This window comes from Salinicola endophyticus (genome assembly GCF_003206575.1).
Taxonomy (GTDB): Bacteria; Pseudomonadota; Gammaproteobacteria; order Pseudomonadales; family Halomonadaceae; genus Salinicola; species Salinicola endophyticus.
The window spans coordinates 37901-95354 of the sequence record NZ_PZJO01000012.1 but is presented as its reverse complement, the minus strand read 5'-3'; the positions used below and the strand labels follow the sequence as shown (position 1 = coordinate 95354).

Sequence of the window (57454 nt, the reverse complement as noted above, 5' to 3'; positions counted from 1 at the left end):
TGCGGGAAGTTGAGCTTGACGCCCATCGCCGCCGGGAAGCCGAACCCCATGGTGCCGAGGCCACCGGAGGTGATGAAACGGTTGGGCTTGGCGAACTTGTAGTACTGGGCCGCGAACATCTGGTGCTGACCGACATCGGTAGTGACGAAGGCTTCGCCACGGGTGGCGCGGTAGACCGCCTCGATCACCTCCTGCGGTTTGAGCGCCTCGCCCGGCTTCGACGGCTCATAGAGCTTGCCTTCGCGCTCGGCGCGCCAGCCGTCGATGCTCTTCCACCACTCGGCGAGCGCATCGGGGCTGGCCGGCTCGCGATCCTGCAGCAGACTGATCATCTCGCTGATCACGCTGCCCGCGGCACCGACGATGGGCACGTCCGCCCGCACCGTCTTGGAGATCGAGCTGGGGTCGATATCGACATGCACGATCTTGGCCGTGGGGCAGAACTTCGAGGTGTTGTTGGTGACGCGGTCATCGAAGCGCGCGCCGATGGCGACGATCAGATCGGCATGGTGCATCGCCATGTTGGCTTCATAGCTGCCGTGCATGCCGAGCCAGCCGAGGGAGCAGCGGTCGCCCTGGGGGAAACCGCCGATCCCCATCAGCGTGGTGGTGATCGGAAAGCCCAGGCGCTGCACCAGATCGGTCAGCGCCTCGGAGGCCCGCCCGGTGATGATACCGCCGCCGGTATAGAACACCGGACGCCGCGCCTTGAGCATCATGTCGACCGCTTTCTTGATCTGGCCGGTATGCCCGCGGGTGACCGGGTTGTAGGAGCGAATCTTGACCTTCTTGGGATAGACGTACTCGTAGCGCTCGGTGGGCGACGTCATGTCCTTGGGAATGTCCACCAGCACCGGACCGGGGCGTCCGGTGGCGGCCAGGTAGAACGCCTTCTTCAATACCTCAGGGATCTCGCTCGGGTGCTTGATCGAGAAGCTGTGCTTCACCACCGGACGCGTCACGCCGACGATATCGGTCTCCTGGAAGGCGTCTTCGCCGATCAGGTGGCTCATCACCTGGCCGCACAGCACCACCATGGGAATCGAGTCCATGTAGGCGGTAGCGATACCGGTGACGGCATTGGTGGCGCCGGGGCCGGAGGTGACGAGCACCACGCCGGGCTTGCCGGTGGCGCGGGCATAGCCGTCGGCGGCGTGGGTCGCGGCCTGTTCGTGGCGAACGAGAATGTGCTTGACGCTATCCTGGCGAAAGAGGGCATCGTAGATGTGCAATGCCGCACCGCCCGGGTAGCCGTAGATATGCTCCACCCCTTCGTCTTTCAGGAAGCGGGCGATCATATCGGCGCCGGAAAGTAATTCCACTGGTGAGTCTCCCCTGGAGGTTCGAGTGCCACTGCGCGATTTCCGCAATCGCGTAGCGTTAATGCGGCGGTACGCCGCTACCGACGTGCCGTCGGCGCCTGATGCCATAATCCTGGCTATGGGCCCTGGGTGGGGACCCGCACTCATGGAAACCGTCACGACCAGCAGGTCGACACGGCTCCCGGCACGGCAGATCGCCGTGTGGGGTTGGCGGGGACGAGCGGGTGGCCCGTTCCCCTCTTTCCTGAGAAAGAGTTCCTTCGACAGGCGGGTAGAGGTCACGCAGAACCTACCCTTCACGCAGCGGCCAGGGGTCGCCCGGCAATGGCTGCGCCCGCAATCAGGAGTCGCCTAGATTCTCCCAGCGTTCCCGGACTGTCAACCTTGGCGGGCCCCGGCATCAGCGCTGGCACGGCGCCCTGTGGCGTGATGGGGCGAACCCCGCATTTCGCCTCCTCGACAATCTCCTCGCCCCCCTGCATGCATTCACCAATGGCCCGGGGGAACATCGGTGCATCAGCCGTTCGCCCCACCCTTGCGCTTACCGAAACGCGACGAAAGTCTACCGGCGAGTGCTCGCATCTCCGCCGATCCCTTGCTGTAATGCGCAAGCTGAATCGATTCATCTCATACAGGCCGCGCCGCTGGCCCCGGAGTAGGAGGAGTTCCATGTCCCGTATCGTCCAGTGGTCGATCACGGTAGCGTTGGCCGGTTTTCTGTTCGGCTTCGATACCGCGGTCATCTCCGGCGCCGACAAGCCCATCCAGGCCCTGTGGGGGCTGAGCGACCTGCAGCACGGCCTGCTGGTGATGTCGATGGCCCTGTGGGGCACGGTGATCGGCGCCATCTGGGGCAACTACCCCACCGACCGCCTGGGCCGGCGCGCCACCCTACTGCTGATCGGCGGACTCTATCTGGTCTCGGCGGTGGGCTCGGCGCTGGCCAGCGACCCCTACTGGTTCTCGTTCTTCCGGCTGATCGGCGGCATCGGTGTGGGCGTCTCCTCGGTGGCGGCGCCCACCTATATCTCGGAGATCGCGCCAAGTGAGCGTCGCGGCCTGCTGGTGGGGCTCTACCAGTTCAACGTGGTGTTCGGCATCCTGATGGCGTTCGTCTCCAACTATGTGATCGGCGCGCTGATCGACGGCCAGGCGTGGCGCTGGATGCTCGGTGTCGAGGCGGTGCCGGCGCTGATCTACACCCTGATGGTGTTCCGCATTCCGCGCAGCCCGCGCTGGCTGATACTACACCGCAACGACACCCAAGGCGCCGCCGCGGTACTGCGGCAGCTCGACCCTCGGGCGGATGTCGACGCCCAGGTCGCCGCGATCCGCGCCGCCGACGACAGTGACGAGCAGCAGGCGCGACCGGCGTTCTTCTCCGGCCGCTATCGCCTGCCCATCCTGCTGGCGTTCCTGATCGCCTTCTTCAATCAGCTCTCCGGTATCAATTTCATCATCTACTACGCCCCAAGGGTGCTCGAAGCGGCCCAGCTCGGCAGCAGCGCTGCCCTGCTCTCGACCGTGGGCATCGGGGTGATCAACCTGCTGTTCACCATGCTCGGCATGGCGCTGATCGACCGCCTGGGGCGGCGCACCCTGCTCTACATCGGCTCGGTGGGCTATATCGCCTCGCTGGTGCTGATCTCGCGCGCCTTCTTCTCCGGCGATCTGGGTGGTCTCGACGTGCCCTTGCTGCTGTGCCTGTTCATCGCCGCACACGCCATCAGCCAGGGGGCGATCATCTGGGTCTTCATCGCCGAGATCTTCCCCAACCAGGTGCGCGCCCGCGGCCAGTCCTTCGGCAGTTCGGTGCACTGGATCTGCGCTGCCTGCATCGCACTGCTGATGCCCACGGTGCTGGGGCACTTCAACGGCGGGCCGGTGTTCGCCTTCTTCGCCGTGATGATGGTATTGCAGGTGCTGTTCGTGATGTTCCTGATGCCCGAGACCAAGGGCGTCTCGCTGGAGGAGCTGCAGCGCCGCCTGGTACACGGCGGCAGCGACCCGGCAGCGCAGCGGCGCCAGCCCGCCCGCGCCTGAACAGACGCCCCAGGCGCGATCTCTGGCCTCGGAAGGTATCGGGGGCGTGAGAACCGCGGCCCAGACAAGACAAGAGCCCCGCCTTTCGGCGGGGCTCTGTCGTGGTCACTAGCCGTACAGCGAGTATCCGCCGACGTCAGGTCGCGAACACCAGATGGTCGCCCTCGGCGTGCACCCGGATGGTGTCGCCCGGGGCGAAGCGCCCCGCCAGCAGATCCTGGGCCAGCGGGTTCTCGATCCGGTTCTGGATCGCGCGCTTGAGCGGACGCGCCCCATAGACCGGATCGAAGCCCACCACCGCCAGCTGGGCCATGGCGTCGCTGCTGACCTCAAGCCCCAGATCGCGCTCGGCGAGCCGCTGACGCAAGCGTTCGAGCTGGATCGAGGCGATCGCCTGAATCTGCTCCTGACCAAGGGCGTGGAACACCACCACCTCGTCGATACGGTTGATCAGCTCGGGGCGGAAGTGGTTGCCCACCACAGCCATCACCGCATCACGCATCGCCGCGTAGTCGGACTCCTCGCTGCTCATGCGCTGGATCACATCGGAGCCCAGGTTGGAGGTCATCACGATCACCGTGTTGCGGAAATCCACCGTGCGCCCCTGGCCATCGGTCAGACGCCCATCCTCAAGCACCTGCAGCAGGATGTTGAAGACATCCGGATGCGCCTTCTCGACTTCGTCGAGCAGCAACACCGAGTAGGGCTTGCGCCGCACCGCCTCGGTCAGGTAGCCGCCCTCCTCGTAACCGACATAGCCCGGCGGTGCCCCGATCAGGCGCGCCACCGAGTGCTTCTCCATGAACTCTGACATGTCGATGCGTACCATCGCCTCTTCGGTATCGAAGAGGAAGCCGGCCAGCGACTTGCACAGCTCGGTCTTGCCCACCCCGGTGGGCCCGAGGAACAGGAACGAGCCGTTGGGCCGGTTGGGATCGGAGAGGCCGGCTCGGGAACGGCGCACGGCATTGGCCACCGCGGTGACCGCTTCATCCTGGCCGATCACCCGCTCGTGCAGCGCCTCCTCCATGCGCAGCAGCTTGTCCCGCTCGCCTTCGAGCATCTTGGCCACCGGAATCCCGGTCCAGCGCGACACCACCTCAGCGATCTCTTCCTCGGTCACGTTGGAGCGCAGCAGCTGATGCTCCGCCGCATCGCTGGACTCGCTCTCGCTGCTCTCGGCGATCTGCTGCTCGAGCTTGGGAATCACCCCGTACTGCAGCTCGGACATGCGTCCGAGATCGCCCTGGCGCCGCGCCGCTTCGAGGTCGATCCGCGCCTGCTCGAGCTCGGCCTTGTACTGGGCCGCCCCCTGGATGCTCGCCTTCTCGGCCTTCCACACCTGCTCGAGATCGGCGTATTCGCGCTCGAGTTCGGTGATCAGGGTCTCGAGATTCTCCAGGCGCTTGCGCGAGGCCTCGTCGGTCTCCTTCTTCAGCGCCTCTCGCTCCATCTTGAGCTGGATCAGGCGCCGGTCGAGACGATCCATCTCCTCCGGCTTGGAGTCGAGCTCCATACGGATGCGCGACGCCGCCTCGTCGATCAGATCGATCGCCTTGTCGGGGAGCTGGCGATCGGTGATGTAGCGGGTCGAGAGCTTGGCCGCGGCGATGATCGCGCCGTCGGTGATGTCGACCCCGTGGTGGACCTCGTAGCGCTCCTTGAGCCCGCGCAGGATGGCGATGGTGTCCTCTTCGCTGGGCTCGTCCACCAGAACCTTCTGGAAGCGCCGCTCCAGCGCCGCGTCCTTCTCGATGTACTGGCGATACTCATCGAGAGTGGTCGCCCCCACACAGTGCAGCTCACCGCGGGCCAGCGCCGGCTTGAGCATGTTGCCGGCATCCAGGGCGCCGTCGGCCTTGCCCGCGCCGACCATGGTGTGCAGCTCGTCGATGAACAGGATCACCCGACCCTCTTCCTTGGCCAGCTCGTTCAGCACCGCCTTGAGCCGCTCCTCGAAGTCGCCGCGGAACTTGGCCCCGGCCAGCAGCGCGCCCATGTCGAGCGACAGCACGCGCTTCTCCTTGAGCCCCTCCGGCACCTCGCCGTTGACGATGCGCTGGGCCAGCCCTTCGACGATGGCTGTCTTGCCCACGCCCGGCTCGCCGATCAGGACCGGGTTGTTCTTGGTACGCCGCTGCAGCACCTGGATGGTGCGACGGATCTCGTCGTCGCGGCCGATCACCGGGTCGAGCTTGCCGTCGGTCGCCCGCGCGGTCAGGTCGAGGGTGTACTTCTCCAGCGCCTCGCGCTTCTCCTCGGCGTTGGCATCGTCGACCTGGGCACCGCCGCGCACCTCGCTGATCGCCGTGGCCAGACGCTTGCGCTCCAGCCCGGCCTGGGTCAGCACCTTGGCCACACCGCCCTTGAGATCGAGCGCGGCAAGCAGCACCAGTTCGATCGCGATGTACTGGTCACCGCGGCTCTGGGCCTCACGATCGGCCAGATTGAACAGCCGTCCCAGGTCCTGGCTCATGCTGACATTGCCATCGAACTGGCCGACTTCGGGCAGCTTGTCGAGATAGCTCGCCAGCCCCTCGCGCAGGCGGCTGACGTCACCGCCCGCCTTCTGCACCAGTCCCTTGACGCCGCTGTCGCGCATCTCCAGCAGCGCCATCAGCAGATGCCCCGGGTCGAGCTGGTTGTGGCCACGGCCAACCGCCAGCGATTGCGCCTCGGCCAGTGCGTTCTGCAACTTCGTGGTCATACGATCCATACGCATCGGATTCCCTCCAGACGCCAGCCGAATGGGTCGGCGGCGAGTCAGTTCATCAGTTGACAGCTAGATGGAGGTATGTTTGCACAATTCAAGCGTCACGCATGAAAAATTCGCCTGCGCCAAATAGACGCAGACGAATCTCATTCATGTGGAATCTGAAACAGAAGGGAAGCCGGATAGCGCGACTCAGCGCAGCCAGATCACGCTGGCCATATGCCCGGTGCGCCCCTGGTCACGACGGTAGGAGTAAAAGCGCTCCTCGTCGCAGGCGGTGCAGAAGTGGCCGCCGCTGATCGACTGGATCCCCAGGCGCTCGAGGCGCAGGCGCGCCAGCTTGTAGAGATCGGCCATATGATGGCCGAGCCGGTAGGGGCTGCGGTCGAAGGCGCTCTCCGCCTCCGGCTGGACCGCGACGAAGGCTTCGAACACCTCCGGGCCGACCTCGAACTGGGCATTCGAGATCGCTGGCCCGAACCACACCAGAATCTCGCTCGGATCGACCCCCAGCGCGGCCACGCTGGCCTCCAGCACCCCACCGGCCAACCCACGCCAGCCGGCGTGGGCCACCCCCACCCGGGTGCCGGCGCGATCGCAGAAGAATATCGGCAGGCAGTCGGCGGTGAGCACCACGCAGGCGTAGTCACGCCGGGAGGTGACGGCGGCATCGGCCTCCGGCGGGGTCTCGCGGTACGCGGGCTGATAGCGCTGCATCACCCGCGCACCGTGGACCTGCTTGAGCCAGAACAGCGGGCGTCCATCGCCCACTTCGAGCGACAGCAGCTCACGGCAGCGCGCCACCGTCTGCGGATCGTCGCCCTTGAAGCCCTGGGGATTGAAGGCGGCGAAGTGGCCGCGACTAGGGCCGGTCTGACGCGTGGTGACGAAGGCACCGACGGTGCTCGGCGCCGCCCAGTCGGGCAGGATCAGCGTCGGCGCATCACTGGCCGGCGGGGTCATGCCCGGCAGCCCGGCATCTTCGCTCAGACTCATGCCTCACCCTCCCGGTCCTGACGCAGCGCATCCAGCAGCAGGAAGATGTCATCGGGTAGCGGCGCGCGGCACTCCACCGTGTCGCCGCTGACGGGGTGGGTGAAGCGCAGCTTGTGCGCATGCAGCGCCTGGCGCGGGAAATCGCGCAGCAGCGTCTTGAGCGACTCGCCGGCCCCGGCAGGCAGCTTGAGCCGCCCGCCGTAGACCGGGTCGCCGACCAGCGGGTAGCGCACGTGAGCCAGATGCACGCGGATCTGGTGGGTGCGCCCCGTTTCCAGGCGACAGCGCACATGGGTATGCCCGCGGAAGCGCTCCTGCACCCGGTAGTGGGTCACCGCCGGCTTGCCGCCGGCAGTGACCGCCTGGCGCTGGCGATCCTTGGGATGGCGCCCGATCGGCGCATCCACCGTGCCACCGGCGGTCATGGTGCCGACCACGATGGCATCGTACTCCCGCGACACGCTGCGCGCCTGCAACTGCTCGACCAGCGCGGTCTGGGCCTCCAGCGTCTTGGCCACCATCATCAGCCCGGTGGTGTCCTTGTCGAGACGATGGACGATGCCAGCGCGGGGGATACCAGCCAGTGCCGGAAAGTGGTGCAGCAGGGCATTGAGCAGGGTGCCGTCGGGGTTGCCGGCGGCGGGATGCACCACCAGCCCGGCGGGCTTGTCGATCACCACCACCGCGTCGTCTTCGTGGACGATGGTCAGCGGGATGTCCTGTGCCTCCCAGCGGGTTTCGGCCTCCAACTGGGCATCGAGCGCCAGCCGCTCGCCGCCGAACACCTTGTCCTTGGGCCGCACCGTACGCCCGTCGAGGCTCAGCTCGCCCTGCTGGATCCAGCTCTTGAGGCGCTCGCGGGAGAACTCGGGGAACATTTCGGCCGCCGCCTGGTCCAGACGTCGTCCGGCCAAATGCTCGGGTATGCGCTCGTCACGCTTGAGGATGTCGGCCATACGTCGGGAAGGGTTCCGTTTCGCCGGTACATTTCGCCGCTACCGGGGTTTGCTTTATAGTGAGCGGATTCGGCGGATTCTATCACGGCCGCCAGGGATTGGTTGATACGAGGATGACGATGCGATTTTCAGCGCGATTTCCCGCACTGGGTGCCCTGCTGATCTCGGGCGCGCTGCTCGCCGGGTGCGCCAGTAACGAGCCCGCCCCCGATCTGCAGGAGCAGGATCTCTACCAGCAGGCCCAGAGCTCGCTCGATGCCGGCCGTTTTTCTACCGCGGTGACCCAGCTGGAAGCGCTCGACACCCGTTTCCCCTTCGGCCGCTACGCCGAGCAGGCGCAGCTGGAGCTGATCTACGCCTACTACAAGGTGGAGAACTGGGAGCAGGCACGCGCCGCCGCCAGCCGTTTCATCCGCCTGCATCCGGATCATCCGCAGGTCGACTACGCCTACTACATGCGCGGCCTGGCCGCCTATCAGGCCGGACGCTTCAGCCTCGAAAGCCTGGAGCTGATCGATATCTCCAAGCGCGACCTGGGTGCCTCACGTGACGCCTACGTCGACTTCGGCGAGCTGGTGCGGCGCTTCCCCGACAGCGCCTATGCACCGGACGCGCGCCAGCGCATCATCTATCTGCGCAACGTGATGGCGCGCCACGAGCTGCAGGTGGCCGACTTCTACCTGCGCAAGGGCGCCTATGTCGCCGCGGTCGAGCGCGGCCGCTGGGTGATCGAGCACTATCCCAAGTCCACCGCCACCCGCGATGCCCTGGCGGTGATGGTCGAGGGCTATCTGGGTCTGGACATGCGCGACCGCGCCCAGACCGTGCTCAAGACGCTGATCGCCAACGACCCCGACAATGCCCAGCTCGATGGCGATACCTTCGAGCCCAAGCACGTCAAGGTGAATCCACCGCTCACCGCCAACGGCTGAGCCGTGGCGCCTCCGCCCCTCAAACATCACCGGAAGTGCTGGTTGATGAAGGGGGCGACCCGAAGCGGGTCCGCCATCCATGGCAGAGAACAAAAAACCGCGACCTGGTGGTCGCGGTTTTTTTGTGGCCTCGAGTCGCTCGCCAGCTAGTTGCCGGGCTGCCAGCCATTGACGATCGGATAGCGCCGGTCGCGCCCGAAGCCGCGCAGCGTCACCCGCACGCCCACCGGCGCCTGGCGTCGCTTGTACTCGTTGCGATCGACCAGTTTGACCACCTTATAGACATCGTCGCGGTCATAGCCGGCGGCGATGATCGCCTCGGCGCTCATGTCGCCTTCGATATAGCGCTCGAGAATGGCGTCGAGCACGTCGTAACCCGGCAGCGAATCGCTGTCCTGCTGGTCAGGGGCCAGCTCGGCGGAGGGTGGGCGGGTGATCACCCGCTCGGGAATCGCCGCTGACTGGGTGTTGCGCCACCTGGCCAGCCGGTAGACCCAGGTCTTGTAGACATCCTTGAGCGCATTGTAGCCGCCGACCATGTCGCCATAGAGGGTGGCGTAGCCCACCGCCATCTCGCTCTTGTTGCCGGTGGTCTGGACCATCAGCCCCTTCTTGTTGGAGATCGCCATCAGGAGCACGCCGCGTACCCGCGACTGCAGATTCTCCTCGGTGGTATCCGCACCCAGGCCGCTGAAGCTATCGGCCAGGGTGGCGGCGAAGGCCTCGACCATCGGCGCGATCGGCATCACCTCGTAGCCGACGCCGAGCAGCTGCGCCTGTTCGGCGGCGTCGGCGCGAGAGATCTCGGCGGTGTAGTGATACGGCATCATCACCGCATGGACCCGATCGGCGCCGAGCGCATCGACGGCGATCGCCAGCGACAGCGCTGAGTCGATGCCCCCGGAGAGCCCCATGACCACACCCTTGAAACCGCTCTTGTTGACGTAGTCACGCAGCCCGGTAACCAGCGCGCAGTAGAGGTTCTCCTCGCTCTCCGGCAGCGCCTCGCGCTCGCCCGGTTCGGGGCGCCAGTCCCCGTCCGCGGCGACGAAGCGCACCGGCATCAGCCCGGCCAGCCAGAACGGCGCGCGCACCGCGACCTCGCCCTGGGCATCCAGGACCAGCGAGCCGCCGTCGAAGACCAGCTCGTCCTGGCCGCCGATGGCGTTGACGTAGACCACCGGCCGGCTCACCTCACGGGCACGGGTGGCGAACAACCGCTCGCGCTCGGCGGGCTTGTCGAGGTGGAATGGCGAGGCGTTGAGGGTGACCAGGATATCGGCGCCGGCCTGCGCCGACTGCCGGACCGGTGCACCATCCCATAGATCCTCGCAGATCAGGATGCCGAGCCGCGCGCCGGCGTGCTCGATCACCAGCGGCTGGGTACCGGGTTCGAAGTAGCGGTCCTCGTCGAACACCTGATAGTTGGGCAGCGCCTGCTTGGCGTACTCACCCCGCCATTCGCCTCCCAGCAGCACACCGGCCAGGTTGTAGCGCTGGCCATCGCGCAGGCCGGGATACCCCATCACCACCAGGGTCTGCGGTGCGAACTTGGCGATCTTCTGCGCCATCTCGGTCAGCGCCTCGGCCAGACGCGGCTCCATCGCCTCGCGCAGCAGCAGATCCTCGGGCGGATAGCCGGTGAGATAGAGCTCGCTGAATACCACCACGTCGGCGTCGTGCTCGAGCTTCGCCTCACGCACGGCTTCGATCGCCGCTGCGGTATTGCCGGCGATATCGCCGACCAGCGGGTCGAGCTGTGCCATTACCAGGGTCAGGTCTTGCATGGGTCCACTCTTCTCCAGACAGCTACGACAGGGTTGGCTGGCGCCCCGAAACCGGCCTCGGCGACGTCATGACCATTTTCGCCCATGCCCGCGGCCAGGGCAAAATCCGCGCTCAGCGCGGCAGATAAGGGGTCGGGTCGACGATCGGCTCACAGCCGATCAGCTGATCGACCAGCAGCCGGGTCGAAGCCGGCGCCAGCACCAGGCCGTTGCGGTAGTGCCCGGCGTTGATGTGCAGCCCGTCGATTCCCGGCACCGCGCCGATCGTCGGAATACCCTCGGGTGATCCGGGGCGCAGCCCGGCCCAGTGGTGTTCGACCGGGCACGCCGCCAGCGCCGGCACGATGCTGCAGGCGCTTTCGTGCAGCGAGTCGAACGCCGCGGCCGTGGTCTGCTTGTCGAAGCCGACCTCCTCGAGGGTCGAGCCGGCCAGCACGCGGCCATCGGCGCGCGGAATCACGTAGCGGCCATCCTTCAGCACCACCCGCTCCACCAGCCCGGGCGGCGCCTTGAACAGAATCATCTGGCCGCGCACCGGACGCACCGCCAGGGTGACCCCGACCGACGCCAGCAACGCGCTCGACCAGGCCCCGGCGCAGACCACGGTGTGGCCGGCGCGCAGCGACCCGGTGTCGGTCTCGACCCCGCGAATGGCCGCCCCCTCTTGGATCAGCGCACGCACCTCGCGCCCCTCGTGCAGCGTCACCCCGGGGCTGGCAGCGAGACGCGCGCGCAGCGCCTGGCCCAGGCGAGGATTGCGTATGCTGCCCAGGGTCGGCATCCACAGCGCGCCGTCGAATCCCGGCGCCGCCTGCGGCTCCTTGGCGTACAGAGTCGCCGCGTCGATCCGCGACAGCGGCTTGGCGACCTCACGTGCCCAGTCGAGGGCGGCCGCGACATCCGCCACTCGCAGATAGAGCAGCCCTTTCTGACGAAACTCGGGGTCGATACCGGTCTCTTCCAGCAGCCGGCCGGCGAGTTCCGGGTAGCGCCCCTCCGACCAGCTCGACAGCGCCGAGATCGGCCGCGAGTAGCGCCACGGATAAAGTGGCGAGACGATGCCGCCGCCGGCCCAGGAGGCCTCGCGGCCACAGCGCCCGCGCTCCACCAGCGCGACCGAGTGCCCGGCATCGGCCAGTTGCAGCGCCGTCAGCATACCGATGACGCCGCCGCCCACGATCAAGAAATCCTGCTGCATGTCGATATCCCGACAAAAGCCTGAGTTTACCACTCGCGCCGCCGAGCGTGCCCGGCCCGTCCAGCTCGAGGAGATCACGCCATCGCCCCGCGTACCGTTCACCGCCTGTCGCGTGCGCCCGCCGCCCTGCGGTCGAGGAGACGCCGCCAGCGCGGCTTCACCCTGATCGAGCTGATGGTCACGGTGATAATCATCGGCGTACTCGCCGGCATCGCGATCTCCACCAGCGGCTGGCTGGAGAGCCGCCGCCTGGCGAGCGAGACCGAGGCCCTGCGCCAGCGTCTGGAAGCCCTGCATCAGCTCGCTGTCGCCACCCGCCAGCCGTGGCAGCTCTGCGCCCTCGGCACCAACGGCCAGTGCGGCAAGAACTGGAATCAGGGCTATCTATGGCATCGGGTCGACGACAAGGGTGGTCGGCTGGCAGGCGAACACCCGTTGACGGGTGTCACCCTGAGCTGGAATCGCGGCAGCCTGATCACCTTCAAAAGCACGCCGTGGGATTTTCACAGCGCCTTCGGCAGCTTCTTCATCTGCAACCCCAGCGGCGGCAACCGCCTGACGCTCAACGATGCCGGCCGGGTGACGCCGACCTATGGCGATCGCAGCGGCTGCCCTTGAGAGCCTTTGAGAAAGGCGGAACATCCTGAGCCACCCGGGCGTGGCTCAGCGCGGCGTGGTGCGCTCCGCGGCGCGCGCCTGGGCGCTGGAGAAGGTCTCGCGCACGCCGATACAGTGCTCGACCTGGCGCCCCTCTCCGGGCGCCTCTCGGTCGAGGAAGCGCTGCAGCGCACGCTGAGCCTCACGCACCTCGTCGACCTCGATCCAGCGGATGCGCAGCGTGCCGTCGGCCTGACGCACCGCACACTTGGCCATCCTGCTGTCGTCCGCCAGCACGGGCACCGGCCCCGCTAGCCACCCTATCGAAAGCCCCCCTATCGATAGCACCGCCCACAGCGCGGCGTTTTTCAACCGGCCATACCCCCGCACGCTCGGTGTTCTCGCTGCGGGTGGCACCCCATCCGGCCTCACCATGTCCCCTGCTCCGTGCCATTCAGCAGCCGCCCGGTACTGTCCTGGGAGTCGATCCACAGCACCCCGTCGCCCTGCTGCGGACTACCCTGCACGGGGGTGGCGGTCATGCGCACGTACTGCCCGGCCGGCGGCGTCTGGCCGGAGCCACCACCGGCGCAGCCAGTCTGGCTGCCGCAGACCGCCACCTGATAGTCGGCGTTGCCCAGGGTGCCGTTCGGCTGGCCGGTGAGGGTCGCCACGTCAGGGGCATATTGCAGAAACTGGCCGTAGTAGCTCTCCTGGCGCGCCATCGCGCTCTGCAACAGCGACTGGCCATCGCTGCGCCGGGAGCGCTCCACATACTGCTGATAGCTGGGAATGGCGATCGCGGCGAGAATGCCGATGATCGCTACCACGATCATCAGCTCGATCAGGGTGAAGCCACGCTGAGACTGTTTCATGGGTGCTCCGTCCGGCTGCCGGGATTCGGGACAGTGTGTCGACACATTGGATGTCGAGATAAGGGGCAATGGGTGTCGGAGTCGTGGGTACCGGGATGGCGGCCCGCGAGCCATCGCCGGCGCGGTCTCGCCGGTCGCGACGTCATGGCGGCGGCTCATACCAGTAGGTGCGGCGCACGCGATAAGGCAGCTGCATGCCGCCATCCTGACCACCCGCACCGGCTTTGATCAGCCCCGCTAGAGAGGCGGCACCGATCCCCTGCAGGTAGAGCTCGTCGCCACGCACCAGCACCGCCGGTCGCCCCAGCAGATACTCCCCCGCCGCGACCGCGCGCCGCCCCTTTTTCAGCTCGCTGTCTCCCTCGCCGACGGCGCTGACGCCCTGGCCGGTGAGCAGATCGATGCCGAACAGATAGCTGCGCCCCACCACCGGTACGCAGATCGAGTCGGGCTTGTCGGGTACGTAGGCGGAGAAGTAGACGCTACCGTCGAGGGTCACGCTCGGCGAGAGCGCCTTGGCACCGGTCAGCGGCAGACTGTAGCCGTGATCGAGATAGAGCACCCAGCCGTCCCCCGACTGCCACGCCGGCAGGCAGGCCCGCGCTGCGTCGTCACCGCCATTGTCGCCACCCGACTCGGCGCTGTCGGCATCACGATCGCAGAAGCGCTGATCACTGATGTCGGTCAACTGATCCACGGTGACCGGCTCGATCTGACCACCATCCGCCGCCGCCACACTGACCGGATCGCGCACGGCGAAGAAGGCATCGTGAACCACCGCCAACTGGCTATCCTCCCCCCCCGCCTTGGGATTGGCGCGGTCGCCGCTGCCCACCAGCAGCAGTGGCTGGCGGCGCCCCTCGACATCGAGCGCGACGAAATCGACGCTGTTGAAGAAGCGCCGATTGTCGCGCCCCCTGCCGCCGAGCGCGGCGATCTTGCGCACCCGCCAGTCGTCTGCCTCGCGGCCCGCGAGATCGAGCCGCCACAGATTGCCGCCCACGTCGGCCAGATAGATGCGATCGGCGACACCGTCGTTGTTGCTGTCGACCACCTGGGGCGGGGCGGGCAGCGCCTGGCGAAAGGTCTTGCCGTCGACGAAGTGCTCAGGCGTTAAGGGGTCGGCGCGATAGATCAAACGGCCGGTCAAGGCATCGACGATGTACAACGCGCGTCCCTGTACATCCCCCTGGGAGGCATCGCGCTCGGGATCGTCACGCCCGGGGTCGTAGCCGCCGCTGATCACGAATACCGGGTTGGCGTGTCCGGGTACCCGTGTCGGAATCGGTGCCGCCCAGCTCTGGCCGAGCTCGGCGAAGGCGCCGTCGGCGCTCAGTTGCCAGGCCAGAGCCGGCTTCGCCGGGTCGGTGACATCGAGCGCGTAGTAGTCGCGACCACCGCGCCGCAGCCCGAACGCCAGCAGCATGCGGTCGCCATCGCCGGGAGTGATGCGCCCATCCCGATCGGCGTCGATGCGCACGAAGGCGGCCGGACCATCGACGCCGTAGGGGTGGCGCGGTTGATCATCCGTGGCCTCCTGGTTGTCACGCAGCGTCGGCTGCAGCGGGGCCAGAGCGCGCGGCATGAAGGCCCACTGCTCCTGGCCGCTGTCACCGTCGACAAAGTGCAGAAAGCCGGCGTTGGTGCCGAACGCAAGATAGAGTTTCTCCGCGTTATCGCTGCGGTCGGCACCGCCGCTGCCGAGACGGCCATAGTTCAGCGCGATGGGGTCGCTGTGCAGGATGTCGCCGAGAATCCAAGGACGCGCCTCATTGCGTACGCCGTCACCATTCTCGTCATCCACGTCCACACCGCGCGCCCAGGCGATCAGCCGCGCGATTTCGGCTTCCGGCGTCCACTCCGGCAACCCCCAGTTGGCCGGTTTGCCCAGCCAGCCGGGCTCAGGCGAGAGCGACAGCGGGCGCAGCGCGCCCTGCTCCTGGGTATAGACGTGGCGCCCGTCACCGCCCGCCTCCCCCGCCAGCGAGCGCCCCACGGCCTGACGCAGCAAGGCGCCCACGCCCCCGGCTTCGACCAGGTTGCCATCCGGCGCGTCGAGGTCGAGCGCGTCGCTACCGGACCACCAAGTGTAGGCGTCCTTGCGGATATCGCCATTCTGGGCATCGAACGCCTCCTGACCGCGCGCGTCGTGCCAGGACTGCTGCGAGACGAACGCCAGGCGCTTGACGTTGCCGCTCCACCGCGGCGCGTTGTGCGGCAGGAAGCGCGGCAGATAGAGCCGGTCCAGACTCTGGGTGTTGTTGGTGAAAGCGGCGGAGACCGCCGGCGCCGAAAAGGTGGTGCTGCGCGAGAGCACGTCGTCGAGGGCGCCCTGGAAGGCGGCGTAGAGCTGGGCCGAGTTGTTGGCGGTGAAGTAGCCCACGCAGGCGTCGCGGCCATGGTAACGGGTATCCTGGCGCGTCGTCGGGCACGCCTTGCCCGGCGCCAGATTGAGCGGGCTGGCGCTGTCGACCAGCAGCCGCTGGTCGGTATCGAAGCCGATGGTATAGGTGGTCACCGGCCCGCGTGGCGTCTCGCCCTGGCTGAAGGTCTCCTGCTGCAGCATGTAGTAGGCCAGCTCCGGCAGGCAGTTGCGCTCGCGGATCGGCCGCGAAAAGGCGTCGAGCGCGTCATAGTCGGCGCAGCCGTGATAGAAGCTGCTGCCGTTCACCAGCCTTTCAATTGCGCCATTGGCAGCCGTGTCGTTCTGCGGCACGCCATCGGTCATGTAGATCAGGTAGAGCGGCTCGCACGGACGCAAGGGCGTGCGATAGGGCGAATAGCGGTAGTTGCCGTCGAGCGCGTCGCGGCTGTAGGGCGGGTTACTGTCCTCGAAAGCGCGAGGCTGGGTACCGTAGGCTGGCCGCTCGCCCTTCAGGTAGCGAAAGATCTCGTAGTAGGTCTCGCACAGCGGCGTCGAGGTCACGGGGTCGAGTTGCTCGAGCGTATCCCGCAGCGCCGCGCGCTGGGTATCGCCGCCGCTCTCGCGGCTGCCGGGCAGCGGATAGATGATCCGCCCGCCATCCGGCAAGTAGGCGTTGTAGTTGAAGATCGTCAGCCCGAAGTCGACCTGGGGATTGTCGCGCACCAGCTTATCGATCACCGTCTTGGCGATGTTGATCTTGCTGTCGTCGTCGCCACCGCCAGCGATACCGTCGAGCGTACTGCCACCGGGAGCACCTTCGCTCACGCCGCCGCCGGCGACGATGTCGCGCATGCTGCCAGAGGTGTCGAACAGGATCATCACCTGTGGCTTGGCGCTGCGCGACTCGATATCGTAGAGGCTACGGTAGATATCGGTGTCGTCGGCCCCCGCTGGCAGGGTCGCGCACAGCGTCGCCAGCAGCGCCAGAGACAGCAAGAGACGCGTTACTACCGCCTCGGACCAGCGGCGGCGGATACGGGAGGTGCGGCTGCCGCATGCGATGTGCTCAGAAGATACCCGCACGGCTGTCCCCTCCCGACGTGACGTCGACCGTTTCGACCCGCAGCCCCAACACCTGCCGGGCGTTGACGGCGGCAGCGCCACGCGCGCCGCTGGCCTCGAGCTCCAGCGGCAGGCAACTGCCGTTGGAGTAGCCGGGCACCAGACAGCCGTAGGCAGCGCGCAGCATTTCGAACTGGAGCCCGCTGCCCGCAGGCAGCGTAGGTTTATCCCCCTGCCACACCTGTGACGTGCCAGGCTTGGCGAGCTGGGCCTGCGCGCGCAACTCGGTCTGCTCGCGGCTGGCTTCATCGAGCACGCCTTGCAGTGACTGGAACAGCGAACGCGCCTGCTGATGCGCCACCCCGAGGCGGTTCTGGGTGGCCAGGGTCTCGACCAGCGCCGCGGCCACAATCGCCAGCAGGAGCAGGAAGATCAGACTCATGATCAGCGCCACGCCGCGCTGGGCATGGCGTCCGTGACGGTCACCCATTGCCGCCTCCCGGTCGATGCATCTCCAGCGGCACCACGAAGGCGAGTTCCCGATAGAGCCGGCCCCGCACCGGATCGACCCGAGTGCCATCGCTCAACGTGTACTGCTGCGTATCCTGGTAGGTGGCGCGCGTGGCCACAGAGACCACCGCTTCGATCTCCACCGCCTGGATGCGGGGTGCCATCGCCGCGCTCAGGTTGGCAGTGGTCTGCCAGCGGCCATCATTACCGCCGGCGTCGGCCACGTACCAGCGGTAGACCAGCGCCTCGACCCCCTCCAGCACCTCCTGATTGCGCAGGCGAGCGCCGGAAAGCCGCAGCCGCCGCAGGGAGGTGCCACCCTGTTGCTGGCTGAGGTAGTAGAGGCTCCCGCCATAGCGCCACAGATCCTTGGCATCGGCACGCTCGGGCTCGGCGGGCGGGGTACCGTTGAAGAAGCTCGCATAGGGATAGAAACTCTTCAGCGCCGGACCACCGCAGCCGCCGGATGCGCACGTTTCGGTCGCGTAACGGATGACCACATAGGTCTGCTTGGCCAGCGGACTCTGCAGCGAGCACGCCTTGGGCTGCGTGGTCGACGCCCACACCCCCAGCGGGCGATCGGACGCCGCCTGGGCGCTGCGCCCGAAGGCGAAGTCGCCATCGCAGTCGCTGCCCAGCGTGAGCGTACCCCGGCGCTCGGCGTCGGCGGGCACGCGGCCCCAGAAGTCAGCGCGCCGGAACTCACTATTGAAGCGCTCATGGAGCAGCCGCGTCTTGTCGGTCAGGCTGGCCCGCGCGGTGGCATCACTGGCGCTCTCGGCGCTGGCGAGATAGACCCGCGTCAGCGCCAGGATCATCACCAGCGCCAGCACCATCGCGACCATCAGTTCGATCAGGGTCGCCCCGGCCTGCCGATGGCCGGCATCGGCTCGCCCCGGGCCGCGTCCCCCGACCGGCGCCGCCATCAGGCACCCACCCAGGCCGAGAGCATCACCCAGCGCTGATGGTTGTCATCGCCCCGCTCACTCACGCACGTCGGCAGCTGCGCCGGCGCGGTCAGCCCGATGCGTGAATACCAGACCAGGGTGACCTGGACATCGACACTATCCGGGATATCGCCGGACGAGGCGCTGACACAGACCTTCGGCGCCGGCAACGCGGAGCGCCCCGTCCACGCCGTCATCCACTGGCGCAGAGCCGCGGGCGCGGCATCCTGCTGGCCGGCGCCCGTATCGAAGGTGCCGACGAAGTGCTGGCGACGCTCGGGGTCGAGCTTGGCGCGCTCGAGCAGGTCCTCCGCCATGATCGTCGCCATGGCGCGGTGGCTGGACTCCTGCCCCAGCCGCTGTTGCTGTGCCAACAGCTGCGCAGTGCCCAGCAGGCCGATGCTGAAGACCAGCATGGCGACGAGGACTTCGATGAGAGAGAGGCCGCGCTGTTGGCGCAAGCCGTGATGAGACTGGGACACACCCGGCTCCGCAGGGAGCCATCGGAAAACCGACGGCCGACAGGGTAAAGACCACCGGCACTGCCAGCGGTTACATTCTTTTACCTTGTATCGGCCAGGGAGAGAGGGAGTTTAGGGTGCGATCACGTTTCGCTGACGATGACCTGCTCGCGCAGCTCCCGCGGCATGGAAAAGGTGATGGTCTCGGCGCGCCCATCGAGCTCCTCGGGCGGGGCGGCGCCGAGCTCGGTGAGCCGTTCGATCACCCCCTCCACCAACACCTCGGGGGCGCTGGCACCGGCGGTAATACCGATGCTGGTCACGCCCTCGAGCCAGGCGGCGTCGATCTGGGCGGCGTCATCGATCAGATGCGCGGGGGTGCCCATGCGCTCGGCCAGCTCGCGCAGGCGGTTGGAGTTGGAGCTGTTGACGCTGCCCACCACCAGCACCAGCTCGCTGCCCTGGGCCAGCTCGCGCACCGCATCCTGGCGGTTCTGGGTGGCATAGCAGATGTCATCCTTGCGCGGTCCCTGGATCTCCGGGAAGCGCTCGCGCAGGGCGTCGATCACCTTGGCGGTATCGTCCATCGACAGCGTGGTCTGGGTGACGAAGGCCAGCCTTGAGGGGTCGCGCACCGGCAGCTCGTGCACGTCCTGCTCATCCTCGACCAGATAGATGGCGCCGCCGTGACGGGTGTCGTAACGCCCCATGGTGCCCTCGACCTCAGGGTGGCCGGCGTGACCGATCAGAATGCACTCCTGGCCGCGCTTGGCGTAGCGCAGCACTTCCATGTGCACCTTGGTCACCAGCGGGCAGGTGGCGTCGAACACTTTGAGCCCGCGCTGCTCGGCCTCCTGCTGCACCGCCCGCGACACCCCGTGGGCGGAGAAGATCACGATCACGTCATCGGGCACCTCGTGGAGTTCCTCGACGAAGATCGCTCCGCGTTCGCGCAGGCTGTCGACCACGAAGCGGTTATGGACCACCTCATGGCGCACATAGATCGGCGGCCCGAACACGTCGAGCGCGCGATTGACGATGTCGATGGCACGGTCGACCCCGGCGCAGAATCCACGGGGGTTGGCCAGCTTGATCTGCAGCGGGGGCCGCGTCGACGGCTGAGTCTTGGGCTGATCCTGTGTCATGCAAACCTCGCGCCTGAGCGCTGAGTCGGGGCAGCACCGGGCGCCCGCCAAGGGGCGCGCCGTGCTACCTCAATGGGTGGTGGCCGGACGCACGTCGAGGATCTCGACGTCGAAGGTCAGGGTACGCCCCGCCAGCGGATGATTGAAGTCCACCTCGACATTGCGCTCGTCGACGCTGGCGATCACCCCCGGCAGCTCGCCGCCGGCGGGGTCGGCGAAGGACATCACCATGCCCGGCTCGACCGCCTCTTCGAAGGTATCGCGTGCCAGGCGCTGGACGTTCTGCGGATTGTGCTGGCCGAAGGCGTGCTCCGGCGACACCGTATAGCTGCCGCTCTCGCCCGCCGCCATTCCGGTCATTGGCGCCTCGAAGCCCGGCGGCAGGTTGCCGTCGCCGACCTGGAAGGTCGCCGGTGACTTGTCGCGGGTGGAGTCGACCACCTGGCCATCTTCGAGTTTCACCGTGAAGTGCAGGGTCACTTCCATGCCCTCGCCGACCCGGTAGCGGTCGTCGGCAGGCTGATCATCGCGCGTCATCGAGTGTTCTCCTCATCGGTTCCCGCCGCGCTCGTCTTGGCCCCGCGCCGGGATTCGAACAGCGACTGCAGAATCAGGCCGATGGCGCCCAGGGTGATGGCGCTGTCGGCCAGATTGAAAGCCGGAAAATAGTAGCCGCCCCAGTGGAACGACAGGTAGTCGACCACATAGCCGTGAACCAGGCGATCGTAGAGGTTGCCAATGGCGCCGCCGATCACCAGCGCCAGCGAGATCGCGGTGAGCGTCTCGTGACGCTTGAGCCGGTTGAGCCACAGCGTCAGCCCCACGCTGGCGCCGATCGCGATCAGCGCGAACAGCCAGCGCTGCCAGCCGGCATGCTCGGCGAGGAAGCTGAAGGCGGCGCCGGTGTTGTGCAAAAGCGTCAGGTTGAACACCGGCAGCACCTCGAGGGGCCGGCCGTAGTCGAGATGCGCCGAGGCCAGCGCCTTGACGCCCAGGTCGAGCACGATGACCAGCAGCGACAGCCACAGCCAGCGCAGCGGACGCCGCATGCGCGCGGCGTCGTCGGCCTGGCCAGAACGGGAGGTGGCGTTGACGTCAGGCAAAACGGCGTACCTCACCCGGGCCACCCGGCAGGTTGGCGATGGAGCGGGCCGACAGCGTCGGATGCGCCGGATCGGCACCCACATCGGGACGCCGCTCCCAGCTACGCTCGTCCTTCTCGTAGGGACTCAGGCGCACCGCCAGCTTGAGCCCCTCGAGCTCGGTCGGCTGGGCATCGGCGCCCTCGCCCAGCGGCGCCAGGGTCGCCTCGGAGGTGATCAACACGAAACGCAGTTCGTCCTCGAAGCGCGACAGCAGCGCATGCAGCGCATCGTCGACGTAGAGCGTCACCTCGCTGTCCAGGGCGCCCTTGATCACGCCCTCATTGCGCGCCGCTTCGAGCTGCTTGTTGACCGCCTGCTTGACCTGGATCACCCGCTCCCAGAAGTCACGGTCCATCGCCGCCTGTTCCGGCGGCAGGTTGGTGGCATCCGCCGGCAGCGTGAACAGGCCGTCGTAGTAGGTCTCCAAGTGCACGCTCTCACCGCGCACGCCTGGGATGTTCTCGTAGATCTCCTCGGCGGTGAAGGCGAGGATCGGTGCGATCCAGCGCGCCAGCGCCTCGACGATATGGTAGAGCGCGGTCTGGCAGCTGCGGCGGGCCAGCGAGTCGGGCTGGGTGGTGTACTGGCGATCCTTGATGATATCCAGATAGAAACCGCCCATGTCGCGGGCACAGAAGTCGTGGACCTGCTGGTAGACGTCGCGGAAACGGTACTCGGCATAGGCGCGTTCGATCCGCGCCTGCAGCACCGCGGCGCGGTCCACCGCCCAGCGGTCGAGCGCCAGCATGGCGTCGCTGGCGACCGCATGCGCGGCCGGGTCGAAGCCGTTGAGGTTGGCGAGCAAAAAGCGCGAGGTGTTGCGGATACGCCGGTAGACGTCGGCGGTGCGCTTGAGGATCTCGTCGGAGACCGCCATCTCGCCGGAGTAGTCGGTGGAGGCGACCCACAGGCGCAGGATGTCGGCGCCCAGCTTGTCCATCACCTGCTGCGGCGCGACCACGTTACCCAGCGACTTGGACATCTTGCGGCCCTTCTCGTCGACGGTGAAGCCGTGGGTCAGCAGCGCCTTGTAGGGGGGGTGGCCGTCGATGGCGCTACCGGTGAGCAGCGATGAGTGGAACCAGCCGCGGTGCTGATCCGACCCTTCGAGATAGAGATCCGCCCGCGGCCCTTGGTCGTGGCCGAGCGGGTGCGAGCCGCGCAGCACGTGCCAGTGGGTAGTGCCGGAGTCGAACCACACGTCGAGGGTGTCGGTGACCTTGTCGTAGTCGGCGGCCTCGTCACCCAGCAGCTCGCTGGGGTCGAGCTTGAACCAGGCGTCGATCCCCTCGACCTCGACGCGGCTTGCCACCGCCTCCATCAGTTCGACGGTGCGCGGGTGCAGTTCACCGCTGGCCTTGTGCAGGAAGAACGGGATCGGCACACCCCAGTTGCGCTGGCGCGAGATGCACCAGTCGGGGCGGTTGGCGATCATGCTGTGCAGCCGCGCCTTGCCCCAGGCAGGAATGAAGTCGGTCGCCTCGACGCCCGCCAGCGCCGTTTCGCGCAGCGTTCGGCCGTCAGGCCCCTGGCGATCCATGCCGACGAACCACTGCGCCGTGGCGCGGTAGATCACCGGCGTCTTGTGGCGCCAGCAGTGCATGTAGCTGTGGGTGATCTTCTCATGGGCCAATAGCGCGCCCGCCTCATCGAGGGCAGTGACGATCTGCGGATTGGCCTTCCAGATCATCTGACCGCCGAAAAGCGGCAGCGTGTCGACATAGACGCCGTTGCCCTGCACCGGATTGAGGATCTCGTCGAAGCTCATGCCGTAACGGCGGCAGGAGTGGAAGTCATCCTCGCCGTAGGCCGGCGCCGAGTGCACGATGCCGGTGCCCGCGCCCAGCTCGACGTAGTCGGCCAGATAAAGCGGCGACAACCGTGCGTAGCCGGCGTCGGCACTGGCCAGCGGGTGGTGGAAGGCGATGTGTTCCAGGCTCGCCCCGGGGGCGGTGGCGAGGGTCTCGCCCTGGTATCCGTAGCGCGCGAGACAGCTCTCCACCAGCTCCTCGGCCAGAAGCAACAGACGCTCGCCGGTATCGACCAGGGCGTAGGTGAACTCCGGGTGCACGTTCATCGCCTGGTTGGCCGGGATGGTCCAGGGCGTGGTGGTCCAGATCACCGCGCTGGCCGGCTTGGGCAGCGCGTCGAGGCCGAAGGCCGCAGCCAGCGCCTCGGGCTGGGCGCAGGGGAAGGCAACGTCGATCGCATCGGACTGCTTGTCCTGATACTCGACCTCCGCCTCGGCCAGCGCCGAGCCGCAGTCGAAGCACCAGTTGACCGGCTTGAGCCCCTTGAACACATAGCCACCCTTGACCATCTCGGCCAGGGCACGAATCTCCCCCGCCTCGTTGGCGAAGTTCATGGTCAGGTAGGGGTGGTCCCAGTCGCCCTGGACGCCGAGGCGCACGAAGCCCTCTTTCTGTACCTCGACCTGGGCGGCGGCATACTCGCGGCACAGCGCGCGCGCCTGGTCGGCGGGCAGGTGCTTGCCGTGGGTGGTCTCGACCTTGTGCTCGATGGGCAGGCCGTGGCAGTCCCAGCCGGGCACATAGGGGGAGTCGAAGCCGGCCAGGTTCTTCGACCTGACGATGAAATCCTTGAGCAGCTTGTTGACCGCATGACCGATGTGAATGCTGCCGTTGGCGTAGGGAGGGCCATCGTGGAGCACGAAGCGCTCGCGGCCACGGCGCGCTTCACGCAGCTTGGCGTAGAGGCGCAGATCGTTCCACTGCGCGATGCGGGCCGGCTCCCGCGCCGGCAGGTTGCCGCGCATGGGGAAGTCGGTCGAGGGCAGATTCAGCGTGTGCTTGTAGTCGCTCATGGTGTTTTCGGTTCGCTCAGGGCTGTGTGCGTGTCGCTCGGGCTGTGGTCATACCGCTCAAGGCTGTGATCATTCCGCTCAAGGCTGTGGTCATTAAGCTCAAGGCTGTGGTCATACCGCTGGAGTGCCGGGCCGTTCACTCATCCGTGCGCGGATCGCGCGCCGGGCCCGGGGGCGAGTCGGCCACCGCAGCCTCGTGCGGCAGCGGCGCCGAGGCCAGCGGGAAGCGTGCCGCTGGCGGCGCCAGGCTGGCCAGGCCGGCGGAGTCCGTGGTCGGCGCATCCGGCGTGGCGGTGGGCGCCTGATTGATGTCCGGCGCAGCGGTGGGCGCCTGATTGATGTCGGGCGCAACGGCGGGCGCCTGAAAATAGCGCCGCGCCTGGTCCAGATCGTGATGGATCTGCCTCACCAAGGTATCGAAGTCGGCGAACTTGGTCTCGCCGCGCAGCCGTGCGCAGGGCACCACACTGAGCGACTCGCCGTAGAGTTCGAGCTGTCGCTCGAGCACGTGGACCTCGAGCATCGGCTGATGGGCGCCGACGGTCGGCCGCCAACCGATATTGGCCACACTCGGCACCCAGCTGCCGTCGGGCAGTCGAGTGGCACAGGCAAAGACCCCGCGCAGCGCCAGCGGGCGCCGGGTCAGCGGGATGTTGGCAGTGGGCACGCCGATGGTGCGGCCGAGTTGACGGTCACGCACCACCCGCCCCTGAAAGGCGAAGGGGCGTCCCAGCATGCGCGCCGCCTGGCAGAAATTGCCGCTGGCCAGCAGGGTGCGCACGCGGGTGCTCGAGACGCGCTCGTCATCGAGGGCGAAGGTGCGGGTATGCTCCACGGCAAAGCCGCGCTCGCGTCCGACCGCTTCGAGCAGCGCGAAATCGCCGGCACGATCGCAGCCGAAGCGGAAGTCGTCACCCACCACCAGATGGCGCACGCGCAGCCCATCGATCAGCACGCGCTCGATGAACTGGCGCGCGGTGAGGCTGCGCAGGGCGTCGTTGAACGGCAGGCAGAGGATGCGATCGGCGCCGTGGGCGGCGAGCAGCTCGACCTTGTCGCGCAGCCGGGTCAGCCGCGGCGGTGCCTGGTCACCGGCGAAGTACTCCCGCGGCTGGGGCTCGAAGATCACTACCGTGACCGGCAGACCCGCACTGCGCGACAGCGACTTCAGCTGCTCGAGAATCGCCTGGTGGCCGCGGTGCACGCCATCGAAGTTGCCGATGGTGGCGACACACTCGCGCGGCGCACCGCTGCGCGTGATGCCCCCGACGGGCAGGTTGTGCAAGCCTCGAATCAGTTCCATAGAGTCCATTCCCGTGTCAACGCGGGCCGCACGGCGGCAGTAGGCGACAGCGCGCCAGCCGCCGACGCCGGGGGCTTCATTATACCCGCGCCGCGCCAGCCCATCAGCCGCGCAGCCGGAAGTGTCGCAGGCGCACGCCGGTCAGCGCCAGCCACACGAAGTAGAGCGTCGCGCCGCCGACCACCAGTCCCAGCAGGCAGCCCACGCGGCGCGGCGCATGCCACGCGGTCCACTGATGCCAGTCCGGGGTCAGCCACCACAGCCCGAGCGCCATCAGCGCGCAGCCGCCGACCACCTGGAAAGCGTAGCGCCCCCAGCCCGGCTGGAAGCGCAGCACGCCCTGACGATGCAGCCCGCGCCCGAGCAGCCCGGCGTTGAGAAACGCCGACAGCGCCGTCGCCAGTGCCAGTCCGGCATGCGCCAGCGGCACGATCAGGGCCAGGTTCATCACCATGTTGGCGACCATCGCCACGATCCCGATCTTGACCGGGGTCTTGGTGTCCTGGCGGGCGAAGTAGCCCGGGGCGAGCACCTTGATCAGCATGAAGGCGAGCAGCCCCAGCGCATAGGCGCGCAGACTGCGTGCCGCCATCACCACGTCGTGGTCGGTCATCGCACCGTAGTGGAACAAGCTGACCAGCAGCGGCTCGGCCAGCAGTACCAGCGCCAGCGCCGCCGGCAGTCCGATCAGCAGCACCATGCGCAGCGCCCAGTCGAGCATGCGCGCAAAGTGCTCGCGCGACTGCTCGGCATGCCGCTTGGAGAGCGCCGGCAGGATCACCGTGGCAATGGCGATGCCGAACACCCCCAGCGGCAGCTCCACCAGACGGTCGGAGTAATAGAGCCAGGAGACGCTGCCGGAGACCAGGAAGGAGGCCAGCACGGTATCCAGCAGCAGGTTGATCTGCGATACCGAGACCCCGAACAGTGCCGGCGTCATCAGCCGCAGGATGCGCCGGACCCCGGGATGGCGAAAGCCCAGCCGCGGCCGCGGCATCAGCCCCAGCCGCAACAGGAACGGCAGTTGGAACAGCAGCTGCGCCGCACCAGCGATCAATACCCCCCAGGCCAGCCCCAGCGCCGGGTCGCTCATCCATGGCGTCAGCCACAGCGCGGCGCCGATCAGGCTCAGGTTGAGCAGCACCGGGGTGAAGGCGGGGACCGCGAAGCGCTCCCAGGTATTGAGCACGCTGCCGGCGAAGGCGGTCAGCGAGATCAGCAGCAGATAGGGAAAGGTCAGCCGCAACATCTCGGCGGTGAGCGCGAGCTTGCCCGGGTCGGCCTTGAACCCCGGGGCGAACAGCCACACCAGCCAGGGCGCAGCGGCGATCGCCAGCGCGGTGATCAGCGCCAGCACCACGCTCAGGCTGCCGGAGACCGCATCCAGTAACTCACGCACCTCGGCCCGGGTACGCTGGGTGGCGTACTCTGAGAGCACCGGCACGAAGGCCTGGTTGAAGGCCCCCTCGGCGAACAGCCGGCGCATGAAGTTGGGAATCTTGAAGGCGACGAAGAACGCATCCGCCCCGCTACCGGCCCCCAGCAGCGTGGCGATCACCACGTCGCGCACCAGACCCAGCATCCGCGAGAGCAGCGTCATCACGCTCACCACCATGCCCGAGCGCAGCAGGCCACCGCGGGTGACCGGCGTCGCCGTGCCGGTGGTGGCCGCTTCCGCCACCGCCTCGGATTCGCGCTTGCGCGTCTGTCTACTCATGCGGCCTCGTCATGCGCTCGCGCCCGTGATATTCACCCTATCCAGCCACCGCGAAGGCCCCGGAGGGTGACCGCCAGGGATGGCCGGTCACAAAAAAACCGGCCGAAGCCGGTTTTTTTCATCAAGCGCGTCCGGCTCAGGCAGCCAGCGCCTTAATTCGCTTGTTCAAGCGACTCTTGATGCGCGCGGCCTTCTTCTTGGAGAAGGCATCCTTGTCGGCGATGCGGTCGATGACCGGCTGCGCGGCCTGGAACTCGCTGTTGGCCTGAGCCTGGTCGCCAGCCTGGATCGCCTTGATCACGCGCTTGATGTAAGTGCGGACCATGGAACGCTGACTCGCGTTGTGCTTGCGGCGGTCTTCCGCCTGACGTGCGCGCTTGCGCGCTTGCTTGGTATTCGCCACCGTCGACTCCTTGGAGATGTTGACAGTCAATTCTGTAAGTAGATCACCCAGGACAGCCTCGAAACCGCTTCAGGCAATCCTGAATGAGTCGGCCGAATCTTGCTGCCGCGCTTCGTGAGAAGCGAAGCCGACCGTCGTTTCCGACAGTCTTTCACGGGCCATGTCTGAGAGGATGCGGGATTCTATCACAACGACTTTGCGCGACACCAGCTTCACAGCACCACGAGATTGTCGCGGTGAATCAGCTCGGGCGCCTCGACATAGCCGAGAATCTCGCCGATACGCTGGCTCGGCTGGCCCACCAGACGCTGGGCGTCGGCGCTCGCATAGTTGACCAGACCCTTGGCCACCCGCGCCCCCTGCTCGTCGACGCAGACCACCATGTCGCCGCGCCGGAACTGGCCTTCGACCCGCTTCACCCCCACCGGCAACAGGCTCGAACCGTGGCTGCGCAGCACCTTGACCGCACCGGCATCGAGGGTCAGCGTGCCGCGCACCTGCAGCTGCCCGGCGAGCCAGCGCTTGCGCGCCGCCAGCGGCGCATGCAGCGGCTTGAGCAGCGTGCCCAGCGCCTCGCCCTCGAGCAGCCGGGTCAACACCTGCGGCTGACGCCCGCTGGCGATGGCGGTCACGGCGCCAGAGCGCGCCGCCAGCCGCGCCGCGCGCAGCTTGGTCGCCATGCCCCCGCGGCCCAGTACACCGCCACCGCCGGCCACCGCGTCGAGCGCGGCATCGTCGGCCTCGGCCTCGGCGATCAATCGGGCCGACGGCTCATGACGCGGATCGGCATCGTAGAGCCCCTCCTGATCGGTCAGGATCAAGAGCGCATCGGCCTCGAGCAGATTGGCCACCAGCGCACCCAGGGTGTCGTTGTCGCCGAAGCGGATCTCGTCGGTGACCACGGTATCGTTCTCGTTGATCACCGGGACCACATGGAGCGCCACCAGCGTGCGCAGCGCCGAGCGCGCATTGAGATAGCGCTTGCGGTTGGAGAGATCGTCATGGGTCAACAGCACCTGGGCACTGCGCAGACCGTGGCGGGCGAAGTGGTTCTCGTAGCACTGCGACAGCCCGCTCTGGCCCACTGCGGCGGCGGCCTGCAGCTCATGCACCGCGCTCGGCCGGCTATGCCAACCGAGCCGCACCATGCCTTCGGCGATCGACCCCGAGGAGACCAGCACCACTTCGACCCCGCGCTGGTGCAGCGCGGCCATCTGGTCGACCCAGCCACCAATGGCGGCATCGTCGAGGCCGCGCCCATCGTTGGTCAGCAGGGCGCTGCCGATCTTGACCACGACCCGCCGCGCCGCCGACAGCGACGCCCGTCCCAGTTCCCGCTCCGCCGCCATCACTTCGCCCTCCGACTCTCACTGACACTGCGCTGCCCGCCAGACCTCAACGGGTGTATTCGACCTCGACGTCATAGTCGTCATCGTCGAAGTCGTCATCCTCGGCCGCGACCTCGCCGCGCTTGACCCGCAGCCGCGCCTGATGCGCCTCGACGCGTGCCACCGACTCCGCCTCCATGCGCGCCCGCATCTCGCGCTCGCGCTCGGCGAAGGCTTCGTCTTCGTGCTCCAGCTGGCGCTGTTCGGTGAGCCAGCGATGGGCCGCCTGCACCAGCGCATCGGTGCCGTCACCGGCAATCGCCGCGATGCGATAGACCGGCCCCTGCCACGCCAGCCGCGCGAGGATATCCTCGACCCGCGCCTCGCGCTCGGCCTCGGGCAGCAGATCGAGTTTGTTGATCACCAACCAGCGCGGCAGTTCCGACAAGGCCGGCGAGAAGCTTTCGAGCTCCTCGGCGATCGCCGTCACCGAGGCTACCGGGTCGGACTCGTCAAACGGGGCCGCATCCACCACGTGCAGCAGCAGGCGCGTACGGGTGAGGTGCTTGAGGAAACGCAGCCCCAGCCCGGCACCGTCCGAGGCGCCCTCGATCAGCCCGGGCACATCGGCCATCACGAAGTGCTCGTGGGTGCCCAGCTTGACCACGCCCAGGTTGGGCACCAGCGTGGTGAAGGGGTAGTCGGCGACCTTGGGCTTGGCCGCCGAGACCGAACGGATCAGGGTCGACTTGCCGGCGTTGGGCATGCCCAGCAGGCCGACGTCGGCCATCACCTTCATCTCCAGGCGCAGCTTGCGCCGCTCGCCCTCGGTGCCCGACGTGGTACGCCGCGGGGCGCGGTTGGTGGAGGACTTGAAGTGGATATTGCCGAGCCCACGCCGACCGCCCTGGGCGACCAGCACCACCTGCCCCTCGGCAGTCACATCGGCGATCACCTCGAGGGTGTCCTCGTCGATCACCGTGGTCCCCACCGGCACCTTGACGTGCAGATCCTCACCCGCCTTGCCGCTCATCTGGCGGCCCTGGCCGGGCTGGCCGTTCTGCGCCTTGTAGAAGCGCTGGAACTTGAAGTCGATCAGGGTGTTGAGCGACTCGTCGCCGATCAGGTAGACGCTGCCGCCGTGACCGCCGTCGCCGCCGTCGGGGCCACCCTTGGGCACGAACTTCTCACGCCGGAAACTGAGGCAGCCGTTGCCCCCCTTGCCAGCCTCGACGGTGATCGATGTCTCGTCGACGAATTGCATGATTCTCTCCCGGCGACGGCCTGCCGCCTCTTATGTCCCGAACACCCTTTTCGCCCCGAACACCACGATGCCTGGACGTCCTGAACGACCCAACGCCACGACAGGTGTCCGCCAGTGCAGGCGGGGATACAAAAAAGCCCCGCCTGAGCGGGGCTTTTTCAGCAGCGTTCGTGAAGTCTCAGGCGGAGACTACGCTCACGAACTTGCGGTTCTTCGGGCCTTTCTGTTCGAACTTGATCACACCATCGGTGAGCGCGAACAGCGTGTGGTCCTTGCCGATGCCCACGCCGGTGCCGGCGTGGAACTTGGTGCCGCGCTGGCGCACGATGATGTTGCCGGGAGTCGCTTTCTGCCCGCCGAACAGCTTGACGCCCAGGCGTTTCGATTCTGAATCGCGACCGTTACGCGTACTACCAGCGGCCTTCTTATGTGCCATGGTGAATACCTCTCTCTGGGGGAACGATCCGCTTAGGCGGAGATTCCGGTGATCTTGACTTCAGTGAACCACTGACGGTGGCCCTGACGCTTCATGTGGTGCTTGCGGCGACGGAACTTGATGATATGAACCTTCTCGCCGCGGCCGTGGGAGACGATCTCCGCAGCCACCTTGGCACCCTCGACCAGCGGCGCGCCGACCTTGACGTCGTCGCCGTCGGCAACCAGCAGAACCTGGTCGAATTCCAGGGTCTCGCCAGTCGCGATCTCGAGTTTCTCGAGCTTCAGCGTCTGACCTTCCTGGACGCGGTATTGCTTACCGCCACTCTTGATTACAGCGTACATGGAATCTCTCCGGGGCCCGCGTCGGGCTATCAGCTCAGTCGGGCAACAAACTTCATCTGGCCCCAACCGTTGGGCCAAGTGCGTCGACTCGTCGAAGACGGCCGCGGGGCCGTGCTTCACCAGCGGGTCAGCATGGACAGGCCACCGTCAGGGTGCGTTGACCGCACGAAGCCTTGTGGTGCCTTGCCTTGCATGACCGGTGCTCTTCGAGACCTGCGTCGAGTGGTGCCCCTTCCGGCAACCATCTAACAGGGAGCGTGACGAGTCGGGTCGCGGATTATAGCGATTGCGCATGCCCGGAGCAAGCCCACGCCCGGGCGCGGCTTGACGCACTTCGGGGCGCCACCTAGCATAGCCGCTCACGTCGCCTCTCGGCCCCGGGGCTTCGAGCGGCCCACCCGATTCCCCCTGTGACAAGCCGATCATGCAATCCAACGCTGCATCCATTCATGCGGCGGTGGCTGAGGACTTCGCCGCCGTCAATCGCACGATCCTCAGTCAGCTGGCGTCGCGCATCCCGTTGGTCGAGACCATCGGCCAGTACATCATCGAGAGCGGCGGCAAGCGCCTGCGCCCGCTGCTGGTGCTGCTCGCGGCACGCGCCCTCGACTACCGCGGCGACCGCCATATCACCCTGGCCACGCTGATCGAGTTCATGCATACCTCGACCCTGCTGCACGACGACGTGGTCGACGAGTCGAGCCGGCGGCGCGGCAAGGCGACCGCCAACGAGACCTGGGGCAACGCGCCCTCGGTGCTGGTCGGTGACTTCCTCTATTCGCGTTCGTTCCAGATGATGGTGGAAGTCGGCTCGATGCGCATCATGCAGGTGCTCTCCGGGGCAACCTGCGTGATCGCCGAGGGCGAAGTCCAGCAGCTCACCAATATCGGCAACGCCGATATCGAGGAGTCGGACTACTTCGACACCATCCAGGGCAAGACCGCGATGCTGTTCGAGGCGGCCTCCCACAGCGGCGCGATCCTGGCCGAGGCGGACCCTGACGCCGAACGTGCACTCAAGCTCTACGGCCGCTACCTCGGGCTGGCCTTCCAGTTGATCGACGATCTGCTCGACTACCAGGGCGATGCCGAGACCATGGGCAAGAACGTCGGCGACGATCTGGCCGAGGGCAAGCCGACGCTGCCGCTGATCCACGCCATGCGCCAGGGCACCCCGGCACAGGCGGCACTGATCCGTCAGGCGATCACCGATGGCGGCCTCGAGCGGCTCGACGAGGTGCTGGCGATCGTGCGCGAGACCGGCGCCCTCGAATATACCCAGCGCCGCGCCGAAGAGATGGCCGCAAAGGCCCGCGACCAGCTCGCGCTGCTCGCGCCCAGCGTCTACCGCGAGAGCATGGAGACGCTGACCCGCATCGCCGTCGAGCGTCAGGTGTGACGCGCTCACCCCAAGGAAGCTCGGCGGTGTCGTGACCACCCGCTGCGGGTGACGTGAACCTCCTCAGCGGGTGTCCGGACAGGGCGTGGCGAAAGCGGCTGGTCGCTCAAGAGAGAGTTGCAAAAGAAGGGGTTGCGTACGCGTCAGGGATGCGTATAATTCAGCTCCGTCGAGTTTGGCTCGGCGCAAAAGTCGGAGTGTAGCTCAGCTTGGTAGAGCGCTGCCTTCGGGAGGCAGAGGTCGTAGGTTCGAATCCTGTCACTCCGACCATCGTATTGAAAAATGCCCGCTTCGNNCGAAGCGGGCATTTTGCTTGTCGGGCTGCCGCCAGGCAAAAGGCCAATGGGCAGCGCCGCGGGGTAGCGCTACAGTGACAGAGCGCCGCGCACTCATCTCGCGCTGTCTGCCCCGCCCTCGCCAGGAGACCCGCCATGCCTCGTTCCCCCCGTCTCGTAGCGCTCGGCCTCGGTCTACTGCTGGTGGCCGGCGGCGCCCGCGCCGACGAGCCCCCTGCCCCGCCGCCGTGGTCGACGCAAGAGGTCACCAGCGCCCAGGCCCAGTGTCGCGCCAACCTCACCGCCACCGGCATCGATGGCCCCAAAGTAGCGCGCTACTGCGAGTGCGTGACCACCGCACTGCAGGCACGTTTCAGCGCCGCCGAGGTGCGCCGCATGAAACGCGCCCACGACCCCGGGGCCGATGACGACAACCGCCCGCCGGCGCTGGCCAAGACGCTGGAGCAGTGCTCGCCGGTGCTCGAGTCACCCTGAGACGCTCGAACGCTGCTGTTGCGCGCTCGCGTCGCCGCGGGCAGAGCGCCGATCCTGTGCCATGCTGGAGAGGACCGTCCCGATAGGACCGGCTCATCAGCAAGGGCCAGCACGCCCCCAGGTGAACATTCGAAGGAGACGGCGCATGCCCGACTCGCTCCCGACCACGGCCTCGGCGCCCCGCGGCCGCCGGCGCCACCCGCTGCCGGTCAGGCTCTGGCACTGGTTCAATCTGTGGTGCCTGGTGGTGATGCTGATGAGCGGTCTGCAGATCTTCAACGCCCATCCCGCACTCTACTGGGGCAGCGCCTCCCACTTCGACGACCCCTGGCTGGAGCTCTACGCCATCCGCGCCCCGAACGGCGACATTCGTGGCCAGACCGCCCTCGGCCCCTGGGTCTTCGATACCACCGGGGTGCTCGGCTACTCCGCGGCGAACGGACGTGAAAGCGTGCGCGGCTTCCCCGCCTGGAGCACCCTGCCCAGCTATCAGTACCTCAGCATGGGCCGGCTGTGGCACTTCTTCTTCGCCTGGCTGTTCGCGGGAGCGGGGGCGCTGTTCGTGCTCTATGCCCTGCTCAGCGGCCACCTGCGCCGCGACCTGTGGCTCTCCGGCGCCCAGTGGCGCGGGCTGGGCCGCGACCTGCTGGATCACCTGCGCCTGCGCTTCCACGGCCCCCACGGCGGTTACAACGGTCTGCAGAAGCTCAGCTACCTGGGCGTGCTGCTGGTGGCGCTGCCGCTGATGATCGTTACCGGCCTGTGCATGTCGCCCACCTTCAACGCCGCCGCTCCCTGGCTGCTGGAGCTGTTCGGCGGGCGCCAGAGCGCGCGCTCGATTCACTTCATCGTCGCCGCAGCACTGGTGCTGTTCTTCCTGATACATATCGCCATGGTGCTGCTGAGCGGCCCCTGGCGTCAGCTCAAGGGGATGCTCACCGGCGGGCCGCGCGTCACCGAGGAGCCCGCAGCCACGTCCACAACGCCAACCACCCGCAGCGGGAGAGACCAGCATGATGCGTCGTGATTCCGGCCGCCGCGACGCCTCGCGGCGTCGCTTCCTCCAGCGCTCGGCGCTGGGTGCCGCCGCGCTCGGTCTCGCCGGCTGCGACCGCCTGTCGCAGAGCGAGCAGGTTGCCGGCACGCTGAATCTGGCCCAGCGCCTCAACCTGCGCGTGCAGCGCTTCCTCGCCGGCGAGCGCGGGCTGGCGCCGGAGTATCCGGCATCGATGATCGACCCGGTGTTCCGCCCCAACGGCTCCACCGACCCGCAATCAGGGCGCTACCGGGAACTGGCGGCCAACGGCTTCGCCGACTGGCGACTGACCCTGGATGGCCTGGTGGAGACACCACTGTCGCTGTCGCTCGACGAGATCCGCGCGCTCCCGGCGCGTACCCAGATCACACGCCACGACTGCGTCGAGGGCTGGAGTGCGATCGGCCAGTGGACGGGCCCGGTGCTCGGCGATCTGCTGGCGCGCGCCGGGGTCAAGTCACAGGCGCGCTACGTGGTGTTCCACTGCATGGACCAGTTGAATGGCAAGGACTTCTACTACGAGAGCCTCGACCTGGTGGAGGCGCGCCACCCGCAGACGATCCTCGCCCACTCGCTCAACGGCGCGCCGTTGCCCACCGCCAACGGCGCGCCGCTACGTCTGCGCGCGGAGCGCCAGCTGGGCTACAAGATGGCCAAGTATCTCTCCGGGATCACCCTGGTCAGCCACTTCGACGACATCGGTGACGGCCGCGGCGGCTACTGGGAAGATCGGGGCTATACCTGGTACGCCGGTATCTGAGCCCGAATCACGCGTAGCGGGTGCCCCAGGAGCTGCGCAGCACAGGCGAGCCAGGGGCCGCCGACTTGACATTCTCGCGCCATGGTCTGCACTCAAATCCTCGCCATGACGCATGGATCTTGGCCATGGCGCGAGCACACCCAACTCCGATACGGAAGGATTCGTCCATGGCTATCCCCCGCTTCACCGCCACTGCCCTGCGCCGCGCCCTGGCCGGGCTGGCGCTCGGCTGCGTCGCCGCCACCGCCCTGGCGGCACAGAACGGCGATGCGCCCCAGCATCTGCGCGGCACCATCACCGAGGTCGGCGATCACGCTTTCAGCGTCGAGTCGCACCCGGACGGCAAGGTCCACAAGGTCACCTTCGACGACGCCACGCGTCTCGCCGGCGTCACCCGCAGCAGCCTCGATCAGATCAAAGAGGGTACCTTCATCGGCACCGCCAACGTGCCCGGCGCCGACGGCAAGCCGTCACAGGCCCAGGAAGTGGTGGTCTTCCCCGACTCGATGCGCGGCACCGGCGAAGGCGACTACCCTTGGGACACCCCCCGCGGTGCCATGCAGCAGGGCGCCAGCGGTGAGACCATGGGCAGCGACAAGATGGGCGGCGATAATGCCGGCGGTGAAAAACTGGGCGGCGCCGGCGGCGGCTCGAGCATGACCAACGGCACCGTCTCCGCCGCGACGCATCAGGGGTCCAGCGGCAAGCTCGGCGGCGCCGACAGCGCCTCGACCATGACCAACGGCACGGTCGACAGCTCCCAGGCCCAGGGTGGCACCCTGACCCTGACGGTGGACTACGGCAACGGCAGCAAGCAGATCCAGGTGCCCAGCGACGTGCCGGTGGTCAAGGTGAGCAAAGCCTCGATGGAGACGCTGAAAAAAGGCTCTGCCGTATTCGTCGCCGGTGACATGAGCCAGGACCCGATCCCGGCCAAGGTGGTAATCGTCGGTATCGACGGCACCGTACCGCCGATGTGAGGCCGCCCGCGCGCCCGAATTCAGGGCGGGAAGGGATGATAGCGGGCGCCTCGGCGCCCGCTGTCGTCAGGCGCTTTGGCTGCCGATGAAAAGCAGCCACACCAGACGCGAACTCCCTGGCGGTATCAGCCCTCCTCGCGGGCGGCGTCGCGCCGGCGCCGCTCGCGATTGCGCCGGTAGCGTCTGACCAGCGCCAGCCAGCCGGCGGCGACCAGCATCAGTGCCAGGGTCACCCCCTGCCACGGGCGCGCCGCGTCGCCGAGCCAGGTCTCGAGGGCGATGATCGCGACGAAGCCCACCGCCTGGGAGGCGATCGCCATGCGTCGCAAACCGTCGCGCTGTCCCGTCGTCGCCATCCTGCCTCCCGCTGTCCATGAATCGATCGTCTTAGCCGCGCCGCCTGCCTTCCGGCTACTGCCGAACGCGGCAGCAGTGTAGCATCGCCGCCTGCCGAGACGCGCAGCGCTTAAGACTGCAACGCCTTTACGCTAGAATGCGTCGCCCACTCCTCCCGCAGTTGAGCATACCGAGGCATCATGAGCGACTTCACCCCCGGCCAGCGCTGGATCAGCGACGGCGAAACCGAGCTGGGACTAGGCACCATTCTCAGCGTCGACGCCCGCAGCGTGACCGTGCTCTTCACCGCCAGCCAGGAGACGCGCACCTATAGCGCGCGCCAGGCGCCGCTGACCCGGGTCATCTTCGCCGCGGGGGATCGTATCGTCGATGCCGAGGGCCACACCCTCACGGTCAGCGACGTCGAGATCGATGCCGGCTGCATCGTCTACCACGGCCACGACGAACAGGGCACCGCTGCCACCCTGCCCGAAGCGCGCCTCTCCGACAGCATGCGCTTTCACCAGGCCCAGGATCGTCTGCTCACCGGCCAGGTCGACCGCAACGACTGGTTCGAGCTGCGCTACCGCTCGCTGCATCATCATCAGCGCCTCTCGCGCAGCCCGGCGCTGGGCCTGGCAGGCCCGCGCATCGATCTGATCGCGCACCAGCTCTACATCGCCGACGAGGTCTCGCGGCGCCACGCCCCGCGCGTGCTGCTGGCCGACGAGGTGGGGCTGGGCAAGACCATCGAGGCCGGCCTGATCCTGCACCGGCTGCTGCTCACCGGACGCGCCAGCCGCGCCCTGATCCTGGTACCGCCGAGCCTCACCCACCAGTGGCTGATCGAGTTGCTGCGCCGCTTCTCGATCTCGGTGACCCTGCTAGACGAGGCGCAGAGCGAGGCGTGGGGCGACGAGAATCCCTTCGACAGCGGCCAGTGCATTCTCGCCAGCCAGGCGTGGCTGTTCGCCAATCCGCAGCGTCAGCGCCAGGCCGAAGCGAGCCAGTGGGACCTGATGATCGTCGACGAGGCGCACCACCTGGACTGGACGCCCCAGGCCGAGGGGCCGGGCTACGCCTGCGTGGCGCGCCTCGCCGCCCGCATTCCGGGACTGCTGCTGCTCACCGCGACACCGGAACAGATGGGCCTGGAGAGCCACTTCGCCCGGCTGCGCCTGCTTGACCCGGATCGCTACCAGGATCTCGACCGTTTCAGCGCCGAAGAGGCCGGCTATGCCGCGGTGGCTGACGCCATCGATGCCCTCGACCGGCTGCCGGGCGAGGCTGCAGCGCTGGACGCGGTCAGCGCGGTGATCGGTGCGGGCGACGGCGACAGCCAGGCGCTGCTCGCCACCCTCGCCAATGCCGAAAGCGACGACACCCAGCGCGCCAGCGCCCGCCGCCAGCTGCGCGAGCAGCTGCTCGACCGCCACGGCACCGGGCGGGTGATGTTCCGCAACAGCCGGCGCCATGTGGGCGGCTTCCCCGAGCGCCATCTGCACACCGCCGAGCTCGACATGCCGGCGGCCTACCGGGCCCAGCTCGACGAGCTCGCCGCCGGCAACGACCATGTCGCTGCCCGCCTGCATGCCGCCGAACTCGGCCCGCGGGAGGCACGCCTCTACCCCGAGGCGGCCTACCGCGCCGTGCAGGAGGCCGCGCTACAGGCGGACACTCCGTGGTGGGAGCAGGACCCCAGGGTCACCTGGCTGATGGGCCTGCTGGAATCACTCGGGCGCCAGACCAAGGTGCTGCTGATCGTCCACTATCGTCAGAGCGCCATCGATCTGGCCGAGGCCCTGCGCGTGCGCGCCGGCGTGCAGGCGCCGGTGTTCCACGAGGAGATGAGCCTGGTCGAGCGTGACCGCGCCGCGGCCGCCTTCGCCGACGACGAGGCAGGCTGCCAGCTGCTGATTTGCTCGGAGATCGGCTCCGAGGGGCGCAACTTCCAGTTCTGCCACCATCTGGTGATGTTCGACCTGCCGTGGCACCCCGATCTGCTCGAGCAGCGCATCGGCCGCCTCGACCGTATCGGCCAGCTTCACCCCATCGATATCCACGTGCCGGTGATCGCCCACAGCCCCACCGCCACGCTGCTGCGCTGGTACCGCGACGGGCTCGACGCCTTCATCGCACCGCACGCCGCCGGTGGCGACGTGCTCGACGCCTTCGGCGAAGCGCTGCGCGAGAGCCTCGACGACGAGAGCGGGGTGGACACGCTGATCGACGAGACCCGTACCTTCAACGCCGACCGCCTGGCCCAGCGCGAGGCCGGGCGCAATCGCCTGCTGGAGTGGAACGCCTGCCGCCCCGAGCGCGCCGATGCGGTGATCGCCGCGGTGCTCGAGCAGGACAACGATCCGGCCCTGCCGCGTTATGTCGATCAGGCGCTGGATATCTTCGGCGTCGACAGCCGCGAACTGGGCAACGCCCTGACCCATCTGGCGCCCGGCTCGCACATGCTCGATAGCCTGCCCGGACTCAGCCAGGGCGACGAGGGCTTCACCGTCACCTATTCGCGCACCCAAGCGCTGGCGCGGGACGACGTCCAGCGGCTGTCATGGGAGCACCCGCTGGTCACCGCGATGCTCGAGCGCGTGCTCGACTCGAGCCTCGGCAACACCGCCCTGGCGCTGCTCAAGCACCCCAGCATCCCCGGTGGCCGGCTGATGCTGGAGCTGGTCTACCGTACCCACTGCCCCGCGCCCAAGCAGCTTCAGCTGGGCCGCTTCCTGCCCGACACCGGCATTCGCGTGCTGCTCGACGAGAGCGGGGCCAATCTCTCGGACAAGGTCAGCTTCAGCGGCCTGTCGCGCAATCTGCAGCGGGTCAAAAAGGGGGTCGCGCGGGAGCTTTTGAAGTCGCGCCACGAGCAGCTGCGCGCACTGCTGAAAAGCGGCGAGCAGGAAGCCCTCCGCGAGTTGCCGACGCTGGTCGAGCGCGCCCAGACCGAGATGCGCGACACCCTCGACGGTGAGCTGGCGCGCCTCAAGGCGCTGGCCCAGCGCAGTGGCGCGATCCGTGCCGACGAGCAGGCCGCCTTGGGTCAGGAGCGCGCGGACCTGGATGCAGCGATCGAAAGCGCCGCGCTGCGCCTCGACGCGGTGCGGGTGATCGTGACCGTGGACAACGAGCAGCGCTAGGCACCGCTAGGCCTCAGCGCGGCAGGATCGCCGCCAGCGCGGCATCGAGCGTGGGGTAGGTGAAGCGGAAACCCGCCTCCTCGAGCCGCGCCGGGCGCATGCAGGCGCCGGTCAGCAGCAGCCGCGACATCTCTCCCAGCCCCAGCTTGAGCAGCGTGGCCGGCACCCGGAAAGGGGTCGGCCGATGTAGCTGGCGGCCCAGTGCACGGGTGAACTCGGCATTGGTCACCGGCGCCGGCGCCGAGGCGTTGAAGGGCCCTTCGAGTGACGGCTCGGCGAGCAGGAACTCGATCGCCGCGACCAGATCCTCGCGATGGATCCACGGCATGTACTGGCGTCCGTCGCCCAGACGGCCGCCGGCCCCCAGCTTGAACACCGGCAGCAGCCGGGCCAGGGTCCCGCCCTCCGCGTCGAGCACCAGCCCGATGCGCACGCAGGCGACTCGGGTACCGACCTCGGCAGCCTTGTTCGCCTCGCGCTCCCACATCTCGCACAGCCGATGGGCGAACTCGTCATGCGGCGGCGTCGACTCGGTGACGTCGCGCTCGCCCTGATCGCCGTAGAAGCCCATCGCCGACCCCGACACCAGCACCTCGGGGGCATCACCCGTCTGCGCCAGATGCTCGCACAGCTCCACCACCTCGCGGGTGATATGCCGGCGAGACTCGATCAGCCGCGTCTTCTGGGAGTCGCTCCAGCGCTTGTCGGCGATCGGCTCGCCGGCCAGATTGACGATGCCTTGCGGGCGCTGGTCGGCGAACGCCGCCACCGAGTCGCCCACCGAGACGGCTGCAGGAAGCTTTTGCCGCGCGCGCTGTGGCTGGCGCGATACCACCATGACCTGGTGGCCGGCCGCCAGGGCGCGCTCGACCAGACGCTGGCCGACGAAACCGGTACCGCCGGTGATCAGAAGTCGCATGGCACTGACCTCAGTTATACAAGTATTGTACGATATTCACAGCATAGCAGCGCCAGTAGCGCGCTGCGTCATCTGCCGCGCGTCACTTCGTCACAGTCTACGCCAGGTCCCCCGCGGGCCCCAGATCGATGCCCGGATGGCTCGGGGCGCCACGGAGAGCGTGAGCCCTGCCGCGGCGCTACGGTGCCAGCCCCTACACCAGGACATGCCTGCGTCACCTGCCACCCCTGCCCCACGCACGCCATGAAAGCGGCACCGGATGCGCCCCGACCGGCCAGTCTCAGGCGCCGAGTGACGCCCTGACGACACTGTCGCGCAGCACCCCCGGAGCGCCTGAAACCGGTACTCCCCGACGGGTACACAGCGCTTTCGTATTACATTAAAATTGTACAAAACGCTTGAAGCGTACAATGCATTCACCCATGCTGGATGCATGGACATCAATATCGTCTCGCCGGAGCCGATGGATCTCGAGAGATTACGTCCCCGTGTCATTAAGAGGCCATGACAAGAGGCAATGACCGATTCATCGGCGAACCCAGGTGACGTCGCCGGAGCAGCAGGGCAAAATTGGTAAACAGCGTTTCAGAAAGCAATCCCTTAGCGTAAGTGGACCCGAAGCTCCGTGGTGACGACCTGCAGTATCGATAAGCGTTCAATTCGACGAGATGGCGCACGCAGAGACCTCGCAGGAGGACTTGCATGAGTTACAAGGCTATGGAATCCACCGCCGCGCCGCTCTACCCCATTCGTGAAGTGTCGCGCCTCACTGGCGTCAACTCTGTGACGCTGCGTGCCTGGGAGCGTCGCTACGGCCTGATTCGGCCACAGCGTACGCCCAAGGGACACCGTCTCTACGCCCGCGACGACATCGAGCGCGTCGAGCGCATTCTGCAGTGGCTCAATCGTGGCGTCCCCGTGAGTCAGGTGCGCGAGCTGCTCGATCAGCCCGAGACGGTCGAGACCCCGGCACCGCAGATGGGCGACTGGTCGAGCCAGCGTCAGCACGTGATCCATGCGGTGGACGCCCTCGACATGGGGCGGCTGGAGACGCTGTTCAATCAGAGCCTGGCGCTCTACCCGGTGGGTCTGTGTATCGCCGAACTGTGGCAGCCCACCATTCAGCAGCTGGAAGAGCGCTGGGGCGACCAGTTCGGTGCCACCCTGCAGCGGCGTCTGCTCGAGACCTTCCTGCGTACCCGTATCGGGACGCGCCTCTACCACGCCAACCAGACCAACAGCGGTGGCGAGCTGCTGATCGCGCGGCTGCCCGATGACAGCAGCGGCTTCTGGGCCATGCTGATGGCTCTGGCGGCCTCGGCGGTGGGTTATCGCATTCAGCTGATCGACGGCGAGGTGGCCCTGAGCGAGCTGCCGATGGCGGTCGACCGGCTCGGCGTCAAGGCGGTGCTGCTCGCCAGCGGCCAGGCCGAGCGCAGCGACCTGGTGCGCCGCCAGCTACCGCGGCTGGCCGAGCAGAGCGACGTGCCAGTGTGTCTGGTGGGGCCGGTGGCGCGTATTCGCGTCAGCGATTTCGAGAACACCGAGGTCGCGGTGCTGGGCGAAGACACCACCCAGGCACTCAGCCGGCTGCGCTCGATCGTCGACAACGAAGACTGAGCGCGTCCCCCCGGTGACCGTTCCCCCGAGATGGCCACAAGGAAGTGCCCATGTCCGATCTGCAACTGGTGTGGTTTCGTAACGACCTACGCACGCTCGACAATACCGCGCTGAGCGCCGCCGCCCAGCGCGGCCCGGTGATCGGGGTCTTTCTGGCCACACGTGAACAATGGCGCCGTCACCAGCACGGAGCCGCCAAGATCGAATTCATCCACCGCGGCGTGCGCGCCCTGAGCGACGCCCTGGATGCCCTCAATATCCCGCTGCTCTACCGCGATATCGGCGACTTCTCCCAGGCGCCCCAGGCGCTCGAAGAGATCGTGCGCGAGCACGATGTGACCACCCTGCACTTCAATCGCGAGTATCCCCTCGACGAGCGTCAGCGCGACGCCGCGGTGAGCGAGCACTTACATCAGGCCGGCATCACCGTCCATGATTACACCGACCATATCGCCTTCGAACCGGGTGAGCTGCTCACCGGTCAGGGCGACTACTACAAAGTGTTCACGCCATTCGCCAAGGCCTGGCATCAGCGGGTCACCGCCGAGCAGCTGGCCCTGCGCGACACCCCTGCGTGCCAATCCGCGCTCACGCTGACTCGCAACGCCATCCCGGCACTGCCCGACGCGGATCGCTCCGATCGGGTCGACGCGCATACCTGGGTCGCCGGACAGGACGCCGCGGCGGACAAGCTGGAGCGCTTTCTCGACGCGCGCGCCCGCCGCTATGCCACGGACCGCGACTTTCCCTCCCTCGCCGGCACCAGCGAACTCTCGGCCTACCTTGCCACCGGCATGATCTCGCATCGCCAGTGCCTGCAGGCGGTGATGGCCAACAACGGCGGCCACCTGGCCGACGGTGACGCCGGACTCAAGAGCTGGGCGAGCGAACTGATCTGGCGCGAGTTCTACCAGCATGTCGCGGTGGGTTTCCCCTATATCTGCCAGCACCAGCCGTTCCAGAGCCATACCGCCAAGCTCAAGTGGCGCCACAGCGATCCGGATTTCAACGCCTGGTGCGAAGGCAAGACCGGCTTCCCGCTGGTCGACGCCGCCATGCGCCAGCTGGTGGCCACCGGCTGGATGCACAACCGCCTGCGCATGCTCACGGCGATGTTCCTGAGCAAGCATCTGCTGCTCGACTGGCGGCGCGGCGAGGCGTTCTTCATGGCGCACCTGGTCGACGGCGACTTCGCCTCCAACAACGGCGGCTGGCAGTGGGCCGCCTCCACCGGTACCGACGCCGCGCCCTACTTCCGGATCTTCAACCCGATCACGCAGTCCGAGCGCTTCGACCCCAAGGCCGAATTCATCGCCCACTGGGTGCCGGAACTGGCCGATCTGCCGATCAAGTCGCGCCATCAGCCCAGCGCCAGCGAACGCCGCGCCACCGGCTATCCCCAGGCGATCGTCGATCACAAACGGGCCCGCCAGCGCGCCCTGGACGCCTTCAAGGAGCTCGACTGAGCGCCCCTCTGCCGCGCCCAATGCGCCGGCGCCCGGCCTCGTCACTCATCGGGAGAGTGCCATGACCGCATCATCCGCCGGCGTCAGCGCCGAAGCGATCGCTCACTTCCGCAGCCTGTTCCAGCCGTTGACCCATGACGGCCTGACGGCACTCGCCGAGTGCTACAGCGATGACGTGGAATTCACCGACCCCCTGCATCACCACGTCGGGCGACGCGCGGTCATGGCCTACTACCGCGAGTTGATGGCCGAGGTCAGCCACTGTCACTTCGACTTCCACCAGCAGCACACCCAGGCGGAGCGCTGCTTTCTCGAGTGGACGATGCATTATGCGCATCCGAAAGTGCGCAGCGGACGTACCTTGAGCGTGGCCGGATGTTCACACCTCACCTGGCACGATCAGCGGGTGTGTCGCCACCGCGATTACTATGACGTCGGCGAGATGCTCTACGAGCAGCTACCGCTGATCGGCTGGGCGGTACGCCGGATCAAGCAGCGACTCTAGACCGGGGCGAGCAAGTCGCCTGAGCGCCGCATGCCATCGACGATTGAAGAGAGCAGGGAGAGACCATGGCCAGCCTATCCGGAACCCGACGCATCTGGTTGACCGGCGCCACCTCCGGCATCGGCGAGGCGCTGGCCAAGCGTCTGCTCGCCGACGGCCACCGGGTGGCGCTCACCGCACGCCGGGAGGAGGCGCTCGAGGCACTGGCCGCGGGTCATCCCAACGCCCTGGTGGTGCCCGCCGATCTCACCGATCGCGCTGCGACCCGGCGTGCCGGCGCGGCGATCGAGGAGGCGTTCGGCGGGCTCGACATCGCGCTGCTCAACGCCGGCACCTGCGAATACCTCGACGTGCGCGAGTTCGACGTCGAGCTGGTCGAGCGCGTCTTCACCACCAACTTTCTGGGCACGCTCTACGCCATCGATGCCGCCCTGCCCCTACTGCGCCGTGCCGAGGGGCGCACCCAGCCCCCACTGCTCGCCGCGGTCTCCAGCGCCTCCGCCTATCTGCCGCTGCCGCGTGCCGAGGCCTATGGCGCCTCCAAGGCGGCGATCTCGCACTTTCTGGAGTCGCTGCGCCTCGACCTGGCCGCGGAAGAGATCGATGTCAGCGTGATCCACCCGGGCTTCGTCGAGACCCCGCTGACCGCACGCAACGACTTCTCGATGCCGATGCAGATCAGCGCCGAGCGCGCCGCTGAGTACATCGTCGAGGGGCTGGCCAGGCGGCGGCTGGATATTCACTTCCCGCGCCGCTTCACCTATCTGGTCAAGGCGCTGGGGGTGCTGCCACCAGCCCTGCGGCGCCGTTTCGGCCTGCGTATCGCCGGCCGCGGGCGTGACGGAGACGACGCATGAGTGGGCTGGGTACGACCTCTTCGCCGGCGGGGCAGCGCATCGCGGTGATCGGCGGCGGCATCGCCGGCATGGCCGCGGCCCACTACCTGTCGCGGCGCCACCAGGTGACGCTCTACGAGGCCGGTGCGCGCTTGGGCGGGCACACCGCCACCATCGACGTCGAGCATGCCGGCCACGAGTACGCCATCGACACCGGATTCATCGTCTTCAACGACCGCACCTACCCTCACTTCCAGGCGCTGATGGCATCGCTCGGCGTCGCCACCCAGCCCACCGAGATGAGCTTTTCGGTGCACGAGCGCGGGCGCGACTTCGAGTACAACGGCCACACCCTGGCCACCCTGTTCGCCCAGCGGCGCAATCTGCTGCGCCCGCGCTTCCACCGCATGCTGGCGGATATCCTGCGCTTCAATCGCCGCGCCATCCGCGACTTCGAGAACGACCGCCTGCCCCCGGAGCTGAGCCTGGACGAGTACCTCACGGCGGGCGGCTACGGCGAGGACTTCCGCCGTCGCTATCTGCTGCCCATGGGCGGGGCGATCTGGTCCGCCAGCGAGGCGGGCATGCGCGCCTTCCCTGCGCGCTTCTTCATTCGGTTCTTCCACCACCACGGCCTGCTGTCGGTCAGCGATCGCCCCCAGTGGTACACCGTCAGCGGCGGCTCGCGGCGCTATATCGAGCCCCTGATCGCGCCCTACCGTGAGCGGGTACACCTGCAGAGCCCGGTGAGCGCGCTACACCGCGACGCCGACGGCGTGACGTTGACCACTCCCCGGGGCGAGGCACGCTTCGATCAGGTGGTGCTCGCCTGCCACAGCGATCAGGCCCTGGCGCTTCTGGGGACGCAGGCCTGCGCGGCCGAGCGCGATATCCTCGGCGCCATCGGCTACGCCAGCAACCGCGTGGTGCTGCACACCGACACCCGCCTGCTGCCACGCCGCCGCCGCGCCTGGGCGAGCTGGAACTACCGGCTCGACGGCCGCGATGCCGAGGCCTGCGTGCCGGTGACCTACAACATGAACATCCTGCAACGGCTGGAGAGCGACACCACTTTCTGTGTCACCCTCAACGACGAGGCGCAGATCGATCCGGCGCAGATACTCGCGCGCTTCGACTACGCCCATCCACAGTTCACGCTGGCCGCGCAGCACGCCCAGACGCGCTTCGCCGAGATCTCCCAGCCGGCGCGCCGGACCCACTTCTGCGGCGCCTACTGGCGCAATGGCTTCCACGAAGATGGGGTGTGGAGCGCCTGGCGCGTGGCCCAGGCGATCGACGGCGCTGCCGCCGCACCGGCGCCGGGCGACGCCAGTCCTGCCGGCAGTGAGGTGGCCTGATGGCGTCTGCCCCACGCCGCTGGCACAGCCGGCTCGCCACCGGGCGGCTGCGTCACCGCCGCTTCGTCCCCACCCAGCACCGTTTCGACTACCGGGTGTGGATGCTGTGGCTCGACCTCGATGAGCTGCCGGCGCTGCTGGCCCGCACCCCCGGCTTCGGCACCCGGCGCTACGCCCCGGCACGTTTTCGCCGCGAGGACTATCTGGCGCCGCACGCACTGCCGCTGGCGGATGCCGTGCGCCAGCGACTAAGTGAAGAACTGGGCGAAGAGCTGGGCGAAGAACTGAATGAGGTCACGGACGGCCCGATCCGCATGCTGACCCAGCTGCGCCTGTTCGGGGTGCTGTTCAATCCGCTGACGCTCTATTACGTCTATGATCGCCACGAGCGCCTGCGCGCCGTGCTCGGCGAGGTGACCAACACGCCCTGGGGCGAACGCCAGGTCTACGCCTGTTGGATCGACGACACACGCCACCTGTGCCATGCGCAGTTCGACAAGCGTCTGCACGTGTCGCCGTTCAACCCGATGGCGATGATCTACCGCTGGCGCTTCAACCGGCCCGACGCGCGCCTGCTGATGCACATGGAAACCTGGGCCGAAGAGGCCCGGCATTTCGATGCCACCCTGACCCTGAGCCTGGCGCCGGCGACCCGGCGCGCGCTGGTCGGCGAGCTGCTGCGCCATCCGCTGATGACGCTGAAGACGATCGCCGCGATTCACTGGCAGGCGCTCAGGCTGTGGCTCAAGCGTACCCCCCTTCACGATCACCCAGGACGAGAGCAGAATTCGCCATGACCACCGCCCCCTCCTCGACCGTCGACCGGCGCCGTGACGCGCCGCGTCTGTCGCGCTGGCTGCGGCCGCGCATCCTGAAGGCGCTGGACGCGCTCGATGGCGGCGTGATCACGCTGCACGAAGGTGGCCAGCGTCACCGCCTGGGCCGCGGTGATCCCGCAGCGGCCGACACCCTGACGCTCTGCGTGCGCGTGCACAGCCCCGCGGTGTGGCGGCGCTTCGCCCTCGGCGGTACCGTCGGCGTGGCCGAGTCCTACATGGATGGCGAGTGGGAGGTCGACGACCTGGTGGCCCTGGTACGCCTGTTCGCGCGCAACGTCGAGCACGTCAACACCGGCATGGAGAACGGCACGGCGCGTGTCAGCCGCTGGGCACTGGCGGCGCTCTACGCGGTGCAGCGCAACACCAGCGCGCGCGCACGACGGCATATCGCCGCCCACTACGATCTCGGCAACGAGCTGTTCGCGACCTTCCTCGACCGCGACCACTGGATGTACTCCAGCGCCGTCTTTCCGCATCCGGCGGCGACCCTGGAGGAGGCCTCGACCCACAAGCTCGACCTCATCCTCGACAAGCTCGCGTTAGAATCCCATCACCACCTGCTCGAGATCGGCACCGGATGGGGCGGCCTGGCGATCCATGCCGCGCGCACCCGGGGCTGTCGAGTGACCACCACCACCATCTCCGAGGCCCAGTACGCCTACACCGCCGAGCGCGTGCGCGAGGCCGGGCTGGAGGAGCAGATCACCCTGCTGCGCGAGGATTACCGCGCGCTGACCGGGCGCTACGACCGCCTGGTCTCGGTGGAGATGGTCGAGGCGGTGGGTCATCAGTATCTGGAGACCTATCTCGGCTGCGTCGACCGTCTGCTCACGGAAGATGGCCTGGCCCTGCTGCAGTGCATCACCATCCGCGATCAGCGCTTCGAGGCGGCCAAGCGCGAGATGGACTTCATCAAGCGCTATATCTTTCCCGGCGGCTTTCTGCCCTCGCATACCGCCATCCTGAGCGCACTGAGCCGGCATACCCAGCTCAATGTGCTCGACCTGGACGAGATCGGCCTGCACTACGCGCGCACCCTGCGCGAGTGGCGCCAGCGCTTCGAGGCGAGCCTCGAACGGGTGCGCGAGCTGGGCTACGACGAACGCTTCATCCGCATGTGGCGCTACTACCTGTGCTACTGCGAGGGTGGCTTCGTCGAACGCGCCATCGGCACCTGCCATCTGCTGCTGGCCAAGCCCGGCGCGCGCCGGGCACCGCTCAGCGGACAGCCGTGAAACCCTCACCGGCCCTACGGTCATGAGCCCGCGCCGCCCGCTCGCGCTGGTGCTCAATGCCCTGGCCTTCCAGATCGGCTGGTTCGTCTGCGTGCTGGGCGGCTCGGTGCCGGCCATGCTCGCCCTGGCACTGATTCTGGCCGCCCACTGGCGCTGGCTGGCGCGCCCCGGCGAGTGGCGCTGGTGGCTGGGGTTCGCGCTGGCAGGCATGGCGGTGGACGGCACCCTGGTCGCCCTCGGAGGCATCCGTCTGGCTTCGGGCTGGCCACTGTGGCTATGGGCGTTGTGGCCACTGTTCGCCACCACCCTCCACCACTGTCTGGCGTGGCTCTGGCCGCATCGCTGGCTGGCGCTCGTGTGTGGCGCCGTGGGCGGGCCGCTCAGCTATCTCTCGGGGGCGGCGCTGGCCGGGGCGGAGATCACCACCTGGGCGCTGGTCGTGGAAGCGCTGGTCTGGGCGGGGCTGTGCGCCGAGGTCAGCCGGCGGCTGGGTGGGACTGGCGGCGCTCAGGCGTAGGTCGTGCTGGCCGGCTTCAAGCGCTGCGCCACGGTACCCGCGGGCTGCGGTCGGGCATAGAGAAAGCCCTGCACGTGGCGGCAGCCACGGGCCATCAGGAAACTGCGCTGTGCCTCGGTCTCCACCCCTTCGGCGATCACGTCGAGGTTGAGCCCCTGGGCCATGGCCAGTACCGCCGAGGTGATGGCGGCATCGGCGTGATCGTGGGGCAGTGCGCGGATGAACTCGCGGTCGAGCTTGAGCTTGTCGATCGGCAGCCGCTTGAGATAGGCCATCGAGGAGTAGCCGGTGCCGAAGTCGTCGATCGCGATCTGCAGCCCTTCGCGGCGCAGCGCTTCCAGCCGGGGCGAGATATCGCCGGCGCGCTCGTCGAGCAGCACCGACTCGGTGAGCTCGAGTCCGAGGTAGTGCGGAGCCACACGGTACTGGCCCAGGGTCGAGATCAGGCGCGACTCGAGGTCGCCCTGGATCAGCTGCAGCGCCGAGATATTGACCCACACCGGTACCACCACCAGCCCCTGGGCGCGCCAGTTGGCGAGCTGCGCCACCGCCTGATCGATGACCCAGGCGCCCAGCGCCGGCATCAGCCCGTGGCGCTCCGCCAGCGGAATGAAGTCACCGGGGGGGATCATGCCCTCCTGGGGATGATGCCAGCGCAGCAGCGCTTCCATGCCGATCAGCTCGCCATCGTCGAGGCGATGCTGGGTCTGGTAGTAGACCTCGAGCTGCTCGTTCTGCGCCAATGCCTGGCGCAGATCGTTGATGATCGCCAACTGACGGTCGCCTTCGACCTCCAGCGATGGACGAAAGCGGCGGTCATGGTTGCGGCCATGGCGCTTGGCGCTGTAGAGCGCCGACTCCAGGCGCTGGAACAGCACACCCGCCTCCTTGCCATCCTCCGGCGCGCGGCAGCTACCGATGGTCAGCCCCAGACGCAGGGTGTTGCTGTCGATCTCGAACGGCTCGCTCAGGTGCTGGCGCAGCCCGGCCACCCACGTCTCGTGATCGTCGAAGGTGGTGGTACGAATCACCATGAACTCGTCGCCGCCGAGCCGTCCCACGATACCGCCGGCGACCTGCGCCGCCAGCCGCTGGCCGAAGCGCGCCAGCAGGCGGTCACCGCTGTCCACCCCCAGGCCGTCGTTGATCGCCTTGAAGCCGTCGATATCGATTAGGGCCAGATCCAGACCTTCGCCGGCGCGCAGGTGACGCAGCCGGGAGGCCAGCAGATCGTGCAGCCGCCGCCGGTTGGGCAGCCCGGTCAGCGGGTCCTCGAAACCGATCCGCCGCAGGTCCTGTTCGCGCGCCTTGTGGCGGCTGATATCGGTGAACAGACCGACATAGTGTGACACCCGCCCCTTGCTGTCGTGGCAGGCGCGCACGCGCAGCCACTCGGGGTACTGGTCGCCGTGCTTGCGCTGGTTCCAGATCTCGCCCTCCCAGCGCCCGGTGGCGGCGAGTGCCTGCCAGTAGCGATCGTAGAAGGCCTTGTCATGGCGCCCGGAGGCGAGCGCAGAGGGGTCGAGCCCCTCGATCTCATCGAGGGTGTAACCGGTGATCTGAGTGAAGGCGGGATTGACAGTGAGTAGACGGTTGGCAGCATTGGTGATCATGATGCCGTCCTGGGAGAGTTCGAGCGCCTGCTCGCTGAGCCGGCGGCGCTGATGCTCGAGACGTATCTGACGCCAGCCATCGGCCAGACCGACCAGTACCAGTGCCAGCGCCGCGAGGCGAAGCATCAGAAACGGCAATAGGCTGGCGGCGGCCAGCGCCGCGAGTCCCAGCCAGACCAACGGTCGATTCAGCGAAAAAGAAGGCCACATAGATCTTCGGTTATGGTCGTTATACGAATCGACTCAGGTCGATACTCACCCACTCGCTCCCACCTCGCATCATGCCCCCTCCGCGCGCGCCAGGGCAAGCGCGGCCGGCGTCACCCACCAGGTGCGTGGCCAGGCAGGTCGTGATTGCACGCAAAAGCGCACAAGACTAGCCTTCGGCTCACGTGCATTCGCTGCCCACAGCCATTAGACTGGCCCCGCCTCGCAACCCTTGGGGCACACTCTTTTTCGATTCTCGGAACGATCTAGTGACCAGACAGCACTCTTTCAGCCACGACGATCTGCTGAAATGCAGCCGGGGGGAACTGTTCGGCCCCGGAAACGCCCAGCTCCCCGCGCCCAACATGCTGATGCTCGATCGCATCACGCAGATCAACGAGGACGGCGGCAAGTACCACAAGGGCGAGATCATCGCCGAGTTGGATATCCATCCCGACCTGTGGTTCTTCCAGTGCCACTTCCCCGGTGACCCGGTGATGCCTGGCTGCCTCGGCCTCGACGCCATGTGGCAGCTGGTCGGCTTCCACCTCGGCTGGCTGGGCAATCCGGGGCGCGGTCGGGCACTGGGTTGCGGCGAGGTCAAGTTCTCGGGCCAGATCCTGCCCGATGCTGGCCAGGTCTCCTACCACATCGAGATCAAGCGCGTGATCACGCGTCGCCTGGTCCTGGGGATCGCCGACGGCACCCTGGCAGTGGATGGCAAGGACATCTATCAGGCCAAGGATCTGCGTGTCGGCCTTTTCACCAACACTGAGACTTTCTGAGCGGGAGGCTTCCATGAAACGAGTGGTAGTCACCGGACTGGGTATCGTGTCCTGTCTGGGCAATGACGCCCAGCAGGTACTGGATGCCCTGCGCCAGGGACGCTCCGGCATTCGCTACAAGCCGGAATACGCCGAGCTCGGTTTCCGCAGCCAGGTGGCGGGGAGCGTGGAGATAGACGTCGACGCGCTCGTCGACCGCAAGCAGCTGCGCTTCATGGGCGACGCCGCGGCCTATGCCTATATCGCCATGCAACAGGCGATCGATGACTCGGGGCTGGCAGCCGACGTCGTCTCGAATCCGCGCACCGGTCTGATCGCCGGCTCCGGTGGCGCCTCCAGCGCCAACCAGGTCGAAGCGGCGGATATCATGCGCCAGAAGGGCCTGCGCCGTGTCGGCCCCTATCGCGTCACGCGGACCATGGGCAGCACCGTCTCGGCGTGTCTGGCGACACCGTTCCAGATCAAGGGGATCAACTACTCGATCTCCTCGGCCTGCGCCACCTCCGCGCACTGCATCGGCAGCGCGGTCGAGCAGATCCAGCTGGGCAAGCAGGATGTGGTCTTCGCCGGTGGCGGCGAGGAGGAGCACTGGACGCTGTCGTGCCTGTTCGACGCCATGGGCGCGCTGAGCACCGGCTACAACGACACGCCGGAGAAAGCCTCGCGCCCCTACGACACCGATCGCGATGGCTTCATCATCGCCGGCGGTGGCGGCATGCTGGTGATCGAAGAGCTGGAGCACGCCAAGGCGCGCGGGGCCAAGATCTATGCCGAGATCACCGGCTACGGCGCCACCTCCGACGGTCACGACATGGTCGCCCCTTCGGGTGAAGGTGCGGCGCGCTGCATGCGTCAGGCGCTCGCCGGGCTGGAAGGCAAGGTCGACTACGTCAACACCCACGGCACCTCCACGCCGGTGGGCGATGTCGCCGAGCTCAAGGCGATCCGCGAGGTCTTCGGTGACAGCACGCCGGCGATGAGCTCGACCAAGTCGCTTACCGGCCACTCGCTGGGTGCCACGGGGGTCCAGGAGGCGATCTACTCGCTGCTGATGATGGAGCACCGCTTCCTGTGTGCCTCGGCCAACATCGACAATCTCGATGAGCAGGCCAGCGGTTTCGATATCGTGCGAACGCGCCGTGACGACGTCGAGGTCAAGCGCGTGCTCTCCAACAGCTTCGGCTTCGGCGGCACCAACGCCTGTCTGGTGTTCGACCGCTACGACGGCTGAGCGCGGGTCAGATCGGCAGTGAAAAAGGCGCCCCTCGGGGCGCCTTTTTCGTGGCCGGACTTCTCGTTTCTGGCTGGCATCCGAGATGGTTTCACGCCCGCTGCGTGCAGCGCGCGTGGCTGAATGGGGTGGATGCCAAGCCGCGCTCAGGAGGGCAGTTTGGTCGGTGCCTCGCGCACGCCCTGCGGCGGCCGCGGCACCTCGGAGATCTCCTCCAGACGCGCCTCGATCCACTGTTCCACGTCCGCCATCACGGCATCCGGCGTACGCCCTTCGGTGGCGATCGGCTCACCCACCACCACTCTCAGCTCGCCGGGCTGCTTGACCCAGTGGCGTCCCCAGCGCTCGCCGGCATTGTGCGCCACCGGCAGCACCGGCACCCCGGCGCGGCAGGCGATCACCGCCCCGCTCTTGTTGAAGCGCCGCCGCTGTCCCGGCGCCACCCGCGTGCCCTCGGGAAAGATCAGCACCGAGAGCCCCTCGTCCAGCCGCTGCTTGCCATGGGAGAGCACCTGGCGCATGGCGGTGGAGGGCTTGGAGCGATCCAGCGGGATCGGCTTGAGCAGGCGTACCCCCCAGCCGAACAGCGGAATACTCAGCAGCTCCTGCTTGAGCACCGTGCAGATCGGCGTCTTCAGCAGTTGCAGATAGACCGTCTCCCACTCGCTCTGGTGGTTGGCCAGTACCACACAGGGCCCTTCGGGCACGCGCTCGCGCCCCTCGACGCGATAGCGCACGCCGCAGGTCAGCGACAGCCAGCGCATGATGAAGCGATTGTGGCAGTTGAACAGGCGGAAGCGGCCGCGCAGCGGCAGCATCATCCCCAGCGGCAGCATCAGCAGCCCCGAGACCAGAATCGCCAGAAAATAGCCGGCATAGAAGATCAGACTGCGAATCACGTTCATCTCTCGGCCACCGCTTCCTGGCTTCCATAGTGCTGCTGACACCAGCTATCCAGCATCAGCCCGAGTTCCACCCGCCACGCCTTCTGGTGGATGCCGAAGACATCGAGCAGCCGGCGACAGTCGAGCACCCGCCGCAGCGGCGTGTCGTGGTGCTGATTGAGCGCCTTGAGTTCACCCAGCTCGGCGGGCTGGCCGACGCCTTCCAGGCGGGTCGCCAGCTGGGTCCTGACCACCGAGACGAAGGTGTAGCGGCTGATCGGCTCGACGCCGCAGAGATGGTAGGTGCCCCAGGCGCTGGCGCCGCTGTCGAGCTGCAGCAGGATCCCGCACAGCGCCCGCGCCACCGCGCTGACCGAGGTCGGGCAGACGATCAGGTCCTGGGCCGAGCGGGTCGCCTCGCCGCCGCACAGCGCCTCGATCAGCGGGCCGAGCCAGCTATCCTCGCCGTCCAGCCCGAACAGCGGTCCCAGACGCAGGACCAGATGGCGCGGATGAGCGCGCAAGCGCTCGCCGGTGGTGACCAGCCGGCGCAGGGTCTCGTCCCGTGGCGCGGGCATCGTGGTCTCGTCGATCGGGGTATCGGCGCCATCCTCGAACAGGGTGTCCGAGACGCACCAGATCAGGGCGATCTGCTGCTGCCGGCACAGATCGATCAGCGCCTCGACGTGATCGCAGTGGGCGTAGACCTCGGCCGGCTCGGCCTGCCCCGGGTCCGACAGCGGCGGCACGATCACCGCATCCGCACCCAGTGCCGCCAGCGTGGCCGCATCCGGCAGCTGCTCGAGCGGGGCGAAGGTGATATCGCTGCGGCTCTCGGCGAGACGCGTCAGCGCCACGCCGAGGCAGTGGCGAGGATGGACGAGCAGGCACTTCACGCGGCTACCTCGAGGGCTGGTGGCTCGATGGCTTCTAGCGCGATGGCTCGCCGCTCGGTGACTTGTGCCCTTACGGCACCCGCCTCGATAGCTTCCACGCTGTTCTCTCCTTGATCTATATCGGCTCGCCGCGCGGAGATCCGGGGCGTCAGACCCGGACCGGTCGAGAGTCACCGCGCGGCGATGGGAATCTCAACAGGCCCAGCGGACTCGGGCTATGCTGGAGGCCACCGCCTTTCGACAGGAGAACCCCCATGTCCCGAGACGCCACCGCGCTGTGGGAAGTCAACGCCCAGCTGGGCGAAGGTCCCGTCTGGTCGCCGGCCCACGACGCCCTGCTGTTCGTCGATATTCTCGGCGCCCGCCTTCACGCCTGGCGCCCCGCGGACGATACCCGGCGCAGCTGGACGCTCAGCGAGGCCTGCTGCTGGCTGCTGCCGCGCGATACCGGCGGCTTCGTCGCCGGACTGCGCTCCGGGGTGGTCGAGCTCGATGTCGATCTCGAGCAGGGGCCGCGCCCGGGCAAGCGGCTGACGCCGATCGAGTGGCTACCGGAGGGCGACCGCCTCAACGACGCCAAGAGCGACGGCCACGGCCGGCTGTGGTTCGGCTCGATGGACGATGCCGAGGTCCATGCCGGCGGCTATCTCTACCGCCTCGACGGCCGCGGCCTGGTCGAAATGGACAGCGACTACCACATCACCAATGGCCCGGCGATCTCACCCGACGGGGCCACACTTTACCACAACGACAGCGCCCGCCAGACCGTCTTCGCCTTCGACCTGAGCGCCTCGGGCGAGCTCTCGCGCAAGCGCGAGCACATTCGTCTCGCCCCCGGCAGCGGCCACCCCGACGGCATGACCTGCGACCGCGAGGGCGGCCTGTGGCTGGCGATCTGGGATGGCCAGCGCGTGGCCCGCTACCACCCCGACGGCAGCCTCGACCGCGAGGTCGCACTGCCGGTATCGCGGCCCACCTCCTGCGCCTTCGGCGGCGAGGCACTCGACCGCCTGTTCGTCACCTCGGCGGCGATCGGCTGTGCCGACGAACCGCTCGCGGGGGCGCTGTTCGAAATTGCGGTGGAGGTCGGCGGCAGCGCACAGACGCCGCTATCACTGCCGGTGTGAAACGCAGCGAGCGCCGACCTCAGGCACCGTGCGGACGCAGCACGCGGCGATAGAAGCCGAGGCAGACCAGGACGAAAATCAGCAGCCCCAGCCACTTGGCGGTGCCGGCAAAGCCGGCGCCGACCAGCGCCAGCGGTGCCGGCGACCCGCTCAGCCCGATCACCCCGGCCAACACGACACCGACCAGACTCTCGCCGACGATCAGCCCCGAGGCGAGCAGCACCCCACGCCGACGTGGGCGCTCGGCATAGGTCGTCAGCTCGACGCCGCGCGCCCGGGCACGTGCGCGCAGACGCCGCTCGATCAGCCAGCCAATCACCGCACCGATCACCAGCGGCATGATGATGCTCGGCGGCAGGTAGATGCCGATCCCCACCGCCAGCACCGGCAACCGTGCGCTGCCGCCGCGTCGGCGCAGCAGCTCGTCGACCCCGATCAGCATAGCCCCCAGCGCCAGGCCGATGCCGAGCATGCCCCACTCGAGGTCGTGATCGAAGACGCCGCGCACGATCGCGGTCATCAGCGATGCCTGCGGCGCCCCCAGGGCCTGGCTCGGATCCATGCCCGGGCGCGGCATGGCGCCGGCGAAGCCGTAGGCGTGGTAGAGCAGCGAGAGCACCGGCGGGATCACCAGCGCACCGACCACACAACCGATCATCAGCGCCACCTGCTGGCGCCACGGGGTGGCCCCGACCAGGTAACCGGTCTTGAGATCCTGCAGATTGTCGTTGGCGATCGCCGCCACCGCCAGAATCACCGAGGTGACGAACAGCGCCAGCGCCGTCGGCAGGCGCTGGGCGATCGCCGGGTCGAGGCTGGCAAAGGCATCGCTGACGGCACCGAAGCCCAGCAGCATCAGCGAGACCAGGATCACCGCGACAATGCCGATGCCCGATATCGGGCTGCTCGACGACCCCACCAGGCCCGCCATATAGCCGCAGGCGGCGGCGATCAGAAACCCGAACACGCCGGCGAACAGCACGCAGCCCAGGGTCAGCGTCCACAGCCACGCCGCCGCCAGCGTCGGCGCCGCCTGATGCAGAAAGTGGGCGAAGACCAGTGTCAGCAGCACCAGCAGCAGCGCGGCCAGCCCCAGCAGCAGGCCGGCGGGCAGGTCTTGCTCGCGGCGCGGCGGACGCGCGGCAGTGCCACCGCGCATCGCCCCGAAGGAGGCGCGGATACCCTGGAGCATCGGCTTGAACAGCGTTGCCAGGGTCCACAGCGCGGCGATGCCGATGGTTCCGGCACCGATGAAGCGCACCTTCTCCGACCATAGCGCCATCCCCGCCGCGGCCAGGCCCTGCCCCGCCGCCGGGGTGATCGCGGTGAGCCAGGGCACGGCGATCCCCCAGGCGATCAGCGTGCCGATCAGCATCGCGATGCCGCCGACGATCCCCACCAGGTAGCCGGCCCCGACCAGCGCCAGCGAAAAGCCGGTAGCGAGCTGGACGGCGCTGCGCCCCACCGCGAACCAGACGCTGATGCTCTCCGCCAGCAGCCGCAGCCCGCCGCTGGCGAAGGCGAACGCCGCCGCCACGCCGGCGCCGAGGGCGATCTCGCCGGCTCCCGTCTGCTCGCGCCGGGCGCTCTCCCGCGCGGACTCGGCGCGCTGCGTCGCCTGGCTGCCGACCTCGAGGATCTCGGCCGCGGCGATCCCCTCCGGATAGGGCAGATCACTCTGCACCACCATCACCCGGCGCAGCGGAATGGTGTAGAGCACGCCCAGAATGCCGCCGATGGCGCAGATCGCCGACGTCTGCCAGAACGGAAAACCCTGCCAGTAGCCGATCATCAGCAGTCCCGGCAGCACGAAGATGATCGCCGAGAGGGTGCCCGCCGCCGAGGCCTGGGTCTGCACCATGTTGTTCTCGAGCTTGTTGGCGCCTGGCAGGCGGCAGAGCACCGCCATCGAAATCACCGCAGCCGGGATCGCCGAGGCGAAGGTAAGGCCCACCTTGAGCCCCAGATAGACGTTGGAGGCGGTGAACAGCAGGGTGATGGCGGCACCCAGCAAAACACCTCGCAGCGTCAGTTCAGGCAGCCTGACGGCGTCGGGTATCCGGTGTGACATGACAAGAGACTCTCGAGCTGGAAGACAGGGCCCGCCGGGCCCCAGCCTGGCGGCGACGAGGACGTCGGCACCGGGGTGATCATTAGAAGGCTATCGAACCCGCCATTCTAATCCGCCGCCCGCAAGGCGTCGAGTCACACCGCCGGTAAGGCGATGTCACGCGGGATGTCGGCCAGGGAAGGCGCCCATCGCAAAAACCGCCGGGAGCGGTTTTGCACGTCGCGCAGCTACGGCCCGCAGGGTGG

General features: G+C 67.7%; 49 protein-coding genes and 1 tRNA gene (1 of these 50 only partly in view). 21 read left to right on the top strand and 29 right to left on the bottom strand.

Annotated features, from left to right (window positions below):
- Positions 1-1322, bottom strand: partial view of an acetolactate synthase 3 large subunit gene (locus tag DOM66_RS19245; RefSeq protein ID WP_110674050.1) — the 5' portion only. 403 nt of this gene lie to the left of the window's left edge; 1322 of the gene's 1725 nt are visible here — the first part of the coding sequence; it begins with the start codon at positions 1320-1322; its stop codon lies beyond the left edge, outside the window.
- Between the two features lie 324 nt (positions 1323-1646).
- Here DOM66_RS19245 and DOM66_RS19240 point away from each other — a divergent pair, with 324 nt between their 5' ends.
- Positions 1647-3365 (top strand): sugar porter family MFS transporter, encoded by a 1719-nt coding sequence (locus DOM66_RS19240; protein ID WP_342588218.1) that lies wholly within the window; start codon positions 1647-1649, stop codon positions 3363-3365.
- A gap of 136 nt (positions 3366-3501) precedes the next feature.
- On the opposite strand, the gene clpB is transcribed toward DOM66_RS19240, so the two are convergent.
- From clpB to rluD, 3 genes are all read right to left on the bottom strand, one after another.
- On the bottom strand, positions 3502-6087 hold the full coding sequence (gene clpB, locus DOM66_RS19235; protein WP_110674048.1) for an ATP-dependent chaperone ClpB: 2586 nt from the start codon (positions 6085-6087) through the stop codon (positions 3502-3504).
- Between the two features lie 183 nt (positions 6088-6270).
- On the bottom strand, positions 6271-7074 hold the full coding sequence (gene pgeF / locus DOM66_RS19230) for a peptidoglycan editing factor PgeF (RefSeq protein ID WP_407071995.1): 804 nt from the start codon (positions 7072-7074) through the stop codon (positions 6271-6273).
- Complete coding sequence (rluD, locus tag DOM66_RS19225; protein WP_110691214.1) at positions 7071-8030, bottom strand: 23S rRNA pseudouridine(1911/1915/1917) synthase RluD; 960 nt, start codon at positions 8028-8030, stop codon at positions 7071-7073. Before rluD ends, pgeF begins: the two co-directional genes overlap by 4 nt.
- 119 nt (positions 8031-8149) lie before the next feature.
- On the opposite strand from rluD, the gene DOM66_RS19220 reads away from it, so the two are divergent.
- Positions 8150-8962 (top strand): outer membrane protein assembly factor BamD, encoded by an 813-nt coding sequence (locus DOM66_RS19220; RefSeq protein ID WP_110674046.1) that lies wholly within the window; start codon positions 8150-8152, stop codon positions 8960-8962.
- 146 nt (positions 8963-9108) lie between these two features.
- Here the strand turns inward: DOM66_RS19220 and DOM66_RS19215 are convergent, their stop codons facing one another.
- Positions 9109-10749: an NAD+ synthase gene (locus tag DOM66_RS19215; protein WP_110674045.1), complete on the bottom strand. Its 1641-nt coding sequence runs from the start codon at positions 10747-10749 to the stop codon at positions 9109-9111.
- Between the two features lie 112 nt (positions 10750-10861).
- On the bottom strand, positions 10862-11947 hold the full coding sequence (thiO, locus tag DOM66_RS19210) for a glycine oxidase ThiO (protein WP_110691213.1): 1086 nt from the start codon (positions 11945-11947) through the stop codon (positions 10862-10864).
- Positions 11948-12028: 81 nt separating this feature from the next.
- Between thiO and DOM66_RS19205 the strand changes: the two genes are divergently transcribed.
- Positions 12029-12565 carry a GspH/FimT family pseudopilin gene (locus DOM66_RS19205; protein ID WP_110674043.1) on the top strand — a complete coding sequence of 179 codons (537 nt, stop codon included), beginning with the start codon at positions 12029-12031 and terminating at the stop codon, positions 12563-12565.
- A 45-nt stretch (positions 12566-12610) separates the two neighbouring features.
- On the opposite strand, the gene DOM66_RS19200 is transcribed toward DOM66_RS19205, so the two are convergent.
- The 17 genes from DOM66_RS19200 to rplU all read right to left on the bottom strand — a co-directional run bounded on the left by DOM66_RS19200 (position 12611) and on the right by rplU (position 30673).
- Positions 12611-12820: a hypothetical protein gene (locus DOM66_RS19200; RefSeq protein WP_110674042.1), complete on the bottom strand. Its 210-nt coding sequence runs from the start codon at positions 12818-12820 to the stop codon at positions 12611-12613.
- 152 nt (positions 12821-12972) lie between these two features.
- On the bottom strand, positions 12973-13419 hold the full coding sequence (locus tag DOM66_RS19975; RefSeq protein WP_110674041.1) for a type IV pilin protein: 447 nt from the start codon (positions 13417-13419) through the stop codon (positions 12973-12975).
- 142 nt (positions 13420-13561) lie between these two features.
- Positions 13562-16867, bottom strand: a complete 3306-nt coding sequence (locus tag DOM66_RS19190) for a PilC/PilY family type IV pilus protein (protein ID WP_157959104.1) — start codon at positions 16865-16867, stop codon at positions 13562-13564.
- Positions 16851-17336: a PilX N-terminal domain-containing pilus assembly protein gene (locus DOM66_RS19185; protein ID WP_110691211.1), complete on the bottom strand. Its 486-nt coding sequence runs from the start codon at positions 17334-17336 to the stop codon at positions 16851-16853. The genes DOM66_RS19190 and DOM66_RS19185 overlap by 17 nt, the downstream gene beginning before the upstream one ends.
- Complete coding sequence (locus DOM66_RS19180) at positions 17329-18282, bottom strand: PilW family protein (RefSeq protein ID WP_110691210.1); 954 nt, start codon at positions 18280-18282, stop codon at positions 17329-17331. The genes DOM66_RS19185 and DOM66_RS19180 overlap by 8 nt, the downstream gene beginning before the upstream one ends.
- Positions 18282-18785, bottom strand: a complete 504-nt coding sequence (gene pilV / locus DOM66_RS19175; RefSeq protein WP_110674037.1) for a type IV pilus modification protein PilV — start codon at positions 18783-18785, stop codon at positions 18282-18284. Before pilV ends, DOM66_RS19180 begins: the two co-directional genes overlap by 1 nt.
- Positions 18786-18907: 122 nt before the next feature.
- Complete coding sequence (gene ispH, locus DOM66_RS19170) at positions 18908-19909, bottom strand: 4-hydroxy-3-methylbut-2-enyl diphosphate reductase (RefSeq protein WP_110691209.1); 1002 nt, start codon at positions 19907-19909, stop codon at positions 18908-18910.
- Between the two features lie 69 nt (positions 19910-19978).
- On the bottom strand, positions 19979-20446 hold the full coding sequence (gene fkpB / locus DOM66_RS19165; protein ID WP_110691208.1) for an FKBP-type peptidyl-prolyl cis-trans isomerase: 468 nt from the start codon (positions 20444-20446) through the stop codon (positions 19979-19981).
- Complete coding sequence (lspA, locus tag DOM66_RS19160; RefSeq protein WP_110674055.1) at positions 20443-20958, bottom strand: signal peptidase II; 516 nt, start codon at positions 20956-20958, stop codon at positions 20443-20445. The genes fkpB and lspA overlap by 4 nt, the downstream gene beginning before the upstream one ends.
- A gap of 46 nt (positions 20959-21004) precedes the next feature.
- Complete coding sequence (ileS, locus tag DOM66_RS19155) at positions 21005-23878, bottom strand: isoleucine--tRNA ligase (protein ID WP_110674034.1); 2874 nt, start codon at positions 23876-23878, stop codon at positions 21005-21007.
- Between the two features lie 136 nt (positions 23879-24014).
- Complete coding sequence (ribF, locus tag DOM66_RS19150; protein ID WP_110691207.1) at positions 24015-25181, bottom strand: bifunctional riboflavin kinase/FAD synthetase; 1167 nt, start codon at positions 25179-25181, stop codon at positions 24015-24017.
- Positions 25182-25284: 103 nt separating this feature from the next.
- Positions 25285-26796: a murein biosynthesis integral membrane protein MurJ gene (murJ, locus tag DOM66_RS19145; protein WP_232825108.1), complete on the bottom strand. Its 1512-nt coding sequence runs from the start codon at positions 26794-26796 to the stop codon at positions 25285-25287.
- A gap of 238 nt (positions 26797-27034) precedes the next feature.
- A complete protein-coding gene (rpsT, locus tag DOM66_RS19140) occupies positions 27035-27301 on the bottom strand; it encodes a 30S ribosomal protein S20 (protein WP_106418782.1) in 267 nt (88 codons plus the stop codon).
- Positions 27302-27513: 212 nt separating this feature from the next.
- Positions 27514-28650, bottom strand: coding sequence for a glutamate 5-kinase (gene proB / locus DOM66_RS19135; RefSeq protein WP_110674031.1), 1137 nt, complete (start codon positions 28648-28650; stop codon positions 27514-27516).
- Positions 28651-28696: 46 nt separating this feature from the next.
- On the bottom strand, positions 28697-29893 hold the full coding sequence (cgtA, locus tag DOM66_RS19130; protein ID WP_110674030.1) for an Obg family GTPase CgtA: 1197 nt from the start codon (positions 29891-29893) through the stop codon (positions 28697-28699).
- Between the two features lie 178 nt (positions 29894-30071).
- Positions 30072-30329, bottom strand: a complete 258-nt coding sequence (gene rpmA, locus DOM66_RS19125; protein ID WP_110674029.1) for a 50S ribosomal protein L27 — start codon at positions 30327-30329, stop codon at positions 30072-30074.
- 32 nt (positions 30330-30361) lie between these two features.
- The gene (gene rplU, locus DOM66_RS19120; protein WP_035470431.1) at positions 30362-30673 is read right to left on the bottom strand and encodes a 50S ribosomal protein L21; all 312 of its coding nucleotides are present in this window, start codon (positions 30671-30673) and stop codon (positions 30362-30364) included.
- A 424-nt stretch (positions 30674-31097) separates the two neighbouring features.
- Here rplU and ispB point away from each other — a divergent pair, with 424 nt between their 5' ends.
- The 6 genes from ispB (at position 31098) to DOM66_RS19090 (ending at position 35618) form a co-directional block, all read left to right on the top strand.
- On the top strand, positions 31098-32072 hold the full coding sequence (gene ispB, locus DOM66_RS19115; RefSeq protein ID WP_110674028.1) for an octaprenyl diphosphate synthase: 975 nt from the start codon (positions 31098-31100) through the stop codon (positions 32070-32072).
- A gap of 193 nt (positions 32073-32265) precedes the next feature.
- Positions 32266-32342: transfer RNA gene (locus tag DOM66_RS19110), tRNA-Pro, on the top strand.
- A gap of 161 nt (positions 32343-32503) precedes the next feature.
- Positions 32504-32842, top strand: a complete 339-nt coding sequence (locus tag DOM66_RS19105; RefSeq protein ID WP_110674027.1) for a hypothetical protein — start codon at positions 32504-32506, stop codon at positions 32840-32842.
- A gap of 145 nt (positions 32843-32987) precedes the next feature.
- Positions 32988-33869, top strand: a complete 882-nt coding sequence (locus tag DOM66_RS19100; protein WP_110691206.1) for a cytochrome b/b6 domain-containing protein — start codon at positions 32988-32990, stop codon at positions 33867-33869.
- Positions 33856-34638 carry a molybdopterin-binding protein gene (locus tag DOM66_RS19095; RefSeq protein WP_232825106.1) on the top strand — a complete coding sequence of 261 codons (783 nt, stop codon included), beginning with the start codon at positions 33856-33858 and terminating at the stop codon, positions 34636-34638. The genes DOM66_RS19100 and DOM66_RS19095 overlap by 14 nt, the downstream gene beginning before the upstream one ends.
- A 167-nt stretch (positions 34639-34805) precedes the next feature.
- Entirely contained in the window at positions 34806-35618 is an 813-nt protein-coding gene (locus tag DOM66_RS19090; protein ID WP_110691205.1) for a metal ABC transporter permease, read from the top strand.
- 125 nt (positions 35619-35743) lie between these two features.
- Here the strand turns inward: DOM66_RS19090 and DOM66_RS19085 are convergent, their stop codons facing one another.
- Positions 35744-35974: a hypothetical protein gene (locus DOM66_RS19085; RefSeq protein ID WP_110674024.1), complete on the bottom strand. Its 231-nt coding sequence runs from the start codon at positions 35972-35974 to the stop codon at positions 35744-35746.
- 180 nt (positions 35975-36154) lie between these two features.
- On the opposite strand from DOM66_RS19085, the gene rapA reads away from it, so the two are divergent.
- Positions 36155-39100, top strand: a complete 2946-nt coding sequence (gene rapA / locus DOM66_RS19080; RefSeq protein ID WP_110691204.1) for an RNA polymerase-associated protein RapA — start codon at positions 36155-36157, stop codon at positions 39098-39100.
- 13 nt (positions 39101-39113) lie between these two features.
- Here rapA and DOM66_RS19075 read toward each other — a convergent pair whose 3' ends face one another.
- The gene (locus tag DOM66_RS19075; RefSeq protein WP_110674022.1) at positions 39114-40019 is read right to left on the bottom strand and encodes a TIGR01777 family oxidoreductase; all 906 of its coding nucleotides are present in this window, start codon (positions 40017-40019) and stop codon (positions 39114-39116) included.
- A gap of 702 nt (positions 40020-40721) precedes the next feature.
- Between DOM66_RS19075 and DOM66_RS19070 the strand changes: the two genes are divergently transcribed.
- The 8 genes from DOM66_RS19070 (at position 40722) to DOM66_RS19035 (ending at position 48395) form a co-directional block, all read left to right on the top strand.
- The gene (locus DOM66_RS19070; protein WP_110691203.1) at positions 40722-41639 is read left to right on the top strand and encodes a MerR family transcriptional regulator; all 918 of its coding nucleotides are present in this window, start codon (positions 40722-40724) and stop codon (positions 41637-41639) included.
- Positions 41640-41689: 50 nt separating this feature from the next.
- A complete protein-coding gene (phrB, locus tag DOM66_RS19065) occupies positions 41690-43105 on the top strand; it encodes a deoxyribodipyrimidine photo-lyase (protein ID WP_110691202.1) in 1416 nt (471 codons plus the stop codon).
- Positions 43106-43166: 61 nt separating this feature from the next.
- Positions 43167-43610: a nuclear transport factor 2 family protein gene (locus DOM66_RS19060; RefSeq protein ID WP_110691201.1), complete on the top strand. Its 444-nt coding sequence runs from the start codon at positions 43167-43169 to the stop codon at positions 43608-43610.
- 65 nt (positions 43611-43675) lie between these two features.
- Positions 43676-44467, top strand: coding sequence for an SDR family NAD(P)-dependent oxidoreductase (locus DOM66_RS19055; RefSeq protein WP_110674018.1), 792 nt, complete (start codon positions 43676-43678; stop codon positions 44465-44467).
- Positions 44464-45804 carry an NAD(P)/FAD-dependent oxidoreductase gene (locus DOM66_RS19050; protein ID WP_110691200.1) on the top strand — a complete coding sequence of 447 codons (1341 nt, stop codon included), beginning with the start codon at positions 44464-44466 and terminating at the stop codon, positions 45802-45804. The genes DOM66_RS19055 and DOM66_RS19050 overlap by 4 nt, the downstream gene beginning before the upstream one ends.
- Entirely contained in the window at positions 45804-46601 is a 798-nt protein-coding gene (locus DOM66_RS19045; RefSeq protein WP_110674016.1) for a DUF1365 domain-containing protein, read from the top strand. Before DOM66_RS19050 ends, DOM66_RS19045 begins: the two co-directional genes overlap by 1 nt.
- The gene (locus DOM66_RS19040) at positions 46598-47878 is read left to right on the top strand and encodes an SAM-dependent methyltransferase (protein WP_110674015.1); all 1281 of its coding nucleotides are present in this window, start codon (positions 46598-46600) and stop codon (positions 47876-47878) included. Before DOM66_RS19045 ends, DOM66_RS19040 begins: the two co-directional genes overlap by 4 nt.
- 22 nt (positions 47879-47900) lie before the next feature.
- Positions 47901-48395 (top strand): DUF2878 domain-containing protein, encoded by a 495-nt coding sequence (locus tag DOM66_RS19035; RefSeq protein WP_110691199.1) that lies wholly within the window; start codon positions 47901-47903, stop codon positions 48393-48395.
- Here DOM66_RS19035 and DOM66_RS19030 read toward each other — a convergent pair.
- Entirely contained in the window at positions 48386-50218 is a 1833-nt protein-coding gene (locus DOM66_RS19030) for a putative bifunctional diguanylate cyclase/phosphodiesterase (protein WP_110674013.1), read from the bottom strand. The two genes, DOM66_RS19035 and DOM66_RS19030, sit on opposite strands and share 10 nt — an antisense overlap.
- A 266-nt stretch (positions 50219-50484) precedes the next feature.
- On the opposite strand from DOM66_RS19030, the gene fabA reads away from it, so the two are divergent.
- Both fabA and fabB read left to right on the top strand, forming a co-directional pair.
- Positions 50485-51000: a 3-hydroxyacyl-[acyl-carrier-protein] dehydratase FabA gene (gene fabA, locus DOM66_RS19025; protein ID WP_106418797.1), complete on the top strand. Its 516-nt coding sequence runs from the start codon at positions 50485-50487 to the stop codon at positions 50998-51000.
- A 13-nt stretch (positions 51001-51013) separates the two neighbouring features.
- Complete coding sequence (fabB, locus tag DOM66_RS19020) at positions 51014-52231, top strand: beta-ketoacyl-ACP synthase I (RefSeq protein WP_110674012.1); 1218 nt, start codon at positions 51014-51016, stop codon at positions 52229-52231.
- A gap of 146 nt (positions 52232-52377) precedes the next feature.
- Here fabB and DOM66_RS19015 read toward each other — a convergent pair whose 3' ends face one another.
- Both DOM66_RS19015 and DOM66_RS19010 read right to left on the bottom strand, forming a co-directional pair.
- Entirely contained in the window at positions 52378-53136 is a 759-nt protein-coding gene (locus tag DOM66_RS19015) for a lysophospholipid acyltransferase family protein (RefSeq protein WP_110674011.1), read from the bottom strand.
- Positions 53133-54011: a sugar nucleotide-binding protein gene (locus DOM66_RS19010; protein ID WP_110691198.1), complete on the bottom strand. Its 879-nt coding sequence runs from the start codon at positions 54009-54011 to the stop codon at positions 53133-53135. The genes DOM66_RS19015 and DOM66_RS19010 overlap by 4 nt, the downstream gene beginning before the upstream one ends.
- Before the next feature lie 254 nt (positions 54012-54265).
- On the opposite strand from DOM66_RS19010, the gene DOM66_RS19005 reads away from it, so the two are divergent.
- Complete coding sequence (locus tag DOM66_RS19005) at positions 54266-55138, top strand: SMP-30/gluconolactonase/LRE family protein (protein WP_110691197.1); 873 nt, start codon at positions 54266-54268, stop codon at positions 55136-55138.
- A gap of 19 nt (positions 55139-55157) precedes the next feature.
- Here the strand turns inward: DOM66_RS19005 and DOM66_RS19000 are convergent, their stop codons facing one another.
- On the bottom strand, positions 55158-57209 hold the full coding sequence (locus DOM66_RS19000; RefSeq protein ID WP_110691196.1) for an OPT family oligopeptide transporter: 2052 nt from the start codon (positions 57207-57209) through the stop codon (positions 55158-55160).
- Between the last annotated feature and the right edge of the window lie 245 nt (positions 57210-57454).

Bases quoted from the DNA above. Each gene is read 5' to 3' on its own strand.
- DOM66_RS19185 (WP_110691211.1), bottom strand. From the start codon at position 17,336: ATGGGTGACCGTCACGGACGCCATGCCCAGCGCGGCGTGGCGCTGATC.
- rpmA (WP_110674029.1), bottom strand. From the start codon at position 30,329: ATGGCACATAAGAAGGCCGCTGGTAGTACGCGTAACGGTCGCGATTCA.
- DOM66_RS19005 (WP_110691197.1), top strand. From the start codon at position 54,266: ATGTCCCGAGACGCCACCGCGCTGTGGGAAGTCAACGCCCAGCTGGGC.
- rapA (WP_110691204.1), top strand. From the start codon at position 36,155: ATGAGCGACTTCACCCCCGGCCAGCGCTGGATCAGCGACGGCGAAACC.
- DOM66_RS19045 (WP_110674016.1), top strand. From the start codon at position 45,804: ATGGCGTCTGCCCCACGCCGCTGGCACAGCCGGCTCGCCACCGGGCGG.
- clpB (WP_110674048.1), bottom strand. From the start codon at position 6,087: ATGCGTATGGATCGTATGACCACGAAGTTGCAGAACGCACTGGCCGAG.
- ispB (WP_110674028.1), top strand. From the start codon at position 31,098: ATGCAATCCAACGCTGCATCCATTCATGCGGCGGTGGCTGAGGACTTC.
- rluD (WP_110691214.1), bottom strand. From the start codon at position 8,030: ATGGCCGACATCCTCAAGCGTGACGAGCGCATACCCGAGCATTTGGCC.
- DOM66_RS19240 (WP_342588218.1), top strand. From the start codon at position 1,647: ATGGCTGCGCCCGCAATCAGGAGTCGCCTAGATTCTCCCAGCGTTCCC.
- DOM66_RS19220 (WP_110674046.1), top strand. From the start codon at position 8,150: ATGCGATTTTCAGCGCGATTTCCCGCACTGGGTGCCCTGCTGATCTCG.
- ribF (WP_110691207.1), bottom strand. From the start codon at position 25,181: ATGGAACTGATTCGAGGCTTGCACAACCTGCCCGTCGGGGGCATCACG.
- DOM66_RS19200 (WP_110674042.1), bottom strand. From the start codon at position 12,820: ATGGCCAAGTGTGCGGTGCGTCAGGCCGACGGCACGCTGCGCATCCGC.
- phrB (WP_110691202.1), top strand. From the start codon at position 41,690: ATGTCCGATCTGCAACTGGTGTGGTTTCGTAACGACCTACGCACGCTC.
- DOM66_RS19035 (WP_110691199.1), top strand. From the start codon at position 47,901: ATGAGCCCGCGCCGCCCGCTCGCGCTGGTGCTCAATGCCCTGGCCTTC.
- DOM66_RS19180 (WP_110691210.1), bottom strand. From the start codon at position 18,282: ATGGCGGCGCCGGTCGGGGGACGCGGCCCGGGGCGAGCCGATGCCGGC.
- fkpB (WP_110691208.1), bottom strand. From the start codon at position 20,446: ATGACGCGCGATGATCAGCCTGCCGACGACCGCTACCGGGTCGGCGAG.
- DOM66_RS19015 (WP_110674011.1), bottom strand. From the start codon at position 53,136: ATGAACGTGATTCGCAGTCTGATCTTCTATGCCGGCTATTTTCTGGCG.
- DOM66_RS19105 (WP_110674027.1), top strand. From the start codon at position 32,504: ATGCCTCGTTCCCCCCGTCTCGTAGCGCTCGGCCTCGGTCTACTGCTG.
- DOM66_RS19040 (WP_110674015.1), top strand. From the start codon at position 46,598: ATGACCACCGCCCCCTCCTCGACCGTCGACCGGCGCCGTGACGCGCCG.
- proB (WP_110674031.1), bottom strand. From the start codon at position 28,650: ATGGCGGCGGAGCGGGAACTGGGACGGGCGTCGCTGTCGGCGGCGCGG.
- DOM66_RS19070 (WP_110691203.1), top strand. From the start codon at position 40,722: ATGAGTTACAAGGCTATGGAATCCACCGCCGCGCCGCTCTACCCCATT.
- DOM66_RS19215 (WP_110674045.1), bottom strand. From the start codon at position 10,749: ATGCAAGACCTGACCCTGGTAATGGCACAGCTCGACCCGCTGGTCGGC.
- cgtA (WP_110674030.1), bottom strand. From the start codon at position 29,893: ATGCAATTCGTCGACGAGACATCGATCACCGTCGAGGCTGGCAAGGGG.
- DOM66_RS19050 (WP_110691200.1), top strand. From the start codon at position 44,464: ATGAGTGGGCTGGGTACGACCTCTTCGCCGGCGGGGCAGCGCATCGCG.
- DOM66_RS19030 (WP_110674013.1), bottom strand. From the start codon at position 50,218: ATGTGGCCTTCTTTTTCGCTGAATCGACCGTTGGTCTGGCTGGGACTC.
- fabB (WP_110674012.1), top strand. From the start codon at position 51,014: ATGAAACGAGTGGTAGTCACCGGACTGGGTATCGTGTCCTGTCTGGGC.
- thiO (WP_110691213.1), bottom strand. From the start codon at position 11,947: ATGCAGCAGGATTTCTTGATCGTGGGCGGCGGCGTCATCGGTATGCTG.
- lspA (WP_110674055.1), bottom strand. From the start codon at position 20,958: ATGCGGCGTCCGCTGCGCTGGCTGTGGCTGTCGCTGCTGGTCATCGTG.
- DOM66_RS19055 (WP_110674018.1), top strand. From the start codon at position 43,676: ATGGCCAGCCTATCCGGAACCCGACGCATCTGGTTGACCGGCGCCACC.
- DOM66_RS19075 (WP_110674022.1), bottom strand. From the start codon at position 40,019: ATGCGACTTCTGATCACCGGCGGTACCGGTTTCGTCGGCCAGCGTCTG.
- DOM66_RS19090 (WP_110691205.1), top strand. From the start codon at position 34,806: ATGGCTATCCCCCGCTTCACCGCCACTGCCCTGCGCCGCGCCCTGGCC.
- rplU (WP_035470431.1), bottom strand. From the start codon at position 30,673: ATGTACGCTGTAATCAAGAGTGGCGGTAAGCAATACCGCGTCCAGGAA.
- DOM66_RS19975 (WP_110674041.1), bottom strand. From the start codon at position 13,419: ATGAAACAGTCTCAGCGTGGCTTCACCCTGATCGAGCTGATGATCGTG.
- ileS (WP_110674034.1), bottom strand. From the start codon at position 23,878: ATGAGCGACTACAAGCACACGCTGAATCTGCCCTCGACCGACTTCCCC.
- pgeF (WP_407071995.1), bottom strand. From the start codon at position 7,074: ATGAGTCTGAGCGAAGATGCCGGGCTGCCGGGCATGACCCCGCCGGCC.
- DOM66_RS19100 (WP_110691206.1), top strand. From the start codon at position 32,988: ATGCCCGACTCGCTCCCGACCACGGCCTCGGCGCCCCGCGGCCGCCGG.
- DOM66_RS19060 (WP_110691201.1), top strand. From the start codon at position 43,167: ATGACCGCATCATCCGCCGGCGTCAGCGCCGAAGCGATCGCTCACTTC.
- murJ (WP_232825108.1), bottom strand. From the start codon at position 26,796: ATGGTGGTGAGCGTGATGACGCTGCTCTCGCGGATGCTGGGTCTGGTG.
- DOM66_RS19095 (WP_232825106.1), top strand. From the start codon at position 33,856: ATGATGCGTCGTGATTCCGGCCGCCGCGACGCCTCGCGGCGTCGCTTC.
- ispH (WP_110691209.1), bottom strand. From the start codon at position 19,909: ATGACACAGGATCAGCCCAAGACTCAGCCGTCGACGCGGCCCCCGCTG.
- DOM66_RS19085 (WP_110674024.1), bottom strand. From the start codon at position 35,974: ATGGCGACGACGGGACAGCGCGACGGTTTGCGACGCATGGCGATCGCC.
- DOM66_RS19000 (WP_110691196.1), bottom strand. From the start codon at position 57,209: ATGTCACACCGGATACCCGACGCCGTCAGGCTGCCTGAACTGACGCTG.